This is a genomic window from Aquimarina gracilis (genome assembly GCF_035285365.1).
GTDB lineage: Bacteria > Bacteroidota > Bacteroidia > Flavobacteriales > Flavobacteriaceae > Aquimarina > Aquimarina gracilis.
In genome coordinates, this window is the sequence record NZ_JAYKLX010000005.1 from 113,342 (window position 1) to 171,012 (window position 57,671).

Below are 57,671 nucleotides of genomic sequence, written 5' to 3' on the forward strand. Positions count from 1 at the left end.
TGGATATTAAAGAAGTTATTTAGAAGACTTACTCTACAATGAAGTTCAATAGATTCTCCTTTACTTTTATTTTCTTCAATAACTACTCTAATTGCGTACGAAGGTGCTACGCCAAAAGTTGCCTCAACAATAGGTAAGTCAATTTTTGTTCCTAATTCTTCACAAAATCCATTCACCCAAACGGATTCAAGTCTTTTCTTATCTACTATATTTCTGTTAATTAAATCTTGAATTTCTTTAATCCCTGTATGGCTTCTATAAAGTTCAGATTTGAACGGAATCCCAACTGGATAATAACTTTTTATAGAATTATGAACTACGGGATAATGATCCCGTAGTCCTTTAAAACTAATAGTAGATAGACTATTAAGATATAACATGTTTTTTTATTTAACACAATATTTAGCTCTTGTTGAAGGAATGTTTCCACCACAACCGCCTTCAGAAATTGTTGACCCAGCCTGTAATCCATTTAAATGTTGAATTAAAAACTGTTTTAGTTGATCTGTAACCACTCCATCTTGATAAACATTAGGATTACCATTTAACCACATAAATAAATCGCCTTTAGCCCTTTCCCAAGCTTTATTAAAAGTTTGGGACGCGTTCCTACTAGTATATTGATAAGGAATGTCAACACAAAGATAATTAAAGCTTGCGTTTATAGCTATAATCTGATTATTTACCTTACGAAGAGCCATAATCCATAAATTGCTAATATTAGCTTTTGAAGAAAACCCATCATTTTTGAAATTATAATCTCCACAAATAGATGTTAAACTTTGTGGTGAATCTGGTTCAACTATTAATACGTCTTTGTCGTCATCTTCAAGTGTATCTAATGTAATTGACATCATTTCGATCATTTCTTCTGAAGAGTTATTTTGATTTATTACATACAGTATTTGTAAACCAACTACCTCATTAACTTTTCCAGATTTTTCAGCATCCTGCAATTTCTTAGCAAACGATTCTTGGCCTCCAGCATTTTTAAAATTTAATAGTGGCGTTAAAAATGCTCTGTGTTGTTCCATCCAACCACGGTCCATAGAGCTCCATTGTGAATCTAGTACCTCCAATCTAAAGTCTACCAAGTTTAGTCCCACATAATCTATGGGTTCGCAAACGGTTCTGTTAGAAAAAGCACTAAGATTTGCATCATCACTATTATCAATACAATCAATGACCGTCACCACATTACCATCGATATCTGTGTGATGGGTTATGCTACAAGGAGAACCTATACCCCCTCCACCACCTGGATTGGGATTACCCGCAGGGGCAGACGATACTCCAATATTTATGGACACTGATGCCGTAGAATTATTGGCGGTAGTAAGGACCATCCCGGTATAGTCTAAGTTTGGATGTTGAAAGCTACTTTCAACACCACTAACATTTGTAGTTGCAGACACAGTGCTTGTCTCAGAATTACCATCTGAATCATCTGTGACGTTTGAGGTAAATGTGTACATAACATTAGAGCTTAAACTGGTACCACTAAATATTGAGGTTACTCCATTGTTGGTAAACGATTGATTTGGTTGCATGGTAGGGTATTCCCCTGGATCTGCACCCAATGACCCTGTTCCTGAACAACCATTTGATCCAAATTTGGCAGCACCTTTGTTTTTTAAGAAATCACCAAAATCATAATACGTATAATCTGCTTTAAAATACCTATAATCGATCTGCCCATCATTGGCCAATACATAATCAAAAGCTTTTTGGCTTACCGTGTATTTTATCATAATCGGTTCCTCAATGCTTCCATCGGTATTTTGATCAATCGATAGCATAAAGAGCTCATTAGGCAATGATCCTTCTACCGATACAGGGAAAGTATAATTAGTATGCTGTCCTTTGATAGAAAGGTGCTTTATCTTATCAAGATAAATAGAGATTCCATTATCCTTAATTTTATTGATACTATGTACACTTTTTGTTGGCATTTCACTCTTTAGACTTGACACGATATCAGGAATCTCTTCTTTGGAAACAAAACCTTTTTTATGAAAAATCGAGTTTTGGGGGGTGATCGTTTCGGTTACTTCTTCGGTTTCTTCCGGTAATAGCTCTTCTTCATGACATCCTGTAAAAAATAGTAAGAACATCATAGTGAAGATGGTCAATACGTGACTTTTAAAATAATGTTTCATAATGATTTGTGTGTGTTTTATGGTTAATGATTTATTTGTTACTCGATTACAATAATAATTGTTGCCAGTTTCATTTTTCGGAACTCAAGTTTTTGATACTGTTATTGTTATGTTAAAAAACTGTGTATTGTTGCTTCATTCTTCGGAGTACTCATCGAGGGCTGAGGCTCTCGAAGTCCGGCATGATTTATTCTCAGGGCACATTCAACGTACTCAATCACCCTTCAGCTCCGCTCAGCGTTCGTTATTCAACTAGGGTTGAGCGAAGTCGATGCCTCCACTATCCCAGTACCCACCCCCACTTCCCAAGTACCCCCGGGTACTTTATTTGTTAAAGCACCCGGTAGGGTTGTCAGTCTACCCACTTGTATAAGACTGCTAGGGTACTTCATTACCTTGAGGTTGGGGTAAGGTTGTCAGTTTGCCTACTGGCACAAGTAGGTCGTTGTACCAATTTTGTTGGGCATGGAACTTTTTTTGAAGATGTGAGTACCTGGTTTAAGCAGGAGTATCTTTTTCGGGGGAGTTTTTTGGGGTATTGATACTTTGGGTAAAGCGTGTTTTTAGAAGTTCATGAGCACTTTGGGCACCTTCCATCGGCATTTTGCGGGCAGCATCGGCAAGACTGTATACCGACAGAGCGACACGATATACCTCGCTACCGGCAATCATTTGGGTATCTTTCATTTGGCGCAGCAAACTTTCTAATTCCAAAATGATGGGGTCCAGTTGTTCAAAAAGTTTCAGGTCCTTTCGAGCTTCTTCAGCAGTAAGTACCGGGGGTATCCATTGGGGTTTACTTTCCAGGATATGAATACTATCCTCGGCAAAGATCTTATTGGCACTATTAATCTTGGGTAGGTTCTTGCGCTCACTAGGTGTAAGATTCTGTAAAAAGTTAAGAGACTTTTTTAAAGATGCAATACTCTGTTGTATCATGGCGATTTCATCATCGGTTAATACTTTACTAATTCTGTTGTTTTCGTTCATGGGTTATTATTTATTAATTATTGACTTGTTATTGTTTCTTAGAACTTCGTTACCCCACCCTTCGACTTCGCTCAGGGTTCGGAACGCAATCGAGGGCTGAGCGTAGTCGAAGTCCAAGCAATTGAAAACCAACTATATAATCCAGGGTTCGATATTACTGAGGACTGAGGTGCTATGCTGAGCTTGCCAAAGTGCTCTCAAAGCCCGACATATCCAGAGACCTCGGAGCCGATACCCGACACCCTTCTATTCATCTCAACAAATACAAATTGCGCGCTTTATAAATCACCTGTATAGCGTCCTCTTTACATATTCCTTTACCGTATAACTTCAAAATCCAGTAGTACACAATAACTTCATATAAACTGAAGTGCACCAGGTTGTACATAAATTGATCTAGTCTGTGCTGTAAACCAATAATGGTAACTACTACAAATTCTTCCTTTTTTGAATATCTATACTGCTGCATTGTTATGACATTTTGCAGTTACAAATCTATAAGATGGATTGGTAGAAAAACAAAGGAAGTATGCCCCGTTTTATAAAAACGAGGGTAACTTTTTATACAAAAGGGAGTGTAAGAAAAGGTGCTTAATTATATACTTCTTGTTATGTATTTAACGCGAGTTTAATATAAGAAAACCACCTGTTTTCTTGAATCAGGAATTTATGTTGAAATAACAGAAATCCGTTGTGCATTTTGATTCTTTTATTCAAAATCTGTCAATTGAGTGCTTCGACCGGAGGAAGAAGTTTACTTTGGCTGGCTAAGCAATACTATTGAGAATAAGTTTTGAATCCGAAAAACTATTCTCGATACCTGCCCGGTCGGTCGGCAATTTTTATTCATGTCATCTCGAGCGGAGTCGAGAGGTCATTATGAAAAATTACTCGAATTGACGCTTTTCTTTAATGTTTCTTTCATAATGCACAATGAGTAACAGAATCAATTTTCTTCTTCTAACTTCTTTATATAGTAAGAAGGATAAATTCCTGTCTTTTTATAGAATTTTTTTGCAAAATTTTCTGAAGAATTAAAGCCTATTTCTTGTGCAATCGCCTTGATTGTATACTTTCTAAAAACTACATCTGTCTGTAATCGACGAATTGCATATGCTACTCTTAAATCATTAATATATTGATTGATGCTTTTTTGTTTGTAAGCATTCACTACGATAGATAAATAACTGGTATTAGATTTAAACTTTTTCGCCAGGGTTTGGGCATTGATTTTTGAAGTAAGGTATTGTTCCTTTTCTTCAAATTGTTGCAAGCTAGTTATCAAATGCTGTAAGGTCTCGGGACTTATAGTAGATAAGGATTCTTTTTTCTTGTTGATAACGTTATCTACGGTTTGTTTTTCCTCGGCTTCTCTAGAAGAAGCCAACAACAGCAAAAAGCGTTTTTTGTATCGATGCTGTTTATAATAATAGTAACCCACCCCTGTAATACTTAGTAACAATAAAAACAGGATGATCATTGCCCATTGGGCAATGGTATCCTTTTCTTTTTTTAGGGTCACATTTGTAGTAGCTAGTTTCTCATTTTCATATTTGGTAACCGCATAGATCTCGCGGTTGCTTTGATTGATTGTGTTAAGGGTATGATAGGTTTTATCATATACTATTGCCTCTTCCCGTACATCATCTTTTAATTGGAATATAAAACCCAAGGCTTCTATAATCGAAGTAAGACTTTTAATCTCTAAGGCATTTTGATATGCTGCTTCGGCATAGTGTAGCGCCTTTGTTTTGTTTTCTATGAAGTAATATTTAGTTAGATAAATATTACTAGCAAACAAACCATCAATATCTTGTATACTATTTCTTATTTCACGTGCCTTAAGGTATAATTTTTCGGAAATCTGGTTGTCCTTATTTTGGAGCCATTGGACATAGCCAAGATTACCAATCACTCGAGCATACTCCACTTTATCACTGCGAACCACAGTATTTTCTTCTAATTCAGAAAGAATAAGTAAGGCTTCATTATATTCTGCGGTATCTGCAAGAATAAGAGCCTTTGTATTTTCAAACATCAAGACATTACCTATTTTTATTTTTTCAATTGACACACTGTCTTTAGCTAATTCTAAAGCAAGAGAATTATATTTAAACGCTTCGTCATATTTTTTTTGCTTCCGGTTGGCTACAGAAATTACATGATACAAGCCTGAAAGACTCATAATATTAGAAGTGTTTTCGACGTATTTAAGACCATCTATCGCTGTTGTTTTACTACCCGAATAATCTCCCAACATTTCTTGGATATTAGCCAATTGTAATAAACTTTTTCCTGCGCTAAGACTATCTTTAACCCTTTGGTCAATTTTGAAAGATTCATTGTAGTATCTAAAAGCTTCTGTTAAGTTGATATTTCTTTTATGATAAATACCTAATTTTAATAGTGCGTTTTTAATATATAGAGTATCTGCATTTTTAGCTGCAAAATCATACAATTTTTGGGCATATACAATTGCGCTATCATACTTTTTCTCTTTTCCTAACAACCATGTTTTTTGCATTAATCCTTTATAAATTAAAGAATCTTTTTGATAATAGATAGCACAATTTAAAAAGGAAGAAGCATATTCTGAGCGTCTTGATAATGGTAGAGAGTCTTTATTACTTAACGTGTAGTATTCAATAATACTATCTAACTCTTGTTGAGAAGGTATTTTAGCGGTACTAGTTTGACCAAATACCGGATTAATACTGAGATACCAAATAGTAACCCCTACAATGTAATATGGGGAAATGACGTGCCATAATTTCATTTCCCAAAATTAATAAAATTAAATCTGACCCATAAGTAAAAAAACTTTTAGGCCAGATTTAATAATAATTGATATTACTAATTAACAAATATTATCCTTCATCCTCGTCGGCAACATGACCATCTCCATTAGTTGCAACTTCTTCTGTAGATGGTTCTACTGCGTCGGCAATACTATCGGTGGTACAAGCTGTAAAACTTGTGGTCATACATAGGGCTATAAGTATATAAAATATTGTTTTCATGATCTTTACTTTTTTCGAATTTGACAAAGCGGTTACCGCCCGAAAAACTTTCAGGAATTTTTTGATACCAGTAACCATTACTGAAATGAGAGTACTCTTTGTTTTTTGGAAAGTAGAAATCCGATCGAGCAGTTTTAGGCTACTTTCCGATGGCCTTTAACTACTCTGTTACGGGTTTCCGTAAAAACTTGGCTGATACATTTGCTATGTTAGCAATATATAAACAGGAACTAGTTACTGTGTGAATTTATAACGACTTTGGAAGTTACCCCACATCCGATTCCAAAGATTCCAAAGATTCCGCAGAAAGCTTTAAGATTCCAATAATTCTATGAAGCTATGGGACGAAAAACCAGTATTACGTACATGAAGGAAATTCTCGAGAAGTACAAAAAAGAAAAGGGAGGGGAAATGAGTAGCTATCTCCTCGAGCCAACTAGAAAACAAATCAAAGAAGCCTGCCTATGGCTACTCGACAGGCGTAAAGAAAAATACGATGAACGTATTTTGGAACGTTTTTTTAAATTTAAAGAGGGAGAAAACAAAATGTATGCAATCGAACGTGTAAAGGGAGACAAGTTTAAACCGATTGTAAATTTTTTGACGGGGGAAACAAAATCAACGACACCAGCAAACCTTGAATTGATTAGTTGGCTTATCGACTTTAAGCCTCGACCACTATCAATTTATCTTGGGTCAATAAGTAAGGAAGAAGAAATTATTCAACGTTATGACCAGTCAAAAAGGCAATTGGCACACCTGAAAAAAGAAATGGGAATTACTGAAATCCCGGAAACCAAAGTAATCCAGGAAAATAATAAAAGTATTACGATAATTTCACAAATTAACCCTTCTTTAAAGATTACCACTATAGTATCTTTATGATTTTAAAAAAGTATATCTAGCAGAAGAAAAATAATTTAGGGGCTACAAATAAAACAATAGTAAAAACAAAAAATCAATATTATACTTTTTAATGAAATTGCTACCTACTTTTTATCACCATTTTACTTTGTTTATTTCTTTTAATTAAAACGGAATCTCTATAGACCTTTTTAATAAGCACATCGTCAATCTTACTCCCTTCTCTTATCTTATGAAATTTGTTATTTACCCTAATAAGAATGAGTTCTGAAGTACTTTTGGCTCCTCGCACATAACCATGGTAGCTTATTTTTGGCCATGGAATGATTGAAGGACTCATCTTATTGTTTCTTTTTTTCTTTATACTTTTATACGATTCCTTCTTTGTTTTTGTTGGGAGTTTTGTTGTGCGCCTGGCGATATATTTACCCAAAAAAGGATCTCTATTAATCTTTTTAAGCTCAAAAGTATCTTTTGAAAAGTTTATTCGCGGATTTATCGCTGCAACTGGTGATACAAATGCTACCTCATTTTGTGGGTTATCCCCAAAAAAATTAAAAATCTTATTGAATACAATTCCCCAAATGACGAGCATCAGAACGATTAATACACTATTAAGAACCTTCTTATTCACAAATTTTATCTTTAGCGTTTACTATTATTGAACTGTAAATTTTCTTCCTTCACTAACCGTACTTTCATTTCCAGCTTCGTCTTTGGCCTTAACTCGCCAATAGTAATCACCAACATCAGCAAAATCCAATTGTTGAGAATTATTATTTGTGGTTACTGTTTCTACAATAGATCCAAAACCCTCATCTGTAGCAATTTCTAAAATACTGGTAATAGGAGATTGCACTTCACCCGTATCTCCACTTATATTCCAGGTAAAAGTAACCGTGGTAGAAACATTGGCATCACTAGTTGGAGATGATAAAGTAGGTTGATTTGGTATTTGCGTATCCAAAAGAATTCTTCGGGTTGAAAAATTAGTCTCACTATTATCGTTAACAGCCTTCACTTTCCAGGTATAAATAGCATCTTCGCTCAGAATGGTCGCATTAAGTGTAAAGTTGGTATCGGTAACATCTGGTGTTTGAATTTCGGTAGCGGTATTACCTTGAATCGTTTTATCGACAACAACGGTATAGGATGTGGCTGCACGTACTCTATCCCAACTTACTATTAAAGCATCTTTATTGGTATAAAAATTATCTGATGGAGATGTTAAAAACACCTCTTGTATTGATAAATCATCTGAAGAAGTTAAAGTAAATGATGACGGAAAACTGTATGCCGTAACATATGCAAAATTCTCTCCGCGTATTCTCCAGTTATACGTCCCTGGATTGAGGCCGAAGGTAAAACTACTACCAGAGACCAAGGAGTCTAATACACTACGTTGATTCACTTCTTCTATCACCTGAATTCTATATTCATCTGCTCCTTCTAGTTCTTCCCAACGAAACTGAACAGAGTTTCCTTCAAGGGCAGTTTCATCTTTTGGTGATACAGTAGTAACTACATCATCTGTAATATCATCTTCTAACACATCATCACATGCAAATAATAGGAACAAACTACTTAAAACTAGTGATACGTTAATTACTCTTCTCATAATTCTGAAATATTATCTTTACTCTTAATTTATTCTTTCGGGTTTGATATTCTTTTTCCTTAACAAAGGAGACACTTACAATATTTGAAAACTTGAATTCCTTTTCAAAGGCATATACTACTTCTAATAAAGCATTAAAATCTCCCTCTAGTGTTAATTGATTGCTTATTATACTAAAACCGTTACTTTCGGCAAGGTGAATCTCATCTAGATTATAAACCAATACCTGATCGTATTGTGTAGCAAAATCGAGTATCTCTTGTTGGATTTCTTCGGGTTCTACACCTTGCTTACCAATGATTTTATCATAAAAACTAAGTTCTGCCTGCGTTTCACCAATATCAGTTGTTGAAGCGTTCACATAATTTAGTTTATCCTCAAGTTGCTTTACTTGGTTATATGCTTGTTTAGTAATTTTAAAAGATCGTTTGTTGGCTGCAAAGAACAATAGAACTCCCAGCACAACTAATCCTAGTAACTTTTGTTTATATGTTAGATTTGCAAACACTATTTAACCATTATTTTTAATGTAAACTCATTCTTTCTACTCCTATTCTTACTGAAATCAATAATCTCAATTTTGGACACCCACTTCTCTTTTTTTAATTCTTTTACCCATGAATTAACTTGCATACTAGAGTCTGAGTTACCTGTTATTGTTATCACCCCAGTATCGAAAAGGATCTTGTTAAAATTTTTGATCTTTTTTTGTGTTGGATTTACTTGTAAAGCATTGAGGCCAACATTACTGGGAATAGTATTCCCTATACGATACATATAAAACGAAAGAAAATTTTGATTTAAAATGCCCGATTCCTGTAAAATCTTGGTTTTATTTTCTTTCTCTTCTTCTAATTTTTTAACTTGATTGTAGGTGTCATTCAAATTATATAGCTGAGACTCATAGGTAACATATTTATTGTTGTAATAGTTCAACAATAAGTAACTCGTTAATAATGCTGCCAAAAAGAAAAGCACCATTCCTATAGCGACAGAATTAAAAGCCTTTTTTAATACATTTTCTTGTTTGTTCTGAGCCAAGAAACCCGTTTCATATTCAATGTCTTCTGAAGGGTATAAATACTGTAACAAGGTCCCAAATAACGGAAGCTGAATATTATCTACCTGTTCTTCTCCTATGTGATAAACTTCTTCATTTATTTCTTGTTTTTGAGCCGTAATCAAGTGATTCTCGTCAAAAGTAAGATTATAGTCATTTGAGAAAAATGATGATATATCCAATAATTGTTTCAGCATTACTCCGATATACGGACCAATACTATAATCGACCACGAGGTATTTGTTTTCTTTAAACATCTCGAAATAAGGTTCTATCACACCTTTTCTTGCGATCGATATAAACTTATTATCTTTTTGATGCAGTTCATAGATGTAAAAATCATCTACGGAAGCATTGAATAAAACTTCCTTTAAGTAATCTCCTTTTGCAGAAACACTTTTATTAATAATCCCTTTTCCATAATAGTGGATCAAAATGGGTACTGCAGCAGGAACCTTATCTTTTATGGCATCAAAATTTTCTGTAGAAAATGATGAGCCTATAGACAGATCACTAGATTTTTTATCAACCATAAGCACATTATACACTGGAGTATCTCCCAATACAATGCCTACGATAGCAAATCGAGTTTCCTGGAAAGGACGAAGACTTATATTTTTAATCTTTTCTAGCATTAATACACTACAGTCGGTTTAATAAACACGTGAAGTTTAGACTTATTTTTTCTTTTGGTTTTACTACTAAAAAACCATTTAATAACAGGAATTCGGGACAAAAGAGGAGTTCCCGTCCCCGAGTTTTCCCTTTCTAGTTCATCCAAACCGCCCAAAAGAATCATTTCACCATTTTTGACGCGCACCAAAGATTCAAATTGTTGTGTCGACTTACCTGGTGGGGCGTTCTCACCTGCTCTTCCTAAGAAAGAACTTTTTTCAACGACAATGGTTAAAGTTATCTGCTCATCTTTAGAAACAAAAGGTTTAATGTTTACACTTAGATTAGCGTCAGTTGCTTTCCACTGTCCCGATTGTAAAATATCATTCCCCAAACCACTATTAATAAGTCGGTTATTTTGTTCGAAATAATAATTTGTTTCTCCTATCGAAAGCTTCGCTTCATGACCACTTAGGGTAGAAATTTTGGGTGTAGATTGTAAACGAATTATGGAGTTATTTTCTAACGCTCTTAGATTGAGATAAAAGTCTTTTGCAACCTTACCCAATTTGAAAATTCCAAATCCATTAAACGCATCAATTAAGTTATTTACAGAATTAGCGTTTAGCGTTACATCAGAATCCGGAAATAGAACACCAGAAGTAATACGTTGCTGCTCTGGATCGATGCCTGCTTTAATTCCTGTTTGAATATCGTATCCTTTTTGATATTGTACAATGAGTACCTCTATCAAAATCATAGGAATTACTTTATCAATTTGTTTTACATACTCTTTTAGCTCTAATATTCTCGGTCTTGAGCCAGATACCATAAAACCATTTAGCTCTATAAACTCTTTTAGTTCAACATTTTCGATTAAGTCTGCTGGTAACGTCTCCAATACCGTTTCTATGGTTCTATTTTCTAATTGTATAAGCTCTGTACTTCTAAGGCCCTCGGCATTTTGGTTTCCTATAAGGTAAAAATCGTCTGTTTTTTTGTAGGTGCTGTTTTTCCCTTTAAAAACATGGTCCAGAAGCTCATCAAAAGTAATTCCATTAACGACCAAAGTAGTTGTAGCCCCTTCGGGTTTTTCATACATGAAATAATTTACATTAAGCTTTTCAGCTGCTTCTGTAATAAGTTCGGTAACATTGGCATCATAGGCTTCGATACTTAAAAACCCGTTTTCCTCGACAGTTATCTCAGCAGAAGATTCTGCCGGTTTGCCCTTTTTTCCCTTCTTTGTTGATCCTTTTCTTGTAGAGGTTTGCGAATCCTCATCTTTTTCCAAATAATAAAATCCATTTTCATCCTTGGTTACAAGCAAACGGTTGGATTTGGCCATCATTTCCATCACCTGGTCAAATGGTCGATTAAGGATATAGGCCGAAACGTTTTCATTTTTCACTCCCGGTCCCAAAATCACATTTTTACCAGAAACATCGGTTATTCGCTGGGCTACCCTAGATAATGAATCGTTTTTAAGTTTAACCGCAAGAAAATCATTGGTGCTGTTATACGTTACATCGATTTCTTTTCGAACTTTGGGTTTAGGGAGTTCTTTCTTTTCTTCTGTCTTTTTAAAAACAATAATCTTGTTGATGATCTCGATACTTAGATTATACTTTTTTATTACAAAAAGAAATACGTCTTTAACAGGAACATCAAAAAAACTACTCGCTACAATCTGATTAAGATCTTGATCTACACTTATGTTTAATTTATGCTCTATGGCAATTGATGTTAAAAAATCATATAAAGTAAGTCCCGAAACATCTATTTGAATGGTTTCATTAAGTTCGGGAGTTTCTTTGGCATATTCATTAATCTGACTTTCAATTTTTTGCATGTCCTGCTGGCCATACATCATCGACGTAAGACAAATTAATACTAAAAAATATACTAGGTTCTTCATAATTATGCGCTAATTAGCAACGAATAGATTTCTTCAAGCGATGTTTCACCTGCTTCAAGCAAACCGAAGGCTTTATCCGCTAAGCTTTGATATTTATAACTTATATTTTGTTCTATGTTTTTACTATTGTTCTTTATGGCATCTATAACATCATCGGTAATAGACACCATTTCATAAATTGCTCTTCTTCCTTTATATCCGGTATAATAGCACTCTGTACACCCAACAGGAGTAAAATGATGCTGTAGCGGTCTTGGCAACTTATAGTTTCTTGGTAATTCATTTTGGTTAAATGGAGCTTCTTTTTTACAATGCGGACATAGTTTTCTTACCAATCGTTGGGCAACAGATAAGTTCAGAGTTTCTGCGATGTAAAATGCTGGAACTCCCATATCCACAAGTCTAGATATGGTACCCAAAGCCGAATTGGTATGAATAGTAGACAACACCAAATGTCCGGTTAATGATGCCCTGATAGCCATCTTCGCGGTTTCAGCATCTCTAATTTCACCCAACATGATAATATCTGGATCCTGTCTCAAAAATGATCTTAGTGCTGAAGAAAAGGTTAATCCAATATCTTCTTTAAGTTGTACTTGATTTATACCATGTAATGTATATTCGATAGGGTCTTCAACGGTAACTATGTTTCTTTTTACACTGTTTAACAGTTTCAAAGTGGCATATAGCGTCGTTGTTTTTCCCGATCCTGTAGGCCCACTTATTAAAACAATTCCGTTACTCTTTTTAACAGCCTCAAGATAGATTTCTTGTTCTTCGGCTTCCAATCCCAGATCCTCTAAGCTTATGTTGGATGCATCTTTTCCCAATAGACGCATTACCACTTTTTCTCCATGTAACGTAGGCAATATAGACACCCTAATGTCAAAATCTTTATAATTGATTCTACCATCTTGCGGAAGTCTCTTTTCGGTGATATCCAGATTGGATTCGATTTTAATCTTGTTTACCAGTTCCAGGTAATTCTCTTTCGGAACTTTATATTTTTCTACCAACACCCCATCGATGCGCAATCTTGCCCTGGCTTCGTCTTCATATACTTCAAAATGAATATCACTACTACCAATAGATTTTGCTTCAAAAATCAGGTTATCCAAAAAGCTGTTTTCTACAGAAGATAAACTTTGCGAAGTGGTATTTTGATTCCCTTGATTTTTTCTATAGTAAACAAACAGGGCTTTGTTGAGGCGCTCTGACGAAATTTCTTCGAATGCCAAAGTTGTACCCAGATATAGTTCTAATTCGTCCTTGATTTCTGGAGATACTTTGGTCTCATCAACATAAAGTTCCAATACTCCTTCTATATTATTTTTTGGAATAATACCATAATGATGCGCCAAGTCGGCATTGATGAGTTGCTGTAGCTCTACAGATATTTGTATGTCGGTATTAGTACTCAAATTATAAAGTCGTAAAAAAGATTATTGGTAAGAAATAAATTAGGGATCATAATTAATATGATGTATAGCGACAGGTATCCAGCCAAAGGAATAGTTTTGTTGGTACTCTGTTTTTGAAAAAGAACATACAATAACAAGGAAACAATCATTCCTGAGATAAAGAACAGCATGAAGTTCCTAAATGAAAACATAGGGGTTACGGCAATCAAAAATACCAGGTCTCCAATTCCAATATAATCTTTAAATGGATTTTGCAGTTTTGAAGTTTTAAACGAAAAATATGCGGTGATTGCCGCAAAATTTATTGCGATAAACCCAATCGATTTTAATACTTCATATAGTTCAAATCTTTCTATATTTATATAAATAGCTACGACAAATACCAAAATAGGTAGGGCTATATGGATATGTCGATACTTTATATCTTGATATAGCATCAAGCCAAAAGAGACAAATAGGATGGAAAGTAAAAAATACAACATTAGTCCTTTACCGTTTCTTTTAATAGTTTATTTTGATCTATCTCCCAGGTATTGAAGCTTCCATCTCCATCAAAATCAGATAAAGAAACTGCTCTAGCCTTAAATGAATTTGTAGACGCTTCAATGATTTCAATTTTATAAACGGCTTGTCCTCCTTCGCTTATCGATAACGCAGGTTCGAAACCTAATTCGGTAAAATCGGTGGTATACTTTGAATGTCTATAAAAATAACTTTTCTGAAGACCATATAAGTGATTTAACATACTTTGAGCCTCTATAGCCTTTGCCTGAGAAACTACCGATGTTTGATTTGGTAATACCAGTAGGATTAGGATCCCGATGATACATAATACAATTACCAATTCAGACATCGAATATGCCTTTAGATGCATTTTTTTATTATCGTCTTTTATCATTTTCATGTTCCTTTTTTTAAGAAGGTTGAATTATTTTACTTAAATCAAACATTGGTGAATACATGGCTATCAATACTGTACCTACTACCAAACCAATGATTACAATGATTAGAGGTTCCATAATAACACCTATCATTTTAGTTTGGTGTTGTACCTCTTCATCATATTGTTTGGCTAACCTTTCGAACATATCGTCTAGTTTATTCACCTGCTCTGCAACACTTACCAGTGACACCAATTTAAAATCATAAATCGTATGTTTTGCTAACGCCTTTGAAAACAATGCACCTTTGGTTACTTCCTTTTTTATTGCATCCAAACTAGTTTCTAGCGGATAAAAAGATATCATTCGCTGCACTAAATCCAATGAAGTGACCAAGGGCGTTTTTGCCGATAACAAGAGGCTCAAAGATTGGCAAAAACGTGTAATGTATATTTTCTTGACCAGTTTACCAAAAAATGGAATCCTGACCACAATTTGAGAAACTATTCGTCTATAAAATGTATGGTTCTTAAAGTAAAAATGAAAACCAATCACAAAAAGTAATACTCCCAAAAACACCAAACTTATGATAGAAAAGTGTTCTGATACATAAATGATTTTTTTGGTAAGGTTAGGTAAATCTTTTCCAAATTGTTTGAATACTGTAGCAAACATGGGTACTACATATTTCATCATGAAATAAAGGACTCCAAAAGTTAATAACAATACAAATGACGGATATGTAAAAACAGATAACAGCTGTCTCTTCATTTTTACTTTTCGATCAAAATATTGATTGAGCTCTAATAGAACCTCATCTAGCTTTCTAGTTTCTTCTCCAATTTTTACACTGAAATACTCGTATGGTGAAAACTTTCCAGAATCCCTTAAGGCTTCAAATAATGCTTTTCCCTGAACGACCTCTTTTGTAATAGTTTCTATGAGGTCTCTATGTTTTGCTTTTCGTTGCTGATCTTTTAATATCTCAAGTGCTTTTCTGAAATCTACACCAGAACTTAATAGGACGGATAGTTCTTTATAGAACTCCATTTTATCCTTATCAGAAAACTTGTTCCCAAAACTTACCTCCTTAGAAAAAAAGCTTTCGTTTTTTTTCTCGGTTTTGGAAACGTTCTTTGACTTGTATGTAGAAATATTAATGCTCATTCAACAAATAATCATTCATTCGTTTTGCGATAGAAACTTCTTTTGATTCAAATATTTCAAAATTGGCTCCTAAAATCTCTGTTTTTAACCTTATAAGCTGATACTTTTCGTCGATTTTATCACTCTGTTTAAAATCAACACTTAATGTTTTTATATTAAAAGTATCTATAGATGTCTCTTTTCTTATGATCCTTTCTTTTTGAAAAAAGTAGTGTACTTCTTTATTAAAATTATCAAACACAACATGCTCATCATCTACAACTTTCAATTCTTTACTAAGCTGTATGTCTTTAGACAAAAGTCTTTGAAACATATTATACTCCATTAACTCATCTTGCTGTTTTGAATACTCAACAACTTGTCTTGATAGGTTATCATAAATAAAATACACCATGGTTACCACCAGCGATGATATCACCATCCCAATAACCAGTTCTAGCATCGTAAATGCTGGTATACGTATATTTTTTCTTCTACCTAACAATGTATTGATGTGTTTCTTTTTTTGAGTTTACCTTGATCGTAAACACTACTTTATATCCAATGTTATTTTCTAATTCTTCTACTTTTTTATCTACCAAAAAGGATCCAAAGTCATAATCTTCGTCTTCAAATACCTTTTCGGTTCTAGTTTCCCAAAGCAATTCTTTTACTTTTTGCCTTGCTTGATAATGTGCCATGCTATTATCAGTATCTAATACCCGAGCATAAATTATAAGCGCCATCGACAAACAAACTGCAATAATAGTCATTGCAATTACCGACTCGATTACCGATCCGGCTTTGACTTTATATTTGTTTGATAATTGCATAGGGTCTGAAATATTCACTTTTACTTTTAAATAAGGGTATCCTTACAAATTCTATCGGGAGCCCTTTTCTATCTATCGTGCCATTCAAAATGTAATTATCATAGGCTGATGCTTCGGTTTTGAGATAAAAATTACTCGTATACACTGTTCCCGTAACATTTCCTTTAAGCTGTAACTTACCGCTGCAATAAATATCCCCGATGACCTCGGCATCTTCCTCAATAGTAACTATTTTATCTAACCCTCTATTTTCATCCTCGACTACAATCCCTCCAAGCACTTTACTATTTTTTGCAATATTGATTTCTCTTTTGTCAACATTACCCTTATTCATTAGAATTCCTGATGGATAGCGCAATACAACATTTTCTTCTAGGCTTACAATTCTTTCGGCCAATACTTGCACAGTACCTGTAAAACCCGATTCGAATGCTACTTTAGGCGCCTCTATCAAAACATTTTCCAAAACGTTGCTTTTCTTTATATAAATAGAGTCTTTTGATTTAATAACAATATTGCCAGTCAGCACTTTGTTCTCCAGAACAATAGTATCGGTTTCTACAACCAGTGTTTGTTTATCAAAAGCATTATACAAACGTGTATGATCTTTGACTTCGTTTAATCTTGTGGTACGCACATCCCCATAGCCAAAATCCAGGTAATCTATTTTAGGAAGACTTGTTTTGGAAACACGTTTTGACCCTTGTAAATATTTGGTGTCTCTATACGCATTGGAGGTAATATATCCAGCTTTTATACCTGATTTGGGCAAAGCCGCATTACCAATGATTTTTGCTTTTTCGACCATAAATAATGGTTTTGAAGCATCTGAAAGGTATAATGCCAAATTATCGTCCTTTTGCCATTGCCCAATAAGTGCTGTTCTTTTTACAGAATCTTTCTTAAAAACCGATGTGGTATGTAATACTTTGTAAAAACCCCATGGTTTTATCACTCCTAACGAAGTTATACCATTTTCAAAAAGATCAATGGTAATTTCTTTTTCCTCGATATCATCGACTTTTCCCAGGAAAAACTCTTGCGCAGATTCATTATTTACCAATAATTCTGCATGGGTATCCAACATAGTAGTATATACCCTAGAATACCCACTCATTAATAGCAGTGAATAACAGAATATACCTACCACAATACAAATTAGTATCGCATATGCTATGGATCCCGCTTTTATCATGTAGTATTATTCTTTTTCTTTTTACCGAAAAGCCTTTGAAAGAAATTAGGTTCTTTCTTTTCGGTTACTTTTTTCTTTTTTCCTTGTACCTTTTTCTTTTTGGTATTGGTCTGTTTTTTATTTTTCTTTTGAGAAACTCTTGTTGTTTTCTTATTTACATTTTTTGAAGCTGGATTCTCTTCTTTTTTTGAAACGAATCTTTTGAAGAAATTCCGTTTCTCTTTTTGGTTAGTAGAATCTTTTGCTTTCTTTTTGAAAAGTTTGCGAAAAAAACCTGGATTAAGGCTGTCTTTTTCTTCAACTACTTTTACTTCTCCTTTGTGATATCGTATCGTATCCCCTTGTTGAGGAAAGATCCATCTTCCCGATCGTTTGCCTGAAGCATATCTTCCAACAGAAACTATGTTTCCTGTGCTATCCAAAGAAACACTTCTACCTGCCAGTCTACCATTTTTATATTTCATTGCAGAAGCCAGCTGACCATTTTCGTACCAGGTTTTCCAAAGTCCTGTTTTTTTACCTTTATTAAAATTCCCTTTTTGAGCCAGCTGATTGGAATGATAAAACTTGGTATATGTACCATCGAGAAGTTCCCCGGCATAGTCGCTTTGCGTCGCTTGTACGTTACGTGATTTGTACCAATAATACTTTACATTAGATTTTGCCTTGGGAGTATGTTCTGTAATCTGAAATGTTTCTTTAAACTCTCGATTACTGATGTTTTTTTTGTTAAATGGCTCAATTGCCGTTTTACAGCTAGCAAAAACTAATAGGATCACTCCTATGTAACTTAATTTTTGCATGCCCTTTCTATACCTTCCGACCATATCGGTTGCTCGTTACTATTTATTACTTCTATAAAAAACTATGGTTTTTAACATGAGATTTAATACGTAACCTTATGCTAATTTTTAAGTAATTCCCTTTCAATTTCTTAAAAAAACAAGCCGCAAATATATCTTTTTTTATGTTGTTAAATTGTTAATATTTAACTTTTAATTAAGACATTGTCAACTTATTAAAAACCTTTTTTTATTCTTATTTGGTGCAAGAATACAAAACCCCAGTTTCATTTTTTGATACTGGGATTTTTTTCTTTTTATTTTTTTATTCTTATTTGTTTGTAAAAGCTACAGGTTAGGGTAGCTGTAGTGATTACTTGTATTATACATGAAACCCATGAACATATTGTAAGCGACCTCTCTAGTCACAGACTATTCGTAACAGAATCTGAATTTACCACAAAATTAATATTGATACAAATTGCTTCTATAATATCTAAAATAAAACACGAGTTATATGAAAATGTAAAAATCAAAATAGACTGATCACTTTTAGTTATTAACTTAATAGCTCCCTTAGAAACTGAAAACAAATCATTAATAAGCTGAAAATCCACATCGTTAAACCACTTACATCCATTAACATAATCAATTGAAAACTTTTTTTTCTTAAATAAAGAAAGTAATCCATTCTTTAATCTAAACTCACCTCTAGCATTATTAGATAAGTCAAAAAGAACTTTTATCGATTCTTTTTTGTTGTGTGCAGATGCTGTAAAACTTCTTATTTGTTGAATCCTAAATTCGACCGGTTGATTACTAATATCATAACTTAACTTATATATAGTCTTATCTCCCCCTAAAAAATTTATTTTTTTAACGGTAATAATCGACTCTTTGTTCCGAGCAAAAGAATAAAAACCTTCAATTACATCCATAAAACACGATATGCATTATTGACCCCCCGATTTTTCCAATTCCTCTCTAGAATTAAATTCATTTGGGATTAATTTTATATACTCTTTTTCCTTATCCATTAATTGTCTTTTTATAGCAGGTGCATAAAATCTTTCAAAATAATCTCGGGCAGCTTGTCTGTATTTTTCAGGGTTTTTACTATAATCTTCAATAAATTCACTCCAGGTTGCCACATCTTTACCTTGATTTGATCTGTTTGTTGTATGAGGATTAGTATCAAAAGCTCCTGTAGGCCATTTTAAATCATTTTTTACTGGTGGTGATGAGACATCTCCTCCATTTGCAAACGCTGCTCCGTTATTTCTAAACTCCTCAAAATGCTCACTTGGATAATCATTTTCTTTCATGAACACAAACCATTGAGCCCATCTCTTTGCATTTGCTTCTCGTTTTATCTCGTTCAAATCAATGGTTCCTAACTCTTCAATTTCAATGATTGGATCTCCATGTTCAGTCTCACCAGCATAAACTGCTTTTTCAAAAACCATAATGCCCTTTTGCAACTTCTCATCTCTAAACATAACTATTGCAGCAGTATTCTTCCTTAAAAATTCATAATCGTAAGTATCCCTTAACTTATTATATATATAAAGAGATGGATTTTGATTGTCATCTACAAATCCATTGCTCATTCCATAGTCAGCAATTCTTGCTACTTCAATATAATCACCTATTTCGAAGGCACACTTCATCTTATCAGCTTGCATATTACTAAAAACAATGTACCTTTCCTCTAAACCTTCTAATTCAATAGCGTTTACTGTTTTATTTCCGCTAAAACTGAATGGTGAATAATGTGGATATTTCTTTGTTAATGGATCCACTGCAAAAAATCGACCTAATCTAGGATCATGCATTCTGAATTTAAAATTCACAGAATTCCCCTCACCTTTGATCTCATCATCTTTTTCCTGTCCCTGGAACCCATAACGATAGGATTTGCTATCCTTATGACGATTAGGTTGTAACATACCAAAAGCATAATAATTGTTATAACTCTCTACTTTGGCTGTTAAATTCCCTGTAGCTGGATCTAAATTTTTACGATCTCCAACCACAACTCTTACATTGTTTATATGGTCTTTGATCTCATAATACTTATTACCCAAATCACGATACACCAATCCATCGGCTATTTCATCTTGTTCGGTCAATATAGTATACGCTTGATACGGTTGATATCCAGTGGCGCCTCCACTAGCAATTGGCAGGTTGTTTAAACCAATACTGGTTTGGGTATCCAAATTCCACTCTTGCCCTGTATTGGCATCCCTTGCAAATTGGTATAGTTTCTCATCTTTATTGATACGTAGATCCCCAAGTGTATTTGCCACAACTTGATTGTCTGAAACTCGCTTTACTACAGTAGCGTCTGCATTGGTCGTAATATCCTGCGTATACTGGGTATAATAGATATCATCGCCTGTATTTATCAAAGAACCTTTACCAATGTTACCGTTGGTTACTGTTATAGCTGATACACTTTCTACAATTGGTAATTTGGTATCTGCATCCAGTTTCCAGGTACGTATCTCTGCATCTGTAGAAGCCGTCCATTGTGCTGGTAATGAGGTATTGTGATATACACTTATTGCACTACCATCTATTGCAATTTGCAACTCCCCATTACCATCTTTATCAAAACTACTAAAGTACTCGGGTAACAAGGTACCATCGAACATTATATTACCAAAACTATCAATAGTAAAACGCACCAAATTCGTTCCCGGAGGCGAGGTAACATTGCCATCGGCATCTACTGTACCTTCGGTATGCATTGTAGCGTAAAGATATGCCATTTTATTTTGCTCATCCTGAATTACGGCCATATGTCGACCATAATTACTATAGGAGAAGTTTTGATGATTTGTTATTTGTGGACCAAAACCATAATCACTTACCGTTGCACAATGTAATCCTGCAGCAATATCTCTATAGAATACCAAATATTCACTAGGATATGTAGGATTTTTAACCACAACTGCCTTTGCCTGTGGGTCTATTGGCGTTCCTGCATCCGTATTAATAGTATCCAATCCTGGTACTAGATCACCGTTTTTATCATAAATTAATAATACTGATCTATCTGGAGTATCGTTAAAATAATTCGTAGCCACTGCCCCATAACTTATCATTTCTCCTTGAGCATCTTCAATTAGGAATACATTGTTATCGGTTATAATTGGTGTTAATACCTCATTCTCTTGCTGTAACCCTTGATATTGCAACGCGTTAAAAGCTCTATCTGCTTTTGCTTTAGCAAATTTGGTTCCTTCTATTTGTAGTGGATTACCATCAGCATCTGTAATTTCTTTACTATCATTTTGTACCAGGAATACATTATTCATGGCGCTAGTAATGTTACGCATAAATTGTACCGCTACTTCTTCATAATTTTGCCGTGAATCGAATGCGTAGGTGTTGGTATAAATGATTTCTGCAAAGACATCCTGCCCTATACGATCACTACCATAAATAGGACGCTCTGATATGCTAAAGGTCGCTATGAAGGTATTGTCATTAGGATCATCTGGATTAACTTTGACGTCTTCACGCTTATAGATTCCCATTACATTACCAGACGCATCACAGGTGTAATACGTACTTTCTACCGCGGCTGGATTATGAATCTGAGGCCCTTCACCTACATCATTATACGGCATACGGTTTACTTGTTTCAAGGCACGCATTCCCATACCATCATAAGTAAATGACATATGTACCTTTTGGGTATCTGGGTTGTTAGTATTATCAGGAATAATTTCTGATACTTTACCAGCAGCTGTCCAAACATAGGTTAACCCCTCGCTATTATCACGGATCAGTTGTCCTATCTCATCATATTCATAATTTCCGATATTTTGATCTGGTAAATCGTTAATCTCTGGACTAATTTGCCCTACAGCATCATCTACATAAGTAAGGCGATTTGATAAGTTAGGATCGTCAAGATCATAATGATAGGTAAGATCATCCATCAACAATCCATCTTCTTTATGGCGTTGCAGGCGCTGTAGGTTACCATTTTTATCATACTCATATGAGGTCATGAATGCATTAGCATTTCCACCTATTGCTGCATACGTTTGATTGGTATCGCTATACAACTTGGTCGTTGCTTCTTTGATTCGGTTTAACTGATCATAGCGATACGCATTACCTGTTAGGTAACTTGATCTGTTTTTCTCCTTAGCCTCCTCAGCGATTTGAGAAGTCCAAGTACTTATGTTACCATTGTATAGATTCTGTTGCACACCGTTCACAGCATTCTCCAAGTTAAATGGATTGGCAGCGGTAAGTCCAGAATTCAATACCCCATCACGAGTAAAGTCACCTTGATAATAGCCCAGTGCCATACCAAACTCGTCTTTTGCATGTTTTGTTCCAGCATCACCACGCTTATTGTTTCCATCGGGGTTATACGCATTTTGAGCCAAATCAGGAGTGTTAATCCCCTTTAACCAACCATGGATGGTATAGGTGAAATCTAATCCTTGTACTTTATCTTCACCTAATTCTGTTCTAGCTAGTGGGCCATGCAGATAGTAATCGTAGCGTGCATCTTCATCCCATAGATATCCGTCTTTGGATGTTTTTACCGAAATAATTCGGTTATCTTCATCATACGCATATTTGTGGCGATACTCATCTACTCTTCCTTTGTTAAAATGCACTTCATTAACATTACCTGAAACCAAATCATAAGTATACGCAACGGTTGTTCTACCAATACCAGGTAATTCCTGTACACACCATTCTACATTACCATGCGGATCGTAGCTATAATATGTCTTAGTAACTTTGCCGTTTTTATCTTTATTATTGATAAAACTCACATTGTTTCTTAAGAAACGTTGCTGTTGATCTTGATACGTAATTTCTTCTATTCGATCATTATAGGTTGTTTGTATGTACTCAACCTTATCTTCTACTGGAAGCGTTATAGCAACTTGGGGATTTGCCTGATTGTTGATCAAGAAATCTGTAGGGAATACTTTACCATTAAGCTTGGCTTCACCTCCTTCACGTACTCTACCTAATTCGTCATATACCACATATGAGAATACACCTTCTCGCACTTGTCTTTCGTTTTGAGAATACCATAACTGTCCTATATCATTGTATACAAATTGTGAACTTCCTCCATCAGGCGTATTTTGGCTTGCCAGCTGGGAAATACTATTGTAATCGTATCCCGTGACATAGGTATGCGCTGTAGCAATTCTATCATTGACCGTTTGTACGCCTTCTGGTGGTACCGTTCTTACCAAATTACCCGATCTATCATAATAATATAATGTAAAATGGTAGGTATCACTTGCTCCTTGAGTATAGTCTAAAACAACCGCATCATCCAGGCCTCCCGCATTGTAAAGTACTTCATTTACACTAGCTTCAAGTTGATCTTTCTTCTCGATAACACAACGTTCTACTTTTGCAGCAATAGCCTGTCTGAAACTTGTAGCAGGAATAGGCGGTATCGTTCTTGTACTATCAGGTTCTTCTTCGTTACGTTCTCTAAGGCTTGGAGTTTCCCAACTTAAACATATATTGTATTTACGTACTACTGGTGGCTGAGTTATTGCTGTAACACTACTTTCTGCGGTACAACCATTAGCATCGGTAACAACAACTTTATAATTTCCTGGAACAATACCAGGATATGAAGAGATTTCACCTTCTTGAATAACTTCTTGAAATACTAATGCTTCTACTTGTTCGACCACGGTATTTCCATCGGCGTCAAAGATTTCTTCTTCGGTTACCAAATACCAGGCAAAGGTATAAGGCGCCATTCCCGATGTGTATCCCTCTGCAGTACTTCCTGGAGTTCCAGAACCTGCACTAGCATCACAACTGGTCTGAATATCTTCAATAATTGGTGAGTCTAAAGGCGTTGGGTCACTTAATGTTACAAAAGTAGGCTCTGGTATAGCACACATGGATTCATCTACTATCGTAATTCTATATGTTCCTGCTACTAGTTCTGTAGCTCTATATCCTTCTGAAACTACTTCACCCGTAGACACTAATACCCATTCGTATGTTACATTACCATAACTACCATACACAACTACCTCAGCACTTCCAGATGCCTCTCCGTTACATGTTGGATCATTTACAATGGTATCCACAGAAAATTGTGATGCTGTCGTTACACTGAAATCTAAAGAAGTCTTGCAAAGTTCAGGCGAGCCACTATAAGAAGTAATATTATTTGGCACAATCTCTACGCGATAATTTCCTTCGCCTAGTTCTTCTAAGGTAAACGAACCTGAAGTGGTAAACTCTTGTACATCTCCTGTAAATGTTACGCTATTTCCTTCTCCAAAGAATACTGTATAATCGTTAGCCACCTCATACACAGTACACTGATTAACATTATCGCTAATACTAATAGGTACATCTACGGTCTCATTGGCAAAACAAAGACTTAAATCGGTACCATCCCCTATTTCAGCTTGAAGTTGTAAATTATTTGGACTAAATGGTCTTGTAAAAACACAACCATTGGCAGCGGTAATCTCAAGAACATAAGAATCTCTCGATACCACATTGGATAACACCCGAGTCTGCGTATCTGCAAAAGTTCCTGTAAAGGTTAGTATATCCGTATTGGCACCGCCTGTGGTATGATATACACGTGCATTATATACTGTTCCTGTAAGAGCAGAGTGTACATCTATTGTACTAAAGGACATCTCTACATCACCGCCAGTCGCAGCACAAGGTAATAAAGAAACACAAAAATCTCTAAGAGGAGTAGGTACTCTATTTACAGTAATGGTCCTTTCAAATTGACATCCATATCTGTCTTTTAAGGTGATCCCAAAATCGCCTTCAGGAAGATTCTCAATCGTCAATACTTCCCCACTTGCCAATTGCTGACCAATAGTTACTACACTAGGATTAGTAGCGCTAACAATTTCAAAAGGTTCTTGTTCAAGATACCCAGTTCCTTGTTCACCTGTAATAGTCATTGTAACTTTACCATCCGCTTGTCCTTCACAACTCACTCCTTCTACTAATTGTAAATCAAGATTCGCTCCTGGATACACTTCTACATCAATGGTAGCAGTCCCGCTACAATTAGGCGCTGGATTGGTTACAGATTGTACTGTTACTTGTAAGGTAGTTGAGTTTAATGGTCTAAATGTAAATCTATTTCCATTGGTTGCGATTGGTTGCACATTCCATGTATACGTGTATGCACCTCCTGCCTGGTTGCCAACAAGTTCTACCTCTACTACAACATTTTCCCCTTCACAAACGGGACCTGTTGTTATTGGATTAATGCTTAATCCTGGAAATGGTGTATTCGTTACTTCAACAGTATCACTAGCTGTAGTAACTTCCAAATCACAAACCTGACTATCAGTAATACACGTAGCCTGTCCGTTTTGCAATGTTTCTACTTTGTATTCAAAAGCTGTTCCTGATAGATTGGTTAAACGTGTATTGATCTTAAAGGTCTGATTTCTATTGGTGTCAATATCGGCAAGGCTCCAAGTTACTTTGTCACCCGTTGTTGTATCGGGTGCCGGAAATCCATCCACCGCATTAGCGTAAGACACTCCAGCAGGCAATGTTAATACCAATTGTTGTTGTGCAATAGGATCTATACTTGAATTTGCTACAGTTAAAGTTACCTCATTAAGCTCGTTACATACCAAGAAGTTATCTGCCGCAAGGGTAACGTCCATATTTGGTATTGTTAATCCTTTAAGTGGAATAAAACGATCAAACTGAAGACTAATGTTTTCTGAACAGTTTGTCGTTCCTGCCAAGAAGAATTTAACTGGTGTTCCCGGATTGTAATTACAATCGGAAGTTAGATTTACTCTGAATGTAATTTCATTTTTTCCCGGTAATCGAATACCCGGGATAGTACTTTCATCTGCATTGGCTAAGTCTCCTGAAGCTACCAATAATGAAGTCACCAGGTCTGAAGCACCAATAACTAAATCCTGTACTGCCGAAACATTTTGTTGTATAAATGTCGCTGGAACTGTAGCTGAAGTACCATTAAAAGTATATGTAATATTGTTTACATCTGATGGAGATACCCCGACTGGTAAGTCTACGGTGATATTCGTATCGTATACATTAGCGAACTTAGAACTCACCACTTTGATATCGAAAAATGTATCCTCACAAAGATCTACTTCATTTCCTAAACGGTTTACTTCCCAGTCTATATCACCGGTTTTATAACGTAGTGTCACTAAGTCTTGTTTGTACTCGAATTGACAGGTAAGCACTCCATCATTCAAAATTGAATTGACTGCAGTTCGTTCGGCTTCGGTATCATAAGCTTCACCAGATAATGGCCAGGAATCGCAATACCAACCCGCAATCAGATCTACATCTTGCTCAACATCATTTTCACAAACCCGATATTCTGAAATAGGATAAACGGTTACACAAGTCTGAGCTGCTACCTGGGAATTTTTAATTCTAACCAACATATTCTGTGGTTTACCAGACCGTGGGTTTATTGGGCCGTAGAAAACTATATCTTCTGAAGCAATAATACTTCCATCTTCGTTTCTAGCTCCTACCAGAATTGTACTTTCATCACCAGGTTTTAATTCGAGCGCTATCCAAACGTTTGAAATTGTTGTATTAAATGTGCTGGTCGCTTCATTACAATACTGTATAGGCCAGTCTGTAGTCCGTTCAAAACCTTCCTGTACCTGGTTTGGATCAATTCTGTATGGAATGTTATATCTCTCTCGTATAGTACGTGATACACCATTACCACGATCAACAGCATAATTAATGACTTCCGTTTCATTTCTTACAAAATCAATATAAAATAAATTAGAGGTAAAATTCTTTCTATTATCATAAGGTGGAACTACATAATCTGCTTCGCATATCAGTTCTATTTCGGCGTACAATTTTATAGCATCCAATTGCTTATTCCCACCAGGTAAGAAGACATCACCAAAGTTTATAGTATTTTGATTAGACGTTTGTGAATAACTTGCAGGATAATCATTATTACTATAAATATTACCTAAATTATAATAAACAGGGCTTGTAGTAACTGTTGGTTGGCTTGCTAACTGGTATCCTTCAGGTAAAGTAAACTCAAAGTTTTCCAACAGTATGGGCCTATATTCATTAACAAAATCATCTCCAGCAGTCGCTGAAAAGTAGTTAAACAACCCTAATCTAAATGGTAAATCACAAGTAAAACTTAGGTTAGTTGTCAAAAAATATTGTAAATCTGGCACATAAAGCTCAAAATTAGTTCCTTTGGATCTTCCACAAGTAGCTTCGGAACCTGTGGTTGTTTTTCCCAAGAATTTCCCTCTGAATACGGCTAAATCATGTACTTCTCTTCTAGACAGTTTAACATCTTGTATATTTTGAAATTGCATCTCTAAATCTTTGACTTCTAGTGCAATATTGGACCCGGAAACTGGAGCTATAGGTACCGTATAACGATATGTAATTCTGTGATTAGTATCAATATTAATTGTTGGATTGGTTAAAACATAATCTGCCCCCCCAACCGATAAAGTTCCGTTACTGGCATGTTTCAACTGCTCAACATCTCTATCATCCGGTAAATTAAAAGCCATTTCAAACGATATTTCATTATAAGCTTCCGATCCATCAGTATTCAAAATTCCTGTTGCACTGACAAGAACTTTATCGTTAGGATAAGCCGCATCCAATTCAATATCTGGAGTGTTCGCATTAACCTTAGGAATTGAGTTTAATTGAGATTTTGTATAATATTCTTGACCATTATAACCATCTACATAACCAAATGTATTTCGATCAACATTAAAAGTATTCGTTTCAAAATCGCAGGTATCTCCGCCGCCGCCTGGGCCACCTGGACCACCGGGGTCTGTAGTACATTTTTCAAAAGCCGTAAATATGGATTTCGAAATATCTACTAATTCTAAAAGCTCTAAACTGTTGTAATCATTACACACATCGTAATACATTTTCCAGTTTACATCTTCTATAGTTTCGACCAAGCTATCACTACATTCTACTAAAACTCCAATATTATAATATCCTTTTTTATTACCACCTCTAACTTCATATGTATTTGCTCCAATTAAGTTAGCCGTCAGAGTGGTCGTCTGTGAAGTATCTGTATCAAACCATTCGGCACTCTCGACTACGTAACCTTCAGGAAGTGTAAACCTGGAAAAATAATTACTCGTTCCATTTAAAATATTAATATTATCGTCAAGAATACCATAATATAACACATTAAATTTAAGCACTGCTCTTTGATCTGTGACCATTTCTGCCGGAATTTCCATTGAAGATGGACCTTCAAAAGTATTTACAAAAAAAGTTTTTGTAGCAGTGTATGTATTTAAATCACAGGTGTTGGATCTATATGCTAAACGGTTAGTCGAAATGAAATGAGTATTGGTATTAGTACCATGTCTATAATAAGCCGCATTCCATTCTAATGTCATTTCATAATCAATTGTAATCGTTGCTCCTACTGGCAAATCATCATAAAACCCATCTTTATCTATGTCATCTAAACCTACACCTGCACCATCAGGATCAGAAGTAAAAACAAAAGAAGAAGTTGCATCATTAGATATCGTAATTCCATTTATAGATATGTTATGTACTCCCAAATTATTGAAGATACTTGCGGTATCTCTTGTCCAAGCATCAAAAGCTGTATCAGCTGAAGATACTTCGGACCCCGACCCAATATTAGTATAAGTATATCTAAATTTTACGGTATCCCCACATAGATCTCCTTCTTCGACAGGTATTATTTTTGAATCAAAGTTAGGAAGGCCTGTAATAAAACTTAAGTAGTTTACCGAGGTCGCATCTTTATCATCTATAGCTTCACAAAAATCATTATTACACCCGTAAACAGCAGTATAATTTGTAGCCATTGACGAAAAACAATCATCTTCTCTTAATGATACGTTATCGATAAAAACCAGTTTTTCATTTTGTTCAAATAGTGTAGGATCTCCTCCAGCACCAGGGAAATCTGATATTAAGTACGTTAATCGTTGTAACCCAACACCTAATGGTGAAGCCATGGGAGCCCCAACTGGGGTAAGTACTTGTCCTGTTGATAAACGAAGTTCATTAAAATCTATATTAGTATCATAATCAATATATAACCTAAATTCATTAACTGAACCAAGGCCACTATTTACAACTTCTACTTCTCTAGTAAATACAGTACCGTCTGCATCTTTTTCTAGTACACCAACCTGTACATTTACATCTTCATCTTTTACTTTTACGAAAAGCTCTGGAAAGTTAACGTTGAAAGATTCTGAAATACCTGTTAATGTTCCTCCTCCAGAACCATTAATCGTATAGCTAATAGAGTTATTATTTCTAACTACAAACGTATCATTGGTTTGAGAAGTCTCATCAAATTCGGTAAGTAAGGTACAATCTCCCTTAGCAGTATAAGTAAAACTGGTTATACTATTACCTGGAATGTCTGGTATAGAGAATTGAATCTGACTTACTGTATTGGTATTTGTATATTGTGAGTTCACCAAAGTAACACCATTGGGTAAGGTGGAGTTATAAACAATATTGTTCATAGTACCACTCGATCTATTTGTTAATTTAATAGTAAATGTAACCTCATCACCGCAAACTACTAAGGCAGCATCTGATGATGTTTCTATCAACAAATCGTTATTGCTTTGTGTATACCCAACTACAGTGAGTAATAGAAAAAGTGCAGTATATATTTTTTTCATCTTATTTATATTCCAGTTGGTTATCTGATTTGTTTTCTGTTTTTTGCAAGAAACTGAAATTCATCATTCAAAATCCGTATTTCTATATATACGGGGTTTGGATTAGTGCTATCCCATTTCTTTTCTAAAGTCATTTTCAAATCATCGAGATATACTCGTGTTTCTTTATGATTATGAAATAGGTAAAAGTTCTTATCGGCTTTTCTGTTTAAACTGGCTTCTTGATTGATTAACAATTTTCCTCCTTGTATAACATCTACCTGAATAAACTTTATATTCAGATTTTCATAGAATTCAAATGAAACTTCATACACATTCTTTTCTTTCTCATAAACCCGAAAATCAAAAGCACTCTCCTGTGCGTAGAAACTGATGGTGCAAAATATTCCTAGGCATAGGATTATTATTTGTGTGATTCTATTTTTCATTTTCGCTTTTGGTTTAATTATTAGGATTATTAGGATCTATGATAACATTGATTCCTGTTTTTGGTGACTCTACAGGGTCGAAATAAGGATCATTTGGCGTATATGGCCTATTCGATGTATCCTTGATATACTCATCTCTATCTACAAAAGTATCTCCAGGACCATCTGGATTTTCGCGATTAATATAATCTTCCTGATTTGTGCAAACCCCATATACGGCACTGCCTGGAGTGATTAGTGGTTGATGATCCGGACGTGACTCGAATAATTGTTGCACCCATTTTTTAGTCTTATAATTATAAACAAATACGGGCTCGACGGGCAAGTCATTAGCATCATATGTTAGATCGGGGTTGTATTCACCGACCTGATCACATTTACTTGGAATATCCAAATTCACTTTCCACTCTGTTGCTTGCTTTAATCTAGTCGATTGAGCATAGGTAAGAGATTGTCTTATATCCCAGATAGTTACAAAAGGAAACGCAGAAGTATTATAAGAATATTCAATTAATCCTGAAGCAGTTGGTGTGCTTATGATAGGCAACTCATTGGTTTGTGTGGTTGTATTTGTTAAAGGATCAAAGTACTTTAGTCTCTCATCTTGTCGTGTAGATAATCCTTGAACTACAGGTCCGGAAACTCCCAACTCGGGAAAGCTTAAATCAATAGTAAATCTTGCTGTAGCTGTAGGGTCGGTGCGATCTACTATTGTAGGTGCTCCCAGAAGTCTACAACTTTCATCAATACATGCGTAGGTATCTACTTCACATTGGTTTTTGCATTGTAACACCATTTGCTCTACCAGTATATCGATATCTCCCTCTGGAACTATGTTATCATTTGGTTCAATTTTACATTCTCCAATTACATAACAACGATCTTCAAACAATTGGATTAATTTTTGTTTAAACTCTGCTTTTCTGTCATCACAGCCCTCATCACAATCCTGAACGAGTTCATATATCTCATTCTCGATGATACTAACTCCTTCTTCTAATTGCTCTCCTTTTAAGTTGTAAAACCAACGCTCTTGGGGTATTGGAGGCATATCTGCCAAACTATTAGTAATATACCCTCCATTTTCAGCAAACAAATCCACTGATAAAAATTCTAATGAAGATAATGTTCCAGGTAAAACTTCATCGCTGTCAAATGTTAAAATAAAACCACTTTCTTTATCAAAGTCGGGATTTAAAACATACTTTGTTGCTTCAAAATAATTATCACAATTAACCGGAACAATATCTGGTACAACCTCTTCTTTAAAATCTTTAATCAGGTTGTAATACGTTAATCGTTGGTCACAATCCCAACCTGAAGAGGTAACCTCACATTGGATGTACCCTGTTCCGCAAAAATTACAAGGAATCGGTGTTCCATCTGGGTATTCACCACAACATCCAAATTCTTCTCCTGTCTCTTCATCAATACAAATATTAGGGTCTCTAAAACAGGTTTCTGCTTCCAGAATAGGAAAAGTTCCTTCCTTATATTCATAATATTTAAAAGCATACACCGGGTCTCTCATACTAAAATACAAGTCTCTTAATATTGCAATATTTTCCTGTTCTGCTTGACCTAAAGAATCTACAGCTTGCTCTGGAAAATCAATATTATTAGGATCTTGAGTAAGCAATTGCCAATTATCTACATTGCCCATAGATGGGTGTTTAAGCCTGAAGCGATCATACTTTGTATATTCCTTACCCGTTAGTGAATTGACAAGTGTATCAAAGTCTGGTTGAAATACTGGGAAGTTTGCTCTTGGAGCCTCGTCAATATCAACTTCATTGATAATATCTCCAAATTTATACCCTGTACATTCAAGGAATTTATGTACAACGCTACCTACTTGCTCAAGTGCGGCATCTTGTGCTGCACCTCCCGGGCTTACCACTTGACCACGTAATCTTCTAATTAACTTACGCTTTGATATCCACCTTACTATAAAGTTTTTTATATTTCTTTTAAACTCGCCTTCGCTATCTCCTCCTCTTGCGTCATAACTTTGTGCTATATTATTTTCATCATCTTCATCTATATCATATCCACCAATACAGAGTTCATTTATTAATTCTATAACAATAGGTTCCCAGCATTCAGCCAACTCTTGCGCTGCATATTGTGCTCCAGGTAATCTAACCTTCGGTTTTGGATAATCGCATATTTCATAATTACCATTTGGAGCGGGATAATCAATTGGGGGGAATTCTTCATTAGGACAGTCCTGATCTCCATATGAATCCATTGTCATGTGATACACCATTTGGTTAAATAATCCTGGCCTTTCCCATCCTCTTAATTTGCTATAAATTTCTCTCGCTGCATCTTCTCTGGTATAATTTGTATTTAGAGGTTTTTTACACTCATACAACATAGAAATGGCATATCCTTCAAAATCGATCGGGTACGCATCAGTATTTTTTAAAGTCACCACACCATCCTCAGACTCTTCATAGGTAAAATTTTCCTCGGTATTCAATAAATGGTTAGGGTTAGGATGTATCCAGTTATTTGTGGTATCATGTGTTGTAAGTGGAGCAGTTCCTGTTCCAAAATATGATGTAGATTCTATAACTTGATCTGCCAATTGTTTATTAGCTCTATACTGTTCTAGCGCAGCAACTGGTGGAGTTTTGAAAGGCGGTGTGAATAGAATAGGAATTTGAAATTCACAACATGGAGTCTCAAATTCGACCTTTACTGGTCTTCTATCACCGAGAGTAACATCCTGGTCATAATTAAATGCCTTTAATTCACCATTAACATCAAAATAATACACAGTAATTCTATACTGATCCTCTCTTCCTATATAATAATCTAAGAACTTATCTTCGGCTTCTGGATCGGTAGGATTTTTTCCTGCAAAATTTATTCTTTCCTGCGAACACCCATCACAGTCAAAATCAAACCATAAATTTCTACTCTGTGTATCTGGATTTATAGTCATGTTTGAAGTAAATTGTCTGGTATGAATTTGCCTTCCGAAGTGGTAAATATCATTATACAAAAACTCCATTTCTTCTTCACAATCAATCTTGTCAGAGAACTCAATTATCCAATTGAAAAATGGTTTAATAAGATTATTAATTGTATCACCAGAACTTACTAAATCAAGTTTAATATTATCGCTTGGCACCAAAGTTTTCTGAACATAATATGTTCCTGTATCTAGTGTAACAGTTCCGAAATCAACAGTTACATTATCAATTCCATCATTTGTTGTATCTGCCAAATCTTTTAATGTTGGCTCATTGAAACTATGAACAACATTACCTGTGTTAACATCGAAAACTTCTATTTTCAAACTGTAATCAAGATCCAATTCTAGGTTATGACATAATCCTTCTAAAACTGGTCTCGCAATTGTATAGCTTATATTTACGTTGGTTCCATCTTCTAAAATTGAAATACGTTTTGAAGCCATAAAACCGTTAGTAGTTTTTATGTTGTTTGTAATTCTATCTGTGATTCCATTAACTGTATTATCAGGGTTATTGTCCTTTACACTATCTAAAACATCATCATCTTCGCTGAAAGTTAAGCCAGTCGCAATGGTATTTCCTTCTTTGGTAATGTAAGATACCGACCTCGTATTATTAGGATCGACTGTTATTATTTTGGCTACATCTTCATGATTAGGTGCTTCGTCACCAAATAATTTCACCAACTCATCTTCAGTTGGAGTAGAATATAAAGTTCGTGTGGTTCTAGTTTTTCCATCTGCGGTATTTCCGATCATATGTGTTTTACCAACTCCCGATTGTTCAACAACACGATCTGTACCATCATTACTATAAATTACTCGGGTAAATGGGTATCCTTCGGCATCTGCAATTCTTTTATCAGAATTTGCACTGGAGTAATATTCAAATGCTCCAGTAGCATCAATCATTGCCGGAGAATTATAACTATTCTGATTATCAAAATCGCTGGCTTTGTAAAGGCTACCACTGGCTTGCACAAAATTCTCTTTATATTGACTTATTTTCTCCCCAGAAACAGGCACTGGTAAAGTATTTAGAGTAGGCCTACCAGAATTATCAAGAATAGTCTGTGTTATAACTTTATAATCTTTTGATGGTAAGTAACGTTGTGTTTGTTTGACTTGATTTAAGGAGGTTGCATAAGTAACTTGCTCGCTTACTTTATTTTCTTCGGTAAAAACTCTACTATATTGATAATTTTTCTGATCATCTGGATCAATAAAGAAAAATACTTGATGATCACTTGTAGTTGTTGTAAAAATGCAAGATGTACAAGCCGCATAATCTAATGCATTCCATGAACCCCAGTTTTTATTATTTCCTATTCCATTTTCATAATATGTTCCAACCGGACGTACTCGCCATGCATAATACCCCTGTCCTTCTCCCATACTAAGGTCTATAGAAGTCGTTGATCCATCAACATGCAAGGATAATGCTTTACTCCAATCAATGGTTGTTGTAATAGTAGTTTGATCAGAAACAGTAGATTCACTAGTATTATACAGTCTGATTATCTGAAACTCATACCCCGGAGCTTGACAATTACTATCCCAGTTAAAAACTACTGTTTTGGTTTCATCGACCACGTTTTTGGTTAAGTTCGTAATTGAGTTTGCGCTTACATCTATGCCATAAGCTATTTCATAATTTAATTTCACTTTTAAATCTGTAGCCACGTTTATAGCTGCAGCAGTATTTGTTACATTACTTATGGTAGCCTCTATGCCAGTAATTTGACGGTCAGCATAAGAAAAACCCGTCCCGGTATTTTGAGTATCAATGTATTGACCTAGATCTAAAAACACAATACTCTCTGGGGTGTTATTATTTAGTTTAACATTAAATGATATTGTTGGCCCCGAAGTAGCGTTTTGGGTTAGCACTTTTAAAGCCAGGTCCAATTCAATTTCAAAGGGAATTCCGAAGTTATCATATCCCAATTCATAATTTTCTCCTAAGTCTATTTTTACCCAGGCCTTACCTTCATTTACTTTAAAAGTAGAACATGGCGTAATAAAATCTAAACTACCTGAAGATGATTGCCCTGTATTTGGAATGCTTAACATCGTGTTGTCCAGGTAAACCCCTTTGTCTTGTGCAAACATCATATTGCAAGTACAACAAAGCAAAAAGATGACTTTTGTTAGTAACCAGTTAATTTTCATCTGTGATTTTTAATTTAAAAGTTATCCGATAGATTTTATATATTAATTAAACATATTCGTTTGCACGATTATTCCCCAATACAAAATCATCATTTGTTTTTTCTATTATTTATAATTTCAAAATTCTTATAAGCAGGTTTAAGTTCTGTTCCATTAAAAACATAATTCAACGGCTCTTTAATTTTGTTGTTACTATTGTAATCGACAACCTCATAATAAACCACTTGCTTTTTGATTTTGCTTTTTTTATTGAATCTATTTTCTACACTTATGACCCTTTTGGACTCTAAATCATATACCAAAACTTGTTTTAAAAGTCCCGTCTTTTTTTCAAAATCTTTATTCGGAAATATGATAATCTCTTGTTGATTTTCTTTTGTGTCGCATGTAATAGAACTGGAAGATTTCAGAAGTGACCTTTCAATATCCAGGAACTTTTTCTGTGAATTATTATCTGAAAACAGTCGAGGATCAGAATCGTTCCAATAAATAATATTTGCTTTAGGCAATACTACAAACATCTCTTCTTGATTTCCATATATTTTCATATTCTCGTCATTCATCATCACTTTATCTCCAGAAATGAGCATTTCTGTAGTTGTTGATGAAGTTGGAACTTTATACTCTTCAAAAAAAACTGTATTTGTACTATACTTCATATAATATACTTGGTTGTTCTTGGGTGATAGAATTTTCTCCATATCATCCAGGTAACTAATTATCTTACCTTTACATGTATTTGAAGTTTCATTTTGAGCAAATCCAAAGTGAAAACAACAAATCATTATCCATACTATAATCTTAAATTCTCTCACGACTTTCTTTTGGTAAATTATATTGCGTTTCTGTAATTATTTTCAAGCCTTTCTCTGTTTCAATTAGTTTTCTTACCAATTGTCCCTCTCCATTATATTGATAGAACAAACCAAAATGTTGATCATCAAATAAGGTTAATAATCGAAGTGATTTTACATCATAAACATAACTTGTGGTTTGAGCTTCTTTAGGATTAAACTTAACATCGTCCAAATAAGCCTCTGGGTTTTCAAAACTTAAAGTCGCTAAAACTTCTTGTCCCGAAACAAATGCTTGTGGAGTAATGAATACCCTGTATAATGTCCATTCACCAGTCTTGGCCATGAATTCTGGAGTAAATACGTTACCATTTACATCAACTTGGGGATTCATCAAATCCTCATTTGATTTGGTCCAAAACTTAAGCCATCCTCCAGTAGTAGTAAGTAATTCGCGTGCTACTACATTTTTAATAAGGCTTTCTCCAGATATAATTTGTTTAGAATATATTCCTGAATGTGCAGTATTATTCACTAACCCAGTAATTGTTCCTACTTTATCTTCAAAATGTTCAAAATATACTTCGTCGTAAGTAGCATTTTTAGCAATCATTGTCGGTAATGTAAAATTGTACCCATATTTTGCAGCACTAGGTACCCCAAGAACATCTCGTTCTTCGAGTGAAACACCGTTTGGCGAATACTTTGTTACTTCATTTAGTTTTACCCATTGTTGATCTTGTACATCACTTTTGTAATTGAATGGAGTAAAGTTTTCTACAATTCCTCCTTCATAAATTTTTCCGTTATCGGTATTACGATCGGAAGATTTTTTTACATCACCTTTAAAAGCGTAGCTTTCATGCATTCTAAATACTGAAGAGTTACCCAAAGAGCCATAAACACTATTAACACTTTGGTTATTAACCCATTCTGTTACACCTGCCAATGTGTTATACGTATTAGCTCCTGCAGATATTATTTTATCGGTTTTAATAGTCCAATTACCATCCCGATCAATAGGATTGGCATTTGAACCATAGGTAACAATCTGACCAGAGCTCGCAAGAAGTTGGTTCGTATTGTTTGTAAGGTCGGACTTTTGTCCCATTCCCGAATAATTCCAATGTGCGGGAAGGTTAAGATTGTAAATAGAACCATCATGAACCTGATCTGAATTTGCAAGTTCTATACCGTGAAACGCATCATATGTTTTAGTTAGAACTGGGCGACCCGTGCCATAATCAAACGCCAAATTCTCTGTGGTGGATGCGATATTATCGGTATAAGTAACTGTTTTCTTTTGTATAACCGGGTACTTAATTACCTTCGAAGTGGCATACTTGGTAAGTAATTGTTCTTTATATCTAAACACTAAACCAAACGAAACAAAAATTGGTGGTGGTAACGTAAGTCCAACACTCACATCAATTTCAAATTCGAAGTCCAAATCTTTATTATCAATTCTGTACCCTTCTTGAGTAATATCCATTTCTTTTCCAGGAACATCCCATATGTATTTACCTGCACTTTCTCCATCAAACTCTGTAAAGAGTTTTACTTTTTCTCCAGGTTCATAATAATAGAAATCCTGACCAGAAGAAATGTAGCTTGTACTTCCAGGTACATAAGTACCTCCATAGGTTCTTACTGATTTGGGAGCACCGTGCATAGAATTCTGTATAAACCTGAACCCTTGTGATGCCCATGCCTTATCAAATCCATATGTAAAATATGGTGTTGGCAAATTCAACCTGTCGTCGTGTAAATTATCCTGTAAAACAGAGAATGACACTCCTCGTTCGGGTCTTACATCGGCAAAATCAAACTGTCGATCACCATTTTTATATATACTATAGTCGTACAATTTATCATATGGATAATCTTTACATGTAAAAAATTCATGAACGGTATACCCTGTTCCTGTTTTCCCAGTATGAATATTCTCTACCACTACTCTCGAATGCCCTACAGTAGCCGAGGGTAATAAGGATTCTCCAATTGGTCCTTCAGATTGTTCTTTATCTTTACCTGCAACTAGCCTATTAATCCAAGACTGATCTTTTTTAGGAAGAAAACCGACTAACGGATTTTCTTCTCTCATCTCTTGAGGTTCATTGGTTGCTACACCACTAGATCTTCCATCTTCTAATTCATATCTATATATTTGACCATAAGTGGCAGAATCTCCAGATTCTATTCCCTTATCATACATCAAAAGTTTTTTAACTCTTACCCCTCCACCTCTTTTTGCTTTGTTTATAGGAATCTTTAGGTATGAAAGCTGTGGATTTAAGCTCATACACACTTCATTTTTTCTAGGGAAAGACGTATTTATCCTTCTATCTGCCAATCCTTCTATACCATCTTGGGCATATTCTAAAGCATCTAATGCTTTACCTAAACTTGTGCTACCAATATCTCCGCAATTAAGAAGGTCATTATTGATTGCTGCTTCATACTTTCTTTCGAACGCACCTTCGCAACCTGCAGTATATTTACCCCATCTTTGTGTAATATAATAGTCATAACATGCCTGACGTGGTGTCAATCTATAATTGTTATCTTCTATGTGATTTTCTGTAAATCCTTCACCAATGTAATGCCCATTTGTTCTACCTTTTAGGGTTATTGAAATTGAACTTCCATTACAAGTAATATTCTTGACCTTTGCATATCCAGTGATATACTCAGATTTACAACCTAATAAATCTGCTCTATTATTCTCTAATGCATATAAGAGTTTAAAATATATTCGCTTGCGTACATCATCATCACCGCCACCATTAGCTCTTCCTTCTAAGAAATATTCATTAACTTTTTCACATAAACCATCAGAATACCCTCCAATATCCGATAAATCCAATGTATATGTTGGATCATCGTAAGAGTTTGAAGCACTCGTGAGACTCACCATCGCCATCGCATCTCTATCTTGTACATATAGATAATCCTTGCTTTCATATTCAACTAAAATCTCTCCTCCAGACGGCAAGACAATTTGTTTAAGTTGCCATGCAGCGGGATCAAATAATCTTGGTGAAATATCACCTTGGTAAGGCCATGTGATCAGATTTAAATGCCTATTCTCAGCACTATTAGTGTTTCCTTTAACATTGAATTGATTATACCCCCAAGCATCTAAAACATGTGGACCATAATCTGGGTTTTGAGCTGACAAAGAATATTGGGTAGACATTTGATGGTTAGCGGTATATTGATAACCAAATTTATAAGAACTGATTCTTGCATCTACCACTCCTTCAAATTCTGACCATACTTTCTTTAAAGTTAGTTTTCCACTGTTTGCAGATACTTTATTATTGGGATAGTTTCCGTTTACGTTATTTGGTAAATTTTGAATTAATGAATAATCATATTGAAAATTAGTAACCTGCAACGGCACATCCATTCTTGCCTTGGAAAACAATACTATTTTCTCTAGATACTCTAGTTCGTCTGTTCCTTTGGATCTTGCACTTTCGGAAGCTGGATCTATGGTTGCTGACAAATCTTCTGCGGCTAATCCATCTAATCGAGATTCCTGGGATCCTGATAGATAACTTGAACCATCTCCTGAAACTCCAAATCTTGCAGCGTTAGATTTATTGGTAACAAAATATGCTACATGCGTTTTTGTCTCTACTTTTTTCAAGTAAAAGACTTCTTTTTCTCCAGTTGATACATATCCTGTATCGTCCTTAACATCTGATATAGAGTTTTTGCTATAGTAAAGTCCATTGTATGGTATTCTCCAACGATACCATTTACCTTCTTCACTAGCTTCTCCATATTTCTTATGATATTCAAATGAGGTCCAACCTCCAAAATCACTATCATCTGGCCCTGCTTGTCCTAGATCAATATAATCAGGAGTGGTGATGACTTTTAATAATGAAGTATTCTCATAGGGCATCCTTCTTACTTCCCCTGTAACTCTTTCTTGAGCGCATACTTCTACCTCATAATTATCTTTCAGATAAGTTTCTGTATAAGCCAAATAATTTTTTTCAACAGTATCTTTATCGTCAACATCGAATGATAAGTTTGCCGTATTTTTAATCATCACTGGTTGTGAATACTCATACTTGATTCCAGATTCGTTGTAAATTTCAAAACCTCCAGAACTTAATTTTTCGATGTGTGATGAAGTATTCTGGTCAGATTTCAAAGATGCGTCAAAAAATGCTTTACCCTCGTCCTTAACAGCTGTACTCACTTGTTTAATACCAGGAAAATCTGGGTTTGCACCTAATTCTACATATGCAACATCATTGTTAGCAAAATTAACTTTACCTCCTTTATCTCCATAAAAACGATATTTTATATCACTATGAGATCCGCCACCTAAGTTAGCCCTAGATCTCATTTCTGAAGTACTTTTTCCAAAAGAAAGATTAACACCTACACCGATATTGGTTCCTACCATCCCTTCTAAACCAACTCCGTAAGTCTTGATGTTGTTTTTGGTATCATCGTTATTAGCGTATGCCCTCGGGCCATCTGCAAAGGCTCTAAATCCACCAGACAAACCTTCACCAGACAACATGTGATTATCAGGGCTACTAAAAGGAATACCTATAAAGAAATCCCTTCTATCGAAAGGTTGAGATTTCTCTGTAAAATAATCTGACCTTGCATTAACTGAAGAATTCAAATACCCTGAAGCATTTAAAGTCCTACGCGCAGCAGAATGGTTTAAAGAAAATGTTCCATAAACTCCACCCTCGATACCTACGGGTGCAACTGCCAAATTCACTTGCCCACCATAGCTCAGGTTTACATTGATCCCATTGAGTTTTGTTAGTGAAACAGATTGACCTACATCTGTAAATGATTGTAAACCAAAAGTAGAACCTAAATTAAGGCTTCCTCCTCCTCTTACTCCAGCAGCAACTCCACTCTTATCTCTAACCTGTTTACCGTTTTTCTTGGTCCTTGACTTTATTTTTGCCTTTTCATAAGACAAATCAGGAACACCGGTCTTTAAAAGAGCAAATGGATTTATTGCTGCACTAAAAGTTACTCCTGTGGGAGAACGATTAAGAGACAAGCTACCAAAACCCTTCGACAAACCTATAGAAGTTGTCCTGGATACTCCTTGGTAATTGTTATATCTAACATTTAAACCTGCACTTAAACTAAATTGTTCGCTACGACTACCGTCATCATTTTTCTTTGATTGACTAAAAACTTCTAAATTTGCTTTTCCGGATCCAGTCATGGTCCAACTCGGTCTGGTTTTATTATACACATCCACTGGAACATTGTTGTAATCATCAGGATATCCCCGAACGCTCGTATTAATGGCGCCTGGATTTAGTGTCCAACCATGGCCTACCCAAGAAGCTTCTTCCTCAGAAGAAGTACCACTATGGTATGATAATGACATTGCATATCCTCCTCCATCTGGACCAGGGATTTGAATTACTGGTAAATTGTAAGTGAAATTACCCGACAAAGGATCTACCAGATTAGTAGTAGCAACAGGCTCAAAACTTGAGAACTCTGGGGAACTTGGACCCGAGGTTAATGCATATAATGAACCTATAGATGGTACAAAAATCCCAATTAACATATCACATAACAAGAAATATGTAATGACTTTAATGTTCTTTTTACTTATTGAAATCATAAGTGCTCTTAATTAAAATTTAAATTTGGTAGATTGTTTATTTTTTTACTTTCAAAAACAAAGTGATTGATTCCTGTATCTAAAAATGTATCTTCAAATACAACATCTAGTTGTTCTGAATCCATTATTTCTTTTTCATCATCCGAAAACACCATGTAAATTGATCTTTTATTGACGATCTCATATGAATTTTCCATGGTAGTTAATACTGGCTTATACTTTTTTCCAGAGGTTGTCTTCAAGGTTAATATTTCTTTGATATTAAAACTTAGATCTCTAATTCTTGCCCCATACTCGGCCATGTTTGCAACGTCATAGTTACCTGCATTCATTGATTGATCATCATTACTTATGGTCAAAAGAAAAGTTCTAGAGTTCTTAAACTCAGAAATGTATTGATTCAAGTCTTTCATATTATCATTACTATCTTTCTTCATCTCATTAATCGCTAAATATTCTGGAGGTAAATATTTCATTGACAACAAAAAACCATTTGCTCTGTTTTTTTTCACAAACCCATTATCCATATCACCTAACCAGTGTAACAACTCTTCTTCATTATTGATTGTAGAGCTACAGCTGGTAAAAACCAACAGAAACATCACGATACTAGTCCTTAATCCCTTCAACATATTCTTTGTTTAATCCTTCTATAATTATTTCTGTGATATCTATACGATCAGAAGCATAAAGTATGTTTCCCGAACCAGTTACGCCTTCTATCAAATCGATATTATTAGCTTCAGCATAGCGTTTTACATAATCGTTGACTTTATTGTATACCCCTTGCAATAATTCTTCTTCTTGTACTTTTGCCTTATTTTCTATGGCTTTGCCAAGTTGAGCTGTTTTGGCTCTAAGTATTTCTAGTTCACCTTTTTTTACTTCCAACTCACTTTTAGATAATTTCTTCTTAATGATTTCAAGCTCATTGGATTTTGATTCGTAGGCCCTTTTTTGCTTTTCAAAGGTCTCGCTCATCTCTTTGGTTTTAATTTCATACAAGTCCTGAGCTTCCTTAAAACCATCATATTTTTCTAATACAAGCTGAGCATTTACAACGGCTATTTTCTTTACATTTCTTTGCTGAAGAAACAAATATGCTGAAAGTAAAATCACAACAATGGTGAATAAGAGATGTACTTTATTTATAATTTTCACTTTATTGATTTTATTATAATTAATTACTTGTAGGATTTATAACTACTTAAAATTCAGCAGTTCCACCACCACCTTCAGACTGAACTATTAAGAAATGTCCTTTAAATGATTTACCCTGTATGTTTAATATGAACTTATAAGAACCTGGATACCAGAAGGCGCCATCGACTTCAAAACCATTGATAGTTTGACTTGGTTGTACAATTTGACTACTTCTTGTAGTATTAGGAATTGGATTACCTTTTCCTAAACGACTTAGAATCGGACCTCCTTCTCCGCCAGAATTTACTGGAAAAAGGATTTCTAAAGTCGCTCCAGTTAAATCAATACCGTCTTTAACCAGAAGTCTTAACGGGCCGGCTGTAGAATCATATTGAACACCGTTTATTAAGTTCAATGTAAAAGGTACGTTTTGAATGGGCTTCTTATTTACAAAATATATTGTATTGTCTATGATACGATAAAACTCTGGAGAGAACTCCAGCCAATTAACACCATTTTGAACCTGAACATTTGACACCCCGGTGCTATTAACTGTAAACCTAAGATGTAAAGCAGTAGCATTTTGAGATGGTTTCACATTGATTAATACGATTTTATCCTCTCCGGTATCTGCTCCTAAATTCACCAATGTCTCGCTATCTGTATTACCACTTACCAAACCTGGAACTGTGATATCCCCAGAGACAATGTCAAAGTTAGAATTAGGTAACTCTACGGTATTTACGGTCACCTTCAATTCATTAACCGGAGCTGTCACAGATAATGTGATTGGGTTACGTTCTAAAGTCATACCTGTTACTACACTGTTGGTAGCTGTAAAATGATATACTCCTGCATCAGTATCGGCAGCATTGCCAATTATTAAGTCTTTATTAGTTGCTCCTACTATGGCTACCCCATCTTTAAACCATTGATAACTATTACTGCTACTAATTAAATCATTGCTTGTTAAGGTAATTGAGCCATTTGCAGCTATTGATTGATTTTCAACACCATCTACTTTAGCTTGTGGCGCATATTTGAAATTGGAGCCCAATCCCGTAACGTAATCATTAAAGTGATTTTCAAATGAGAAGAATTTAAATTCATTTTGATCTAACCCAAGTTCTGTTAGGTTTGTAAAGTCATTAACATTAACCATAAATAATGAAGAAAATCTATTGTTTGCCAAGTTTAACTTTGATAAAGATGTAAAAGAGGCAAATTCCTGTAAAGAGATTACACCTTCAAAATTATTATTAGAAACGTCAAAAGTTTCTATAGCAGATAATAGATACATATCTTCTGGAAGTAACCCCGAGAACTCATTTGAAGATAGATTCAAATAAGTAAGAGAGCTTAAATTTTCTCCTATATTTTCAAGAATAACCTCTCCAGAAAAACTGTTGTTACTCGCATTTAAATAGGTAAGATTATTTAATTGTCTTCCAAAATTTAAACTTCCAGAAAAATTATTATTGCTTACATTTAATACTTTCAACTTTCTAAGAATCAAATCGCTTAATGAACCACTAAGATTGTTTTCTTGAACATTAAATGTTTCAAGGTTTGAAAGAAAATCAAAAACAACGGTAGAAACATCTCCTACAAGGTTATTATTTGATAATTCTAAACCAACAATTTTATCATTTACAACCGTTACACCATACCAATCGCAAATAGGAGCACTTGTTAACCAATTCGTATTATTGGTCCAGTTTGCCCCGCCTGTAACATTATAAAACTGCTCAAGAGCGTATTGTTCATCTGCAGTTGGTACTGCTGCACAAACGTTTGTTGCCGGGGTAACATTTAAAGTAATAGTATTCCGTTCAAGTGTTAAAGTAGTTACAACGCTATTAGTTGCGGTAAAATGATAAATTCCCGCATCTGTATCAGCGGCATTATTAATCACTAAATCTTTATTGGTAGCACCAGCAATAGCAACTCCATCTTTGTACCATTGGTAGGTGTTATTAACACTGGTTAAGTCTACACTCGATAATGTTATAGAATTTCCAACCTCTACAGATAAGCTTTGTATACTATCCACTTTAGATTGAGGTGAGAACTTGAAATTAGCACCAAGTTTAGTGGTATAATCTGCAAAGGATTGCTCTAAATTAGAGAACACAAAATTGTTTTCGCCTATCCAAAAATTATTGAAACTAACTAGGTTAACAAATTGAGCTGGAATATCGCCTGTAAATTGATTATCAGAAATATAGAATGCTTCAAGGTTCACAAGTTGACCTAACTCTGAAGGCAAATTTCCAGATAGTTCATTTTTAGATACATTTAAATCTCTAAGCTTTGAAAGTGTACTTAAAGAAACGGGTATGTTTCCATTCAATTTATTATCCCTAAGGTTAAGTATGGTAAGATTGGCCAATTGCCCAAGTTCTACTGGTATTGTACCAGAAAGATTATTTATGTCCAAAAACAAATATTGCAATTTTGTAAGACTACCTAAAGTATTTGGAATTGTCCCAGAAAAATTGTTACCTCTTAGATATAATACTGATAATTCAAGTAAACTTCCTAAAGTATTTGGAATATCCCCATTAATATTATTATAATTTAGATTAAGATAAGATAAGTTCAATAAATTACCGACGGTACTAGACAATGATCCCGTTAGATTATTACTTCTTAAATCTACACTTTTAACTTTTCCTTCTTCGACAGCGACTCCATACCACTCACAAACGGGTTTTGTAAGATCCCATGTGTTTGTCCAGTTAGCTCCATTTGTAGTATTGTATAAATCAACAAGCGCTTGCCTTTCTGTTTCAGAAACATTGCAAACATTATTTGCAGGTGAAACAGTAAGGGTTATATCGTTACGATAAATATTAAGACCAGAAACAACAGAGTTGGTTGCAAGTACTTTGTATTTTGCTGCATCAGCCTCTGCTGCATTAGAAATGACATATTCTTTGCTTGTTGCTCCAGGTATTACGGCATTATTTTTATACCATTGATATGAGTTATTAGGGCTGTTAAAGGCATTTGACGTTAAAGTAATAGTTTCTCCAACAGTAACATCCAATGTCTCTTCAATGTCAGCTTTCTGCTGCTGATTGTATGTAAAACTTGATATATTATTAAAGGCTGTAAAGTTGGATTCAAAGTCTGAAAAGACAAATTTGTTACCCGAGATTCCAAATGCTGTAAGATTAGGAAGCGCACTAATACTAACCGGCACTGAACCAGAAAGGTTGTTCCCATAAACATACAATGCCTTTAAATTGATGAGTTGTCCAAAAGTTTCAGGGATTGCACCGGTGAACTCGTTGTTATGAAAATGTGCATGCTCTAATGTAGATAATTGACCTAATTCTGGAGGGAAACTTCCAGAAAGTTGATTTCCATCTAAACTAATACGTTTAATTACTGGTAATAATCCTAATTCTGCTGGTAAAGATCCTGTGAGTTGATTCTTACCTAATTGTAAATTTTCTAATTTTGCTAATTGACCAAACTCAGCCGGGATACTTCCAGTAAGCTGATTATCATAAAAATACAATCTGATTACATTTACCAATTGCCCTAATTCCCTTGGAATCGAACCTGTTAACTGATTACCATTAAAACTAAGAGAATATAAGTTTGTTAACTGCCCTAATTGTGGTGGAATAGAACCTGTAAGTTGATTCCCAGCAAACGACAATGCTCCTAATTTAATAGCGTTACCCAATTCTGGAGGTATAACACCAGACAGATTATTATTGGTAAATGACAACCTTGTCAATTTTGGCATTTGACCAAATTCTGGAGGAATATTTCCGGTAAGCCGATTACCCGAAAAATACAAAGTAACTAAGTTAGGAAGCTGAGTAATTTCTACAGGTATATTTCCCGATAGTTCATTATATGATAAACTAACATAGACAAGATTAGACAATTGCCCTATCTCAGGAGGAATAGGTCCAGAAAAGTTATTCCCATCAAAATAAAGATAGGTAATTTTGGACGCATTAAGCAATTTCAGAATTGGAATAGCCCCGGTAAATTCATTATTACTTAAATGAATAGCTTGCAATTTTGTAAGATGAATGAGACTATCTGGCAATTCCCCTCCTATATCATTACCACTAAGAACTAGCTTGTTCATATCGGTAAACGTTCCTAAAGAAGGAGGTAAAACACCTGTAAGGTTATTCTTGAACATATCCAATTGTACAACCTTGCCATTTGTCACGTAAACCCCATACCAATCTGTAACTTGTGAATTAGGATCGTTTATCTGCCATGGTCGATTTCCTTCTAAAGTGTTTTTCCAGTTATCACCATTTGTAGCGTTGTAAAAATCAACTAAGGCTTGACGTTCTTCTGCTGAAACCTGAGCTCGAACATTTGTACTCAATAGAAATGATAAACATAAAATCAATACAAATACAATAGAGCCCCCATTGCGTGTGGTTGTTTGCTTCATTTAGATATATTTTGGTCTATTAGTTATTCCCCCGTTTAAAAAATAAACAATACCTTCTATCCCCTGAACGACAAAGTCATTCAAGGATAATGTGCATACAAAAAACTGTATGATCACATAATCAAAAAAAATAGTTTTATTTAAAAGTGTTCATGCAACACATGAAACTTTCTTTAAGGTAGGCATGTAAAAAATCAATGTCTCTGCATCAATTCAATTACGGTGCAAACATAATACTTTTTGATTTAAAAAAAGTAACAAAACGTTAACTTAAGTTTAAGTTAAAAAAATCATAACAAAAATTAAGCATAAGTACACTGATTTCCAAAAGTTTAAAACAGTTGTGATCGAGTGTTAAAATTATCTTAAAATCATTTGCTTTTTTTAACATGACAAACGGCAAAACCATTAACCGATAATAGATGCAATTAATCGACAAAAATTAAAGTAGAAAAATGATAAAAAAATCCAGAATTGCTTACTCAGTGACCTCTTTTTTCTTATAGTGAACCTTATTTCTCCAATAAGAAAGCCCCCCTAGAATAATCAAAAATGCTATAGAATAATAAACAGAATTTGGAGTTATGACTTTATCTCCACTAGCATAAGAGTGCAATCCTTTCAAATAAAAGTTCACTCCAAAATACGTCATTAACACACTATAAATAGCAATGACTGATGCCAAATTGAACCACCATCTACCTCGTAGACCAGGAACCAGGCGCATGTGAATCACAAATGCATAAACCATTATACTTATGAGTGCCCAAGTTTCTTTGGGGTCCCATCCCCAATAGCGTCCCCAGCTTTCATTAGCCCACATACCCCCTAAGAAGTTACCAATAGTAAGCATTACCAGTCCAATGGTGAGCGCCATTTCATTAATAATGGTTATCTCTTTGATATTAAGGTCCATCCTTTTCTTATTAGATTTTGTTGTTAGCATAATCAACAACAAAGAAAGAATACCCAGAATGGCACCGACAAAGAAAGGCCCATAACTACCCACAATAATAGATACATGAATCAGCACCCAATAAGAATCTAATACAGGTTGCAAGTTAGCAATCGCCGGATCTGTCCAGTTTTCATGTGCAAAAAACAATATAATCGCAGCAACAAATGTGGTCGCTGCTATGGTAAGGTTGCTACGTTTTCCAAAAGCTAATCCTATAGCCAATGTCATCCATGCTACATAAATCATAGACTCATAAGCATCGCTCCATGGAGCGTGACCAGACACATACCAACGGATAATTAATCCAGCTGTGTGCGATATAAACAGTAAAATAACGAGACCAATGGTTCCAAAAATCAAAGCTCTAATTACCTTAGACTCTTTAAAAATCCTAAAGATTACAAAGATCATTAAAAGCAATCCAATCAAACCATAATACCTATATAATGTTCTGAAGATATCATACTTATTTAAAGCAATTTCGGCTTTAACTTTTTTGTCTGTGGGCAATACTTCACTACCAAATTTTCGCTGAAAACTCTTTATGCTTTCAACATATTGATTAGGTTTACTATAATCTCCTGTTGTTCTAGCTTCCCGTAGAGACTGACGGTAAATTGGGATGATCTGTCTTGTATACACAGAATCCATACCACTAAACTTGAATTCATTAAGTTCTGGCATAGAAACCCATTTATTTCCTTCATCACCAGGAACAGGAAATACTTTTAAAATTCCACCACCCAAAGCTTGATTAAGCAAATAAAACTTCTCGTGGGTTTTAAGAAAATCCTTCTCAAAGCTACTAGGCGTATTGGTACTACTTGCTCTTTCGAGATATGGCGCCAACTTATAACTCCCATCAGGTTCTACCAAATCGATTAGAGAAACTCGTCTTTCGGATTTGGGAACTCCTAAAATTTTGCGAATACTGTCATTTTCTCTTTTAATTTCTATAATAGGAACACTATACCAGATAAAAGGATTTTCTACCATAGAAACAAACACCTGATCAGCATTTAATCCCTCATAGCTATCTTTTTTGCTAAGTTTACGAAGTAATTCTGAAGAAAATGTGTTTATTGGCTTCATCCTACCACGTTCATCCTGTATTACAATGCTTCCAAAATTTGCGGCATGTTCTTCACTCACAACATTCGCTTTTATTACAGAATCTAATTGTACTTTGGTTGGTAATGTCTGTAAATGATCCCCATGGGTAGAAATATCTTGTGCAAAAGAAAATGTCGAGATAAAAAGAGCCAACAGCATTGACAAAGAATTCTTTTTAGATTTTACTTTATTGAGCATAACTTCAAGATCTTTAAAACGTGACCCCCTGGTAAACAAAATCAACATTAATCCCAGATACAAAAGCATATATCCTGTATATGTTATCCAGGTTCCCCATCTGTCATGGTTTACAGATAATACCGTTCCTTTTTCATCGGGATCAAAAGAAGCCTGAAAAAATCGATACCCTTTATGATCCAAAACATGATTCATATAAATATCATAAGGTCTAGAATCATCTCCTTCAACAATATCTACTTTACTTTTAAAAGACTTATATACATTTTCTGTACCTGGATATTTCTCGGCTATGAAATCATTAAGTTTTAATGCAAATGGTAATTCTAATTGCTTTGACCCGTATTGAAAGTACATATCAAGGCCACCTAATGATATTTTGGTCATATCATTAAGATATCCTTTACCTCCAAGCAATTTTACTTCTTTGGTTTCTCCCTTGGTTGAAACATTAAAAATTAGCGCGTCTTGTTGGCCTTTATCTTTTACTTCAATAGGAACTACATCATATTTTCCTTTAATTACTGGTTCGGGAATAACAAATTGCATACCGGCAGTTTGATATAAGGACCTAAGCATTAACGGTTGAATACTATCCTTAAAAACTAATCCTTGAAATTGATCTGCCATCCTCATAAAGGAGCCTTCAAAAGGAGATTGTATAAAATACTCGTCATTCGCATAGGTAATATTAATAGCTCCGTCGGTAGGTCGATTAAAAGCTATTAAAACATTATGAATATTCGAGATTTCACCCTCTTTAAGAAAATGATCATGACGATCACCATCTCCTGCCTCAACAATTTTCAAGTACCTTTCACCATCTTCTGATTCAAGCAATCCCATTTCGGCTCCCATTATAAAATCTTTATATTCGATGGTAACCGGCTGCTCATTATAATCGGTATTGATGGTAAAGTTATTATTAGTAGCTTCAGCAAGCTCAAACGCTTCAGAAATAATTCTTCTTCGAGGCTCTCCATTGATTTCACCATCCAGGAAAATGGTCAAATATGTTTTTTCAGAAAGAAATTTTGAAGTTGTTTCTCCCTCTCTAATTGGCATTACTCCTTCATAACTTATGTAACGTGTTACAAATGCGCCAACAATGATTAGAATAAAAGATAAATGGAGTAATAAAGTTGCCCACTTTTCCCTTTTGTAAAGCTTATACCTAACAATGTTTCCACAAAAATTAATGGCAAAAAAAACCATGATAGCTTCAAACCACCAGGTATTATAAATCCAAATTCTTGCTGCCGTGGTGCCATAAGCGTCTTCTAAGAACGTACCCACTCCCATCGAGGCCGCAAAAACTATAAACAAAACTGCCATTAATCGCGTCGAGAACAAAATACTTGCTAGTTTATCCTGCATATTACCTTTCTTTTTTTTGCTCGGCAAATTTAGTGTTTTTGAAAGGATAAAGTATCATTATTAAGTTTTGATTTATGTGTTTTAACAGAAGTGTTAATCTTGTTCATTTTTTTAAGGGAACTTCCTTATTTTAGCCAAATGATTAGAGTTGTTATTCTTGGTGCCGGAAATGTAGCCCAACACCTATATGCTGCCTTTTTGAAGCAAAAATCTATTAACGTTATACAGTGCTATAACCGAAAAGGAGTATTATTACATCCTAATCAGAACAAAAATACTATCACTCAAGATATTAACCTGCTTAAAGAAGCAGACATTTATGTGTTAGCTGTAAGTGATGATGCCATTAAAAAAGTTGCACTTCAGCTTCCATTTAAGGGAAAACTTGTAGTACACACTTCAGGAAGCGTACCTATAGAAATGCTTGATAATTCTAATAAAAAAGGGGTATTTTACCCATTACAAACCTTCAGCAAAGATAAAGATGTTGACTTTAGTACAGTTCCGTTTTGTCTGGAAGCCGAAAATGAAGATGACTTAAAACTTCTTAAAGATCTGGCTGGATCATTATCAAAAAAGGTTTATAAAATTTCTTCAGAACAAAGAAATGTATTGCATGTTTCTGCTGTGTTCGTTAACAATTTTACAAACCACTTGTTTTCTGTTGGTAATGATATCTGCCAGGAACACAATATTCCTTTTGAAATCTTGCATCCCTTAATATTGGAAACTACCAATAAAATCACAAAAATGCCTCCTTCCGAAGCTCAAACGGGTCCAGCAATACGAAAAGATAATCAAACTATAGAAAGACATCTGAATATCTTATCACACGCTTCTCAAAAAGAATTATACAAAATCTTGACTAAAGCTATACAATCTAAATATGGAAAAAAGTTATAAAGAATACCTGCAACACATTACTACTTTTATTTTTGACGTCGATGGTGTACTTACTGATGGTACTGTAATCATTAATACCGAAGGAGAATTATTGAGAACTATGAGCATCAAAGATGGTTATGCATTGAAAACAGCAGTACAACAGGGATATAATGTATGTATAATTTCTGGAGGTAAAAATGAAGGTGTGCGCAAAAGACTAAAAGGTCTTGGGATTACCGATATTTATCTTGGTGCACATCATAAAGTTGAGCAACTTGATGAGTATTTGGATATTTACAATATTAAATCTGAAAATGTATTGTATATGGGGGATGATATTCCGGATATGCCCGTAATGCAAATGGTTGGCTTACCAACTTGCCCTCAAGATGCTGTTGCCGAAATTAAAGAAATTTCAAAATATGTGTCTTTTAAGAAGGGAGGAAAAGGATGTGTAAGAGATGTCATTGAACAAGTACTAAAAGTACAAGGAAAATGGATATCAGATTTTGATGCGGAAGCCTAATCACCAAACTTATGAAACTAGTTTTTGCGACAAATAATTATAATAAATTAAAGGAAGTCCAAGCTTTGCTTCCTTCTGAAATTAAACTTTTAAGTCTTGAAGACATAGGCTGTACAGAAGACATTCCTGAAACTTCACCTACTATTGAAGGTAATGCAGTGCAAAAGGCTCAATACATAAAACAGCACTATGGTCATGATTGTTTTGCCGATGATACGGGTCTAGAAGTTGATGTTCTCGATGGTGCTCCAGGGGTTTATTCTGCAAGATATGCTGGTCAAGCGAAGGATGCTCTTGCAAATATGAATAAGCTTCTAGATGAATTAGATCAAAAAGAAAATCGCAATGCCCAATTTAAAACGGTTATAGCATTAGAGTTAAATGGTAAGCTCGAAACATTTACCGGTATTTGTAAAGGAGAAATTACACTGGATAAAAAAGGGGATGGCGGATTTGGATACGATCCAATTTTTAAACCTACCGGATATTCAGAAACATTTGCAGAACTTCCTTTGATAGAAAAAAATAAAATAAGCCACCGGGGAAAAGCCGTACAATTGCTGATCGATTTTTTGCATCACTAATCTGCTCCGGGAAAAGCAAGCATCTCTCCCATTCCAACAGTAAATAACCAATTACCATAAATTGCATGTTCTATAGACACTAGGGTAGTTGATTTGGTTCTTTGAAATGTATATGCAAATAACAAACCTCCAATAAACGTAAGTACCTGAACCAGAAAGCTTCTTAAAAAAAGATGGGCCAAAGAGAAAAGAATAGCATTAATAAAAATAAATAACCACTTATTCTTAATTAACACTTCGTACCGATTGTAAAAAAAAGTTCTGTATATAATTTCCTGCGGCCACACCGATAAGAAAGTATAAACAAATAATATGATCACCCATAATTGTGGTTTCTTGATGAGAACCGAAAACAATTTATCTGGAGCAACAAAAAAAACGTAAAGCCCCGTCACTACCATAACAACTATCAACTTAATTACGGTCTCTCGCCAAAAGGGCTTCCAATAGGCTTTCTGTGGAAATGTTAACTTTAGTAATCCGTTTCTTTTTAGCATAATCAAAATGTATAAAAAACCTACTACTGTAAATATTATTTTAAGCACAGTAGGATATCTTACCAGAAAACTTAAAGGCAATAAAACAAAAAGAAGAAACAATTCAACACCCCTGTATAACGTCGTTTGCATCATGACATTTTTGCTCTAATTTCAGCATAAAAAATGAGATTGCTGTTAATTTAATAAAAAAAGCCCTTGGGGTGAGGGCTTTTTGATCTAGCTAACTCTAATTTTAGCTAAAAGTTCTATAGGGGCAATCAATATTCTTTTCAACTTGAAAAAAAGCCTCTGGGGGAAAGAGGCTTTTGTTAGGTTTAGGGAACAAATAATTCGGGGGAACTATTCTTTCATGGGGGCAAAAAAAGTTTAAAACAATTCCAATTTTTCTCTTACTCTTTTTGTTTCACATTTCAAAAGTAGGTTGATTTAGTATTTTTATCACAAAACCACAGTACAATAATAGATGTTTTATCGATAAAAATCAAATTATATCGATAAAAAACACAAAATAAACAAAAAATTGTCATTTCCAAGGATAAATAAGCACTGTTTTTTAACTGTTTCAAAAAATTAAACTCTACATATCGATTGCATAGATTTCATTAATATCGTAACATTACACCTATAAAATTTCGAATACGCTATATGGAAAGTCAAAACATCACTCCTACTACCCCCAAAAATGATGATATTATTGAAAATAAAGAGTTAAACATCTGGGAAGCCATATTACCGGTAGTAATTCTGGTAGGAATGTTGTTCTATAACGTTTATTTGTTTGGTGATGATGCTCTAAGCGGAAGTAATCAATTCATTCTCTTGCTTGGGGCCGCAATTGCCGCAATTGTGGGTTTCTTCAATAAAGTTTCTTATAAACAAATGATGGAAGAAGTTGCTCGCAACGTAAAATCTACCACCGGGGCATTACTGATATTGCTGATGGTAGGTTCATTGGCTGGTACCTGGTTAATAAGTGGTATTATTCCAACAATGATTTATTATGGTTTACAAATTTTGAATCCCACTATTTTTCTAGCAGCCTGCGTTATTATTTGTGCGATAATTTCTATCGCCACAGGCAGTTCCTGGACTACATCGGCAACCGTGGGTATAGCACTTATTGGAATTGGTGACACGCTGGGTATATCTCTTGGGATGACTGCCGGAGCAGTAATTTCGGGAGCATACTTTGGGGATAAAATGTCGCCCTTGTCTGACACTACCAACCTCGCTCCCGCTATGGCTGGTGGAGAATTATTTTCACATATTAAATACATGACCTATACCACCGTACCAACTATTACTATAACACTTATTGTTTTTATCATTATTGGGTTTGCAATTGATACATCAGGTACACCACAAATAACAGAGCAGTTACAGGCTATAAAAAGTGCTTTCAATATTACACCTTGGTTATTTATAGTTCCTGTTTTGGTAATCGCATTAATCATAAAAAAAACTCCTCCCCTTATTGCGTTATTAGCTGGAACCTTGTTAGGTGCCATTGCTGCAATTATTGCACAACCCGACATAGTAATGAAAATTGCCGGCAGTAATGAACTTACATTCAGCTCTGCATATATGGGAGTTATGAAAGCTATGACCGTAGATACAGCTGTCGAAACAACCAATGCACAACTTAACGATTTGTTTTCGGCAGGAGGAATGTCTGGTATGCTGGGTACAATATGGTTAATTGTTTGTGCTATGGTTTTTGGAGGTGTAATGGATGCCATTGGTGCTCTTGCTAAAATCAGTAAAACCTTGCTTAACTTATTCGACTCCGTATTTGGTCTCTTTGCAAGTACAGTTGTAAGTTGCCTGGCCTTAAATGTTACCGCATCAGACCAATATTTGGCTATAGTAGTACCAGGAAGGATGTACTCTAAAGCTTTTAAAGATAAAGGGCTTGCACCAGAAAATCTAAGTCGCACCTTAGAAGATTCTGGTACCGTGACTTCAGTTTTAATCCCTTGGAATACTTGTGGAGCATATCAAAGCGGTGTTCTGGGTGTACCTGTAGTTGATTATTTTTTCTTTGCTATATTCAACTGGTTGAGCCCGTTTATGACATTAATCTTTGCGGCTTTCAGAATAAAAATTAAACAATTGGCGAGCAATTAAAATATCTCAACTATAAAAAAGAACACTGCAATTGCAATGCTCTTTTTTATACTATTTATCAATAATAGGGATTGGTTTTTTATTATTATCAATAGCAACAAATTTAAACAACCCTGTGACTGCTAGGTCCCTTTGATAACTATACATATCTTCTTTATAGATATCCACTCTTACCGTACAACTTGTTCTTCCTACCTCGGATACCTTGGCTACTAGTTCGATAATTGTTCCCTCTGGGATCGGTTTTTCAAAATCTATTTTATCTGAAGAAATTGTAACCACCTTTTTTCTACTAAAACGAGTGGCGCAAATGAAAGAAACCTCATCCATTAACTGTAAAGCGGTTCCTCCGAACAAAGTTTCATAATGATTTGTGGTATTGGGAAATACTGCTTTAAAAATTCTGGTTTCAGATTTTTCGATCAGGTCTTCTATAGAATTCATGTAATTGGGATATAGTTTTTTCTTATGATTTTATATGTCAAAGGTAATCGTTATCCTACTATCTTTGCACCATATTAAAAAAAACTTCGCATGGATATTATAGAAAGTTTAAAATGGCGCTATGCTACCAAAAAGTTTGATAATTCAAAAATCCTTCCTCAGGAAAAAATAGATACACTTACTGAAGCTTTTAACCTTACTGCCACTTCATATGGACTTCAACCTTTAAAGCTGGTGGTGATAAAAAACAAAGATTTACAAAGTAAATTAACGCAATATTCCTGGAACCAACAACAAGTAGCAGATGCATCTCATGTACTTGTAATTTGCATTGAAAAAACAGTTGGAGAAGAATACATTACAAAGTATTTCGACAATGTAAAAGCCATACGCAATACTCCAGATAAAATTTTAAAACCATTTAAAGAGCAATTGGTAGACTCGTTTAAAAATAAACCCTCAGAAGAAATATCGGTCTGGGCAGCAAAACAAGCGTATCTAGCTATGGGTAACCTCCTTACGGTATGTGCCTTAGAAGAAATAGACGCTTGCCCGATGGAAGGATTTATCCCAGAAAAATACGATGAAACTCTTGACCTTAAAAGCTTAGGGCTTTCCTCAGTTTTGGTATTACCCGTAGGCTATAGGGCTAGCGATGACATGTTTTCTGATTTTAAAAAAGTGAGACGTTCTATTTCTGAAACAGTAATAACACTATAGAGTTACTGCTGTTTGCTAAAAAATCTAGAAATCCAATACTTAAAAAAATGTAAATAGTCAATAGCAAAATCAAAACTCTTTTCGGTACTTTTGCCAAAGAAGTAAAGTTTAATGTAATAGTATAGCTATGCCCGGATTTGAAATATTTGGTGATGAAGAAAAGAAAGAAGTGCAAGATGTTTTAGACAATGGAGTTCTAATGCGATATGGATTTGACCCCATAAGAAATGGGCATCATAAGGCATTGGAGCTAGAAAAAGATCTAGCCAATAAAATGCAAACCAAATATGCACAGGTAGTATCTAGCGGTACTGCTGCACTTAGTGTTGCACTTGCCTGTGCAGAAATTGGGGCCGGAGACGAAGTAATCATGCCAACATTTACATTTGTAGCTAGTTTTGAAGCTATCTTATCTGTAGGTGCT

38 protein-coding genes (2 of these 38 running past the window's edge) are annotated in these 57,671 nt (G+C 34.9%); 7 read left to right on the top strand and 31 right to left on the bottom strand.

Going from position 1 to position 57,671, the window contains the following annotated elements; translation table 11 throughout:
- The 6 genes from U6A24_RS11150 to U6A24_RS11175 form a co-directional block, all read right to left on the bottom strand.
- On the bottom strand, positions 1-380 hold the 5' portion of the coding sequence (locus U6A24_RS11150; RefSeq protein WP_324180051.1) for a hypothetical protein. 355 nt of this gene lie to the left of the window's left edge; 380 of the gene's 735 nt are visible here — the first part of the coding sequence; its start codon is at positions 378-380; its stop codon lies beyond the left edge, outside the window.
- Between the two features lie 6 nt (positions 381-386).
- Positions 387-2,159, bottom strand: coding sequence for a hypothetical protein (locus tag U6A24_RS11155; protein WP_324180052.1), 1,773 nt, complete (start codon positions 2,157-2,159; stop codon positions 387-389).
- A 498-nt stretch (positions 2,160-2,657) separates the two neighbouring features.
- Entirely contained in the window at positions 2,658-3,149 is a 492-nt protein-coding gene (locus U6A24_RS11160) for a hypothetical protein (protein ID WP_324180053.1), read from the bottom strand.
- Between the two features lie 250 nt (positions 3,150-3,399).
- On the bottom strand, positions 3,400-3,618 hold the full coding sequence (locus U6A24_RS11165) for a hypothetical protein (RefSeq protein ID WP_324180054.1): 219 nt from the start codon (positions 3,616-3,618) through the stop codon (positions 3,400-3,402).
- Positions 3,619-4,095: 477 nt separating this feature from the next.
- The gene (locus U6A24_RS11170) at positions 4,096-5,925 is read right to left on the bottom strand and encodes a helix-turn-helix domain-containing protein (protein WP_324180055.1); all 1,830 of its coding nucleotides are present in this window, start codon (positions 5,923-5,925) and stop codon (positions 4,096-4,098) included.
- Positions 5,926-6,016: 91 nt separating this feature from the next.
- Positions 6,017-6,169 (bottom strand): hypothetical protein, encoded by a 153-nt coding sequence (locus U6A24_RS11175; RefSeq protein WP_324180056.1) that lies wholly within the window; start codon positions 6,167-6,169, stop codon positions 6,017-6,019.
- Positions 6,170-6,535: 366 nt separating this feature from the next.
- On the opposite strand from U6A24_RS11175, the gene U6A24_RS11180 reads away from it, so the two are divergent.
- Positions 6,536-7,054: a hypothetical protein gene (locus tag U6A24_RS11180; RefSeq protein ID WP_324180057.1), complete on the top strand. Its 519-nt coding sequence runs from the start codon at positions 6,536-6,538 to the stop codon at positions 7,052-7,054.
- Between the two features lie 100 nt (positions 7,055-7,154).
- On the opposite strand, the gene U6A24_RS11185 is transcribed toward U6A24_RS11180, so the two are convergent.
- The 23 genes from U6A24_RS11185 to ccsA all read right to left on the bottom strand — a co-directional run bounded on the left by U6A24_RS11185 (position 7,155) and on the right by ccsA (position 51,461).
- Positions 7,155-7,667, bottom strand: a complete 513-nt coding sequence (locus tag U6A24_RS11185) for a hypothetical protein (RefSeq protein ID WP_324180058.1) — start codon at positions 7,665-7,667, stop codon at positions 7,155-7,157.
- Between the two features lie 24 nt (positions 7,668-7,691).
- Positions 7,692-8,651 carry a hypothetical protein gene (locus U6A24_RS11190; protein ID WP_324180059.1) on the bottom strand — a complete coding sequence of 320 codons (960 nt, stop codon included), beginning with the start codon at positions 8,649-8,651 and terminating at the stop codon, positions 7,692-7,694.
- The gene (locus tag U6A24_RS11195) at positions 8,635-9,159 is read right to left on the bottom strand and encodes a hypothetical protein (protein WP_324180060.1); all 525 of its coding nucleotides are present in this window, start codon (positions 9,157-9,159) and stop codon (positions 8,635-8,637) included. The genes U6A24_RS11190 and U6A24_RS11195 overlap by 17 nt, the downstream gene beginning before the upstream one ends.
- Positions 9,159-10,346: a PilN domain-containing protein gene (locus U6A24_RS11200; protein ID WP_324180061.1), complete on the bottom strand. Its 1,188-nt coding sequence runs from the start codon at positions 10,344-10,346 to the stop codon at positions 9,159-9,161. Before U6A24_RS11200 ends, U6A24_RS11195 begins: the two co-directional genes overlap by 1 nt.
- Entirely contained in the window at positions 10,346-12,244 is a 1,899-nt protein-coding gene (locus U6A24_RS11205; protein ID WP_324180062.1) for a type II secretion system protein GspD, read from the bottom strand. Before U6A24_RS11205 ends, U6A24_RS11200 begins: the two co-directional genes overlap by 1 nt.
- Before the next feature lie 2 nt (positions 12,245-12,246).
- Positions 12,247-13,665, bottom strand: coding sequence for a GspE/PulE family protein (locus tag U6A24_RS11210; protein ID WP_324180063.1), 1,419 nt, complete (start codon positions 13,663-13,665; stop codon positions 12,247-12,249).
- Complete coding sequence (locus U6A24_RS11215; protein WP_324180064.1) at positions 13,662-14,102, bottom strand: hypothetical protein; 441 nt, start codon at positions 14,100-14,102, stop codon at positions 13,662-13,664. Before U6A24_RS11215 ends, U6A24_RS11210 begins: the two co-directional genes overlap by 4 nt.
- 44 nt (positions 14,103-14,146) lie before the next feature.
- On the bottom strand, positions 14,147-14,569 hold the full coding sequence (locus tag U6A24_RS11220; RefSeq protein WP_324180065.1) for a type II secretion system protein: 423 nt from the start codon (positions 14,567-14,569) through the stop codon (positions 14,147-14,149).
- 10 nt (positions 14,570-14,579) lie between these two features.
- On the bottom strand, positions 14,580-15,713 hold the full coding sequence (locus U6A24_RS11225; RefSeq protein ID WP_324180066.1) for a type II secretion system F family protein: 1,134 nt from the start codon (positions 15,711-15,713) through the stop codon (positions 14,580-14,582).
- Positions 15,703-16,155 (bottom strand): PulJ/GspJ family protein, encoded by a 453-nt coding sequence (locus tag U6A24_RS11230; protein WP_324180067.1) that lies wholly within the window; start codon positions 16,153-16,155, stop codon positions 15,703-15,705. The genes U6A24_RS11225 and U6A24_RS11230 overlap by 11 nt, the downstream gene beginning before the upstream one ends.
- 31 nt (positions 16,156-16,186) lie before the next feature.
- Positions 16,187-16,525, bottom strand: coding sequence for a hypothetical protein (locus tag U6A24_RS11235; protein WP_324180068.1), 339 nt, complete (start codon positions 16,523-16,525; stop codon positions 16,187-16,189).
- Positions 16,503-17,720 carry a bactofilin family protein gene (locus tag U6A24_RS11240; RefSeq protein ID WP_324180069.1) on the bottom strand — a complete coding sequence of 406 codons (1,218 nt, stop codon included), beginning with the start codon at positions 17,718-17,720 and terminating at the stop codon, positions 16,503-16,505. The genes U6A24_RS11235 and U6A24_RS11240 overlap by 23 nt, the downstream gene beginning before the upstream one ends.
- Positions 17,717-18,523 (bottom strand): toxin-antitoxin system YwqK family antitoxin, encoded by an 807-nt coding sequence (locus U6A24_RS11245; RefSeq protein ID WP_324180070.1) that lies wholly within the window; start codon positions 18,521-18,523, stop codon positions 17,717-17,719. The genes U6A24_RS11240 and U6A24_RS11245 overlap by 4 nt, the downstream gene beginning before the upstream one ends.
- A 404-nt stretch (positions 18,524-18,927) precedes the next feature.
- Complete coding sequence (locus tag U6A24_RS11250; protein WP_324180071.1) at positions 18,928-19,440, bottom strand: hypothetical protein; 513 nt, start codon at positions 19,438-19,440, stop codon at positions 18,928-18,930.
- 15 nt (positions 19,441-19,455) lie between these two features.
- Positions 19,456-30,219, bottom strand: a complete 10,764-nt coding sequence (locus U6A24_RS11255; RefSeq protein ID WP_324180072.1) for an RHS repeat-associated core domain-containing protein — start codon at positions 30,217-30,219, stop codon at positions 19,456-19,458.
- A 20-nt stretch (positions 30,220-30,239) separates the two neighbouring features.
- Positions 30,240-30,647, bottom strand: coding sequence for a hypothetical protein (locus U6A24_RS11260; protein ID WP_324180073.1), 408 nt, complete (start codon positions 30,645-30,647; stop codon positions 30,240-30,242).
- A 13-nt stretch (positions 30,648-30,660) separates the two neighbouring features.
- Positions 30,661-35,805, bottom strand: coding sequence for a hypothetical protein (locus U6A24_RS11265; RefSeq protein WP_324180074.1), 5,145 nt, complete (start codon positions 35,803-35,805; stop codon positions 30,661-30,663).
- A gap of 89 nt (positions 35,806-35,894) precedes the next feature.
- Positions 35,895-36,620: a hypothetical protein gene (locus U6A24_RS11270; RefSeq protein ID WP_324180075.1), complete on the bottom strand. Its 726-nt coding sequence runs from the start codon at positions 36,618-36,620 to the stop codon at positions 35,895-35,897.
- Positions 36,607-42,234 (bottom strand): hypothetical protein, encoded by a 5,628-nt coding sequence (locus U6A24_RS11275; RefSeq protein ID WP_324180076.1) that lies wholly within the window; start codon positions 42,232-42,234, stop codon positions 36,607-36,609. The genes U6A24_RS11270 and U6A24_RS11275 overlap by 14 nt, the downstream gene beginning before the upstream one ends.
- An 8-nt stretch (positions 42,235-42,242) precedes the next feature.
- A complete protein-coding gene (locus tag U6A24_RS11280; protein WP_324180077.1) occupies positions 42,243-42,866 on the bottom strand; it encodes a hypothetical protein in 624 nt (207 codons plus the stop codon).
- Positions 42,844-43,395: an OmpH family outer membrane protein gene (locus U6A24_RS11285; RefSeq protein ID WP_324180078.1), complete on the bottom strand. Its 552-nt coding sequence runs from the start codon at positions 43,393-43,395 to the stop codon at positions 42,844-42,846. The genes U6A24_RS11280 and U6A24_RS11285 overlap by 23 nt, the downstream gene beginning before the upstream one ends.
- Positions 43,396-43,441: 46 nt before the next feature.
- Positions 43,442-47,815 (bottom strand): leucine-rich repeat domain-containing protein, encoded by a 4,374-nt coding sequence (locus tag U6A24_RS11290; protein WP_324180079.1) that lies wholly within the window; start codon positions 47,813-47,815, stop codon positions 43,442-43,444.
- 478 nt (positions 47,816-48,293) lie between these two features.
- Positions 48,294-51,461, bottom strand: a complete 3,168-nt coding sequence (ccsA, locus tag U6A24_RS11295) for a cytochrome c biogenesis protein CcsA (protein ID WP_324180080.1) — start codon at positions 51,459-51,461, stop codon at positions 48,294-48,296.
- 138 nt (positions 51,462-51,599) lie between these two features.
- Here ccsA and U6A24_RS11300 point away from each other — a divergent pair, with 138 nt between their 5' ends.
- The 3 genes from U6A24_RS11300 to U6A24_RS11310 are packed head-to-tail and all read left to right on the top strand — an operon-like array spanning position 51,600 to position 53,456.
- Positions 51,600-52,364, top strand: coding sequence for a Rossmann-like and DUF2520 domain-containing protein (locus U6A24_RS11300; RefSeq protein ID WP_324180081.1), 765 nt, complete (start codon positions 51,600-51,602; stop codon positions 52,362-52,364).
- Positions 52,348-52,872, top strand: a complete 525-nt coding sequence (locus U6A24_RS11305; RefSeq protein ID WP_324180082.1) for a KdsC family phosphatase — start codon at positions 52,348-52,350, stop codon at positions 52,870-52,872. Before U6A24_RS11300 ends, U6A24_RS11305 begins: the two co-directional genes overlap by 17 nt.
- 11 nt (positions 52,873-52,883) lie before the next feature.
- A complete protein-coding gene (locus tag U6A24_RS11310; protein ID WP_324180083.1) occupies positions 52,884-53,456 on the top strand; it encodes a non-canonical purine NTP diphosphatase in 573 nt (190 codons plus the stop codon).
- On the opposite strand, the gene U6A24_RS11315 is transcribed toward U6A24_RS11310, so the two are convergent.
- Entirely contained in the window at positions 53,453-53,953 is a 501-nt protein-coding gene (locus U6A24_RS11315) for a CPBP family intramembrane glutamic endopeptidase (RefSeq protein WP_324180084.1), read from the bottom strand. The genes U6A24_RS11310 and U6A24_RS11315 overlap by 4 nt on opposite strands.
- A 648-nt stretch (positions 53,954-54,601) precedes the next feature.
- On the opposite strand from U6A24_RS11315, the gene nhaC reads away from it, so the two are divergent.
- Positions 54,602-56,083 (top strand): Na+/H+ antiporter NhaC, encoded by a 1,482-nt coding sequence (gene nhaC, locus U6A24_RS11320; protein WP_324180085.1) that lies wholly within the window; start codon positions 54,602-54,604, stop codon positions 56,081-56,083.
- Positions 56,084-56,134: 51 nt separating this feature from the next.
- On the opposite strand, the gene U6A24_RS11325 is transcribed toward nhaC, so the two are convergent.
- Complete coding sequence (locus U6A24_RS11325) at positions 56,135-56,527, bottom strand: acyl-CoA thioesterase (RefSeq protein WP_324180086.1); 393 nt, start codon at positions 56,525-56,527, stop codon at positions 56,135-56,137.
- A gap of 90 nt (positions 56,528-56,617) precedes the next feature.
- Between U6A24_RS11325 and U6A24_RS11330 the strand changes: the two genes are divergently transcribed.
- Both U6A24_RS11330 and U6A24_RS11335 read left to right on the top strand, forming a co-directional pair.
- Positions 56,618-57,247 carry an NAD(P)H-dependent oxidoreductase gene (locus U6A24_RS11330; protein ID WP_324180087.1) on the top strand — a complete coding sequence of 210 codons (630 nt, stop codon included), beginning with the start codon at positions 56,618-56,620 and terminating at the stop codon, positions 57,245-57,247.
- 127 nt (positions 57,248-57,374) lie between these two features.
- Positions 57,375-57,671: the 5' portion of a DegT/DnrJ/EryC1/StrS family aminotransferase gene (locus U6A24_RS11335; RefSeq protein WP_324180088.1), read on the top strand. It continues 894 nt past the right edge of the window; only the first 297 of its 1,191 coding nucleotides appear in the window; the start codon lies at positions 57,375-57,377; the stop codon falls past the right edge of the window.

Excerpts from the sequence above, each read along its gene's own strand:
- U6A24_RS11310 (WP_324180083.1), top strand. The coding sequence starts at position 52,884 with ATGAAACTAGTTTTTGCGACAAATAATTATAATAAATTAAAGGAAGTC.
- U6A24_RS11170 (WP_324180055.1), bottom strand. The coding sequence starts at position 5,925 with ATGAAATTATGGCACGTCATTTCCCCATATTACATTGTAGGGGTTACT.
- U6A24_RS11235 (WP_324180068.1), bottom strand. The coding sequence starts at position 16,525 with ATGCAATTATCAAACAAATATAAAGTCAAAGCCGGATCGGTAATCGAG.
- U6A24_RS11225 (WP_324180066.1), bottom strand. The coding sequence starts at position 15,713 with ATGAGCATTAATATTTCTACATACAAGTCAAAGAACGTTTCCAAAACC.
- U6A24_RS11280 (WP_324180077.1), bottom strand. The coding sequence starts at position 42,866 with ATGTTGAAGGGATTAAGGACTAGTATCGTGATGTTTCTGTTGGTTTTT.
- U6A24_RS11190 (WP_324180059.1), bottom strand. The coding sequence starts at position 8,651 with ATGAGAAGAGTAATTAACGTATCACTAGTTTTAAGTAGTTTGTTCCTA.
- U6A24_RS11265 (WP_324180074.1), bottom strand. The coding sequence starts at position 35,805 with ATGAAAATTAACTGGTTACTAACAAAAGTCATCTTTTTGCTTTGTTGT.
- U6A24_RS11255 (WP_324180072.1), bottom strand. The coding sequence starts at position 30,219 with ATGAAAAAAATATATACTGCACTTTTTCTATTACTCACTGTAGTTGGG.
- U6A24_RS11215 (WP_324180064.1), bottom strand. The coding sequence starts at position 14,102 with ATGCTATATCAAGATATAAAGTATCGACATATCCATATAGCCCTACCT.
- U6A24_RS11165 (WP_324180054.1), bottom strand. The coding sequence starts at position 3,618 with ATGCAGCAGTATAGATATTCAAAAAAGGAAGAATTTGTAGTAGTTACC.
- U6A24_RS11180 (WP_324180057.1), top strand. The coding sequence starts at position 6,536 with ATGAAGGAAATTCTCGAGAAGTACAAAAAAGAAAAGGGAGGGGAAATG.
- U6A24_RS11160 (WP_324180053.1), bottom strand. The coding sequence starts at position 3,149 with ATGAACGAAAACAACAGAATTAGTAAAGTATTAACCGATGATGAAATC.
- U6A24_RS11325 (WP_324180086.1), bottom strand. The coding sequence starts at position 56,527 with ATGAATTCTATAGAAGACCTGATCGAAAAATCTGAAACCAGAATTTTT.
- U6A24_RS11200 (WP_324180061.1), bottom strand. The coding sequence starts at position 10,346 with ATGCTAGAAAAGATTAAAAATATAAGTCTTCGTCCTTTCCAGGAAACT.
- U6A24_RS11205 (WP_324180062.1), bottom strand. The coding sequence starts at position 12,244 with ATGAAGAACCTAGTATATTTTTTAGTATTAATTTGTCTTACGTCGATG.
- U6A24_RS11290 (WP_324180079.1), bottom strand. The coding sequence starts at position 47,815 with ATGAAGCAAACAACCACACGCAATGGGGGCTCTATTGTATTTGTATTG.
- U6A24_RS11300 (WP_324180081.1), top strand. The coding sequence starts at position 51,600 with ATGATTAGAGTTGTTATTCTTGGTGCCGGAAATGTAGCCCAACACCTA.
- U6A24_RS11175 (WP_324180056.1), bottom strand. The coding sequence starts at position 6,169 with ATGAAAACAATATTTTATATACTTATAGCCCTATGTATGACCACAAGT.
- U6A24_RS11260 (WP_324180073.1), bottom strand. The coding sequence starts at position 30,647 with ATGAAAAATAGAATCACACAAATAATAATCCTATGCCTAGGAATATTT.
- U6A24_RS11230 (WP_324180067.1), bottom strand. The coding sequence starts at position 16,155 with ATGCTAGAACTGGTTATTGGGATGGTGATATCATCGCTGGTGGTAACC.
- U6A24_RS11245 (WP_324180070.1), bottom strand. The coding sequence starts at position 18,523 with ATGCAAAAATTAAGTTACATAGGAGTGATCCTATTAGTTTTTGCTAGC.
- U6A24_RS11220 (WP_324180065.1), bottom strand. The coding sequence starts at position 14,569 with ATGAAAATGATAAAAGACGATAATAAAAAAATGCATCTAAAGGCATAT.
- U6A24_RS11240 (WP_324180069.1), bottom strand. The coding sequence starts at position 17,720 with ATGATAAAAGCGGGATCCATAGCATATGCGATACTAATTTGTATTGTG.
- U6A24_RS11305 (WP_324180082.1), top strand. The coding sequence starts at position 52,348 with ATGGAAAAAAGTTATAAAGAATACCTGCAACACATTACTACTTTTATT.
- nhaC (WP_324180085.1), top strand. The coding sequence starts at position 54,602 with ATGGAAAGTCAAAACATCACTCCTACTACCCCCAAAAATGATGATATT.
- U6A24_RS11275 (WP_324180076.1), bottom strand. The coding sequence starts at position 42,234 with ATGATTTCAATAAGTAAAAAGAACATTAAAGTCATTACATATTTCTTG.
- U6A24_RS11315 (WP_324180084.1), bottom strand. The coding sequence starts at position 53,953 with ATGCTAAAAAGAAACGGATTACTAAAGTTAACATTTCCACAGAAAGCC.
- U6A24_RS11330 (WP_324180087.1), top strand. The coding sequence starts at position 56,618 with ATGGATATTATAGAAAGTTTAAAATGGCGCTATGCTACCAAAAAGTTT.
- U6A24_RS11155 (WP_324180052.1), bottom strand. The coding sequence starts at position 2,159 with ATGAAACATTATTTTAAAAGTCACGTATTGACCATCTTCACTATGATG.
- ccsA (WP_324180080.1), bottom strand. The coding sequence starts at position 51,461 with ATGCAGGATAAACTAGCAAGTATTTTGTTCTCGACGCGATTAATGGCA.
- U6A24_RS11250 (WP_324180071.1), bottom strand. The coding sequence starts at position 19,440 with ATGGATGTAATTGAAGGTTTTTATTCTTTTGCTCGGAACAAAGAGTCG.